This is a genomic window from Edaphobacter bradus, assembly GCF_025685645.1.
Lineage (GTDB): Bacteria > Acidobacteriota > Terriglobia > Terriglobales > Acidobacteriaceae > Edaphobacter > Edaphobacter bradus.
In genome coordinates, this window is the sequence record NZ_JAGSYF010000007.1 from 57,672 (window position 1) to 112,503 (window position 54,832).

A 54,832-nucleotide genomic window follows, 5' to 3' on the forward strand; every position below is an offset into this window, starting at 1 on the left:
TGGCATCGCAGGCATCAACATCGAGGACGGCACAGGCGCGCCAAGCCTGTTGGCGAAAAAGATCGAAGCGATCAAGCGAGCCGCATCAGCGATGAAGGTAGATGTCTTTGTCAACGCACGAACCGACGTCTATCTCCAAAATTTGGTCCCTGACGAAAACAAGGCCGAAGAGACTCTTGCGCGAGCGGTCCTCTATAGCGACGCGGGAGCTGATGGTCTCTTTGTCCCGGCGTTGACCGAATTGACGCAGATCGCCCAGATCACCGTCGGAACAAAGCTTCCCGTAAACCTTCTCGCGTGGCCTGGTCTTCCCAAGGCGGCTGATCTCGCCAAGCTTGGAGTCCGACGCCTCAGCGCGGGCTCGGGCATATCGCAGATCGCTTGGCATAGAATCGTAAAACTTACGGAGGCGTTTCTCGCTACTGGAGATTCGGAGCTCTTTGCGAAAGACTCAATGGCGCATGGCGAGCTCCAAAAGTTATTTGCCAACACAAAGTGAACTCGATGTCCGAACAGGAAAGAAACGTGCTGTGAATCTAGCTCAACTAGCGATCATAAGTGCAACGCCGCCCTTGGTCACAGCCTTGGCTCATGGAGCTGAGTGTCAAATCGCACCAGGTCTAGAAACAGAAGTGATCGTCAAAGAGAAATGCATGGAGGTGATTCAATGCCAGAAAATGTAGCGTCACAACAACAAAGCGCAAAACATCTCGCCGCACGAGCCGTAATGGCATATCGTGCAGGCCTTCCGGTCACGCTGCTTTCGGTTACTAGTAGTAGCGAGCGCCCCAGCGGTATCGTATGCGACTGGAAGAGCCAGCGAGACTCGTTCCAGAATGACGCGAAACTGCTAGGCAGAGCCTTCGCCTTCGTCTACGTCGGATCGATCGTGGACCAGGCTATCAGTGACCCGATTTCGGATGATTTGCGCAAAGAGGTTATATCCGACATGTCGAGTGCGCTTGACGTGCGGCAGACTGCGGTCGATTGGGGCGTCGCCAAAGCAGTGGCAGACACCAATCCCTTTGCGCATGCCGGGTACAAGTTGGCCTCGCGGCTTCTGCGGATGGATCAACCGTTGATCGAATCTCTCGCTCGCGAGTTGACGTCCCAAGGCACGATTGAAGGCGACGCTCTGAGGAAGTGGTTGGACGCCAATGCGAGCGCGCTCAATTTCGATGAATTGGAAACAAGCACAACGTACTGAAAACAACGTTGGCCAAGGTGCGGTGATGCCTACGAAAACATCTGTGCGAACGAGCAGTCGCTCAAAGAAAAAACCAACTCGTGCCTAAAGTTAGCACGACACGACGGTGCCATAGAGCAGTTTCGTTGGTTTGAGAACACCTCGTCCCGCTTTCTAGAAAGGCAATGTGTGAAAAAATTACTCGTCATCCTCGCCCTATGTCTGTTGGGCCAGACTGCTCACGGTGAAAAGGTAGTCTCACTTCAACAGAAGGATTTGACCGATATATCGGGCAAAGAAGGCCTGATGGTCACAGTCGAGATCGCTCCCGGTGAGAGCGTTCCGAAGCATCGTCACAATTCCGATGTGTTCGTCTATGTCCTTTCCGGGCCGATCGTGACACAGGTTCAGGGACAGTCTGCAAAGACACTGCACGCAGGCGAGACGTTTTTTGAGGCTCCTGCCGATATCCACCTCGACAGCAGGAATCCAAGCAACACTGTGCCAACACGACTACTCGTGTTCTTCGTTAAGGATAAGGGAGTCCCGCCCACCGTCTATCTCGAACCGCATAGTTCATCCCACTGAAGCGATTCACCACCATCTCGAATCATCCCATCAGGAGCAAGCATGAAGGTTTTTATCGCAGGCGCAAGCGGAGCAGTCGGTATTCCGATTGTCAAAGAGTTGAGCAAGCAAGGCCACGAGGTGGCCGCAATGACTCGTTCGGAGCGTGGCATACAACAGCTGCAAACACTTGGCGCTAAGGTAATGTCGATCGACGCCTTCGATTACAAGCAGATCAAGGACGCGCTTCAACAGGTCGCTCCTGAGGCAGTGATCGATATGCTGACGTTCCTGCCGAAGAATTTGGCCGACATGCCTAAGGCTTTTCCCGGCGACCGCAAGCTTCGTCTTGAAGGTGGTGGTCATCTGTTTGCGGCGTCCGTTGCGAGCGGCGTGAGCCGATATCTTCAGCAGTCCTGCGGATTCTGGATCAAGCCGAAAAGTGGAGAATACCTCGGGACGGAAGACGATCCTTTCGAACTACAAGCGACGCCGAACATCGCAAGCGGTTCGGACATGTACCGTCAGGTTGAGGAGCGGGTATTCAGCGATCCGAAGATCGACGGTATCGCTCTTCGTTTCGGCTTCTTCTATGGTCCGGGCACCTGGTACACCGAGGACGGTAGTGCAGCGGAGATGGCGAGGCAGCAACATCTGCCCATTGTCGGCAAAGGATCAGCTGTCAATTCCTTCGTGCATGTGGATGATGCGGCGAAAGCCACTGTCTCAACACTGACAGTGGAACCAGGTGTGTACGACATTGTCGATGATGATCCGGTCGCGGTCTCGACCTGGCTGCCAGCGTTCGCAGCCTCTGTAGGTGCGCCACCGCCACCGCAGATTAGCGAGGAGGCGGGAGTCGCTGCAGCCGGTCCGGATGCAGCCTTTTACCACAACAACCTGAGCGGCGCCTCGAATGCGAAAGCAAAGAAGATCTTCGGCTTCGAGCCTCGTCCGCTGGAGTGGCTCAAGCGTTAGGGCAGTCGATGTTCTTTGGAGAGTTAGTCTGTGCCCGAAACTGCGGGGAAGACGATGGGCATTCTTGCTGTTTGGCTAAACAATTCTGCTCAAGATTTATTCCCACCTGAACGAGCAAATGGGCGTTCTGGTTGCATTCGGCATCGCATCGGCATAAGATAGTGACCCCTTATCCGCCAACGCAAATCCCGTATAGGAGATGTCATGCGGTGATATTCCACGATCCAAATGCCTCCTCTGCGGTGCAACTGTACGGAGCAATATGTAGGGCTAGTAAAAGGAGGAACATAAGATGCTCATTCGGACAGTAATTGCCGTAGTCATAGTCGCCACCATGGCCGGTTACCCGCAGGTTGCGCCAAAAGGTCAAACTTCCTTCAACGGATTTTCGTTGGTCGATACCCTGTTCTGAGTTCGAAGTAAGTGGAAGGCAAAACGGATGCGGAAATGGATGGCAAGTCCTGTGCTGGGTGTCGTAGGTGGCGCGCTGGTTCTTCTCACATCGGGTTGTCCCGCGAGCAAGAAGCCCTCGAAGCTCGAGACCACTCTGGCCAACATGGCCAAGGACGTGGTCATCCCGCTTGAGGCACAGAACGTGAAGAACCCTGCCTCGGCAACCGATGAGAATATTCAGGCGGGGCAACAAACCTATCTGCAACAATGCGCCCTGTGTCACGCTTCCGACGGACGCGCGGAGACGAAGCTCGGCCTCGCAATGTATCCGCCGGCCATGGATTTGAATTCACCCCACGTGCAGCGATGGAGCGACGCCGAGCTTTTCTGGATCATCCAGAACGGGGTCCGGCTCACGGGCATGCCCGCGTGGAAGACGATTGTGTCGGAGCAGGACAGCTGGAAGATGGTTAACTTCATTCACGCCCTACCCAAGCTGGCGCTCATTCAGGCGGCGCAGCAAAAGGAAGCGGTAGCCGCAAAGTCGCAAGCCCAACTGGTCGCGTATGGCCGCAAGCTCTATCGCCAGGAAGGATGCGTGGGATGTCATCAACTCGACGGAGAAGGCGGAACGGTTGGGCCCGACTTGACGGTAGAGGGCACGCGCGGGCGCAGCGACGAATGGCTTGTCGGCCACTTTAAGGACCCGAGCGCCTATACCCCCGGCTCGGTAATGCTTTCCTTCAAACAGCTCACGGACGAGCAACTCCGCGCACTTACCGTGTTCTTGCAAGGCGAGAAGGGGCCCGAACCGAAATGAACTACATGCGATTAGGTGGACTAGGCATAGAAGAAAGCCGCCGGAATGGCCGGCGGCTTATTAGCTTAGTTAGTTCACGGCATTCTCGCGGCCGAGCTCGATCGCCCGCCAAGCGGTTCTGTAGGTTCGATATCGCTTTGCGTTGGAGCGGGACAGACTTCAGGCTCAGGTGCGGGCATTGTCTCTCTGCTGAGTGACTCCCAACCGGGAAGCTCACGAGAACCAACGATCAGTCTCACCCCGTCCCGCAAGCGAATGTAGGTGCGCGCCAAGGAGGCGAAAACCGGAATGCGATTTCGGAAGCCAATGAGAAAAAATATGTGGACGCCCATCCATGTCAACCACGCAAGAAATCCGCTCCAGTTCGCTCGAATAAGCGCCGAACGCACGGAACCATCCGAAACTCGCCCGCATCGCACCTGGTTGTGAGTAGGCCTCGACGTACGTATCGAGCTCTTTCGAACCGATCGCCTGACGGTTGAAGGCGATAGCCCTTATGAAGGAGAAACGCATGGGTTTCCATACAAAGCAATGGGTCTCGAAGATGACGTGATAACGCCTGAGAACCTTGCTGTACGTCAGATTGAGTTACCCTAACTGCAGAACGGAGAAGCCCTTGTCCGCGTGAAGGTCATTATATTCATGCAATACACGTCCGCATCTGTCACGAAGTGAACCTGTTGATCTGCCGGCTGCCTCATGCAGAGTTTTGCTGAATTAGCGCTTCGCACAATACTTGGAGAAGATGAAAGGGCAATACATTTGGAGCGTCCGTTAGTACGGACTCATCGAGAGAGCACAGCTTCCAAAACCGACACGCCCCTCTTTATCTCACTCGCATTACACCCTGCGAAGCCCAGCGACAACGCGGGCTTCTGCTCGTACTTGATGACATATGAGGAGATTGGAGCTACTTCCAATCCCAGCTGTTCTGCCCGTCGTGTCAACTCCATTTCGGTGACACCTGTTTTGATCCAGGCCACGGTACGCATCCCAGATTGTGCGTTCTCCACATCGAGCAAACCGGAAAGACGCCGATTCGCCTCTTCTGTAAGTAGCTGCGAACGCTCCGAGTAGACCTGCCTCATCTTTCTAACGTGGTGGCCAAAGTGACCTTCGTTGATGAATTCCGTCAGCACGGCCTGATCTAGCGTCGGAGCATGGCGATCGATGAAGCTTCGTGTGATTCTAAATGCTTCGACTAACCGTTCCGGAACAACGATGAACCCAATGCGAAGAGCGTTGAAGAGCATCTTCGTAAATGTTCCAACATAAATGACCGATCCAGATCTATCGAGGCTGTGCAGTGACGCAATCGGCTTCCCGGAATAGCGATATTCCGCGTCGTATTCATCTTCGATAATCCATGCCCCCGCACGCGCGGCCCAGTAGAGAAGTTCGACTCGTCTCTCCGCTGACATGACAGTTCCAAGGGGAAACTGATTGGCTGGTGTTACATACACCACACGGGCGGCGGGAGATGACTTTATCGCTCTTGCAACATCTATACCGTCCCTATCAACTGGAATGGGAATCACACTCGCGCCAGCGCTCTGAAAGGCTTGAGAAGCTCCAGGGTACCCGGGATCTTCCATCCACACCTCGTCGCCGGGATCGAGAAGCACTCGCGCCAAGAGGTCCAACGCCTGCTGCGCGCCCGATGTCACGATGATCTGTTCAGCAGAACAACGTACTCCGCGGGATTGGCCCACATATTCCGCGATGGCTCTTCGCAGCGGTGGATAACCACCTGCATCACCTTGCCCATACAAAGAACGCGGTGCGTTGCGATAAACGCGCGCCGCAATCCGCGCCCACAGTTCGACTGGAAACAGGTCGATAGCCGGCTCGTAGCCCCGAAACGCCTTACCGATGGAATGCGAAGCTGGCACGAAAAATGTGGTCTTAAGAAGACTCTGCGTACGCTTTGCTATAGTCGCTCTGGAGATTACCTGCCGGGAAGATCTTTGTTTAGTCGGAGAGGTCATCTCCCACCCTGGCGCCGGTACGACAAATGTTCCAGCACTCACTTCGGACGAAACGAATCCCTCAGCCTGAAGTTGCTGGAATGCTGCCACGACTGTACCCCGGGCAAGGCCGTATTGTGCTGCCAGGTTTCTCGTGGACGGCAATCGTGCTCCAGATTTCAATCGGCCATCAATAATTGCGGAGCGCAGCTCAGTATAGAGCCAGCGCCACATCTCCTGGCCGCCCTTCCTTGGTTCTAAGACCAGGTCTTGAAATGTCTCTATCTTCGGCACTGTTTTAGGCACCTAGCATGGACTAGTCTTCCTGACGATTATGGACCATCCGGCTATGCCATTTCAATATAGCCTAACTGTGGAAGGAGAATACGTCGTGAAGATGAGATTGGATCCGGCGAAGGCTTCACCCGCTGCCTACCATGCGATGCTCGGATTGGAGAACTTCGTCAGGAAGTCATCGAAGCTTGAGGGATCTCTCCTGCAACTGGTCGAGATGAGAGCCTCCCAGATCAATGGGTGTGCTTTCTCCATTGATATGCATTCCAAGGACGCGCGTGTGAATGGTGAGACGGAGCAGCGTCTCTACGCCTTGTCTGCATGGCGAGGAACGAGCTTCTTTACCAACCGCGAACGCGCCGCTCTCGCATGGACCGAAGCGCTAACCCTTATCACGGAAGGCCGCGCACCGGATGAAGTCTATGCCGAAGTCCGGAAGGAGTTTGGCGAAGAAGATCTGGTCAACCTATCATTGGCGATCATCACGATCAACGGTTGGAATCGACTAGCGATAGGTTTCCGCAAGATCCCAGGTGAGTATCAGCCACGCAAGATCGGTTAAGCCGGTTATCCCAGCACATCACCGAAAGGACAGAACCGATGCATAACATGAAGAAGCTCATCATCTCTATATTTATCTTTACCTTCGGATTTGCCACGGCAACGCATGCCCAGCAAGTGAATACGCTCTTTACGAAACAGCTTCCGGAAGCACCGGGTAAAGAGATTGAAGTCATTACTGTCAATTACGCCCCAGGAGCCGTCGACGCGATCCACCGGCATGATGCACATGCGGTCGTATACGTTCTCGAAGGGGAAGTTGAGATGCAAGTTCGCGGAGGCACGCTTCAGCGGCTCGGCCCGGGACAGGTCTTTTACGAATCGCCAGAAGACGTTCACACCGTGAGCCGTAATGTGAGCAAGACCAAACCAGCGAAGTTCGTCGTATTTTTCATCAAGAATGAAGGAGCACCGATTCTCACTCCCGCTCCCTAGCTTCGGCGTCGTGGATCGCAGTTCGCCAGTAAAAACATCGTGCCTGAAGCAACATTGCTTACGTGGAGGTACGTATGAATTCAAAAACTTTGCAGTCCACCGAGACTTGGACAGAGATTGCGCGTTTGTTCGCACGGTTGGCATTGGGAGCTTCCTTTCTGTCCGCTGTGGCTGATCGTTTTGGCTTATGGGGACCCTACGGGGCAAAGAACGTATCCTGGGGAGATTTCGCTCATTTCGTGGAGTACACGGGCGCAGTGACGTCTCTCTTCCCCAGTTCATTGACGGTGTCGTTTGCATGGGCAGCTACCGTCGCGGAGACATTCTTTGGGATATTGCTCATGGCAGGCTTCAAAATACGAATGACCTCCGTCCTTTCCGGTCTTCTCCTTTTGTTATTTGCTATGGGCATGGTCACAGGTCTCGGCATCAAGGCGCCATTCGACTATTCGGTCTTCTCGGCGGCCGCTGCAGCATTCTTACTCGCGTTCTGGGAGCCTGACCGATTCACGTTGGACAAGCTTCTGAATCGATCACGAAACTGAGCGGGAGTAACACTAACTTCGATAGCGTGAACGCTCCGCGTAATAGAACAGCGAATTCAAGGAGCGAGAGCTCGATCTCCGGGAGAGCCGTTTGCTGTACATGATGTGACCAGATGCCGTCGCGAAGATGGTTCAGTGTGCGGTAGAGTCCTTTACCGTCATTCGATTGAGAAATATATAGCTTAGTTTGATTGGAGGTGCGATATGCCGCCACCGAAACCCGTAAAGATATTGTTGGTCGATGACAACCCGATTTTTCGCGAAGGGTTGAGTATGGTCATCCAGTCGGAGCCTGATTTGTTCCTTGTCGGTCAGGCGGAGAACGCGGAGGATGCTCTTTCTCAGTTTCGTCGCATCCGCCCAGACGTGACGATTATGGGTCAGAGACTTCCAGGCGCTAGCGGTACCGATGCGCTGATTGCCATTCGGAAGGAAAGCCCTCGAGCGATCGTGATGATGGTGAGTACTTCGAAACGAGATATGGAGGTACGCCGTGCGCTCAATGCGGGGGCTACCGCCTATGTTTTGAAGAACACCCCAAAAGCAGAGATGTTGCGCGTGATCCGTTGGGTCTCTGAGGGCCGTAGACACATCCCTTCCGAGGTAGCGCGCACGATCGCAGAACATCTAGGACAGGAAGAGCTTTCTCCACGGGAGATCTCAGTCCTGAGGCTGATCCGAGATGGCTATCGGAACAAACAGATCGGCCCATGCTTAGGAATTTCCGAAACGACGGTCAATTTCCACATCAGGAACATCGTCGAAAAGCTCCAGGCAAATGACCGGACCCACGCCGTGACCATCGGCTTTCGACGTGGCCTCTTGGAACTCGAATAGATAGCGGAACAACGCTCCTATAGAAAAATGCAGGCCTCCGGCTGTTCTGAAGGTCAGCCAATTTGTCCGATTTGATGATTAGCCTACAAGTATTCCGCGCTCTCGACCTTTTGGGAGTACGGGGGACAAAAAAAGGAGAATGTTATGAGTGTTACACAAACTGTCGAAGTCTCGAAGATCGAGGCTATACCGGCACCATTTCCAAAGACCAAAGGGAATGCCACCCTCAAAGTCTTAAATAGTGATCAGTCCTTGGGTCCAGCAGTGGCCCTACTGACAATGGAGCCAGGGAGCGAAGTTCCAAGACACCTACACGAGCGAACAACCGAAATGTCGTACGTCCTTGACGGTGACTTCATAAGCGAAGGCATCTCGTATCCGAAGGGCACGGTATTCAATATCAAGCCAAATACCATTCACGGTCCCCATACGACGAAGACAGGATGCACCGTCCTAGTCACGTTCAGCTATCCATCTGTCCTCGATGATTTTAAGTTGGCTTAACAGCTCGTCGAAGGAGTGGTATTTTCACGAACTCGTAATCAAATCGGGAGCCGTCTGCCGGAATCGCCAGGCGGCGCCCGCTCGACCGAGCGCCCCTATGGGGCCAGAAAACAGACTTTTCGACCCATTCCCAGGACGCTTCTCGCAAGAGAAGTACGTACGTTCGAAGAAAAGAGGACTATGTGATGACGATCGACGAAGTGGAAGCCTTAATCAAAACCAAGACTCGGAATAAGGTGAGAATACACCGACTCGAAGAACGCGTGGGAGACTCCGTCGCCTTTCTAAGCTACTCCATCGACGACAAAAAACAGATGACGATCTGGCACACCGAGGTCCCACCATCGCTGCAACACATGGGCATTGGAGGAAAGCTCGTAGAAGAGGCTGTCCAATTGGCCTCGCGTGATTCGTCTCGTCTCCGCATCGTGTGCCCGTTTGCGAAGGAACATCTAGCGCGTCATCCCGAGCTGAAGGAACGTTACGCGTTGCTGCTCAAGCCTTGATCGCGAACAACGAATCGTTGAGCGGCGGTCAGACCATGGCCCGGAGTGTAGCTAGCGACCTCTGAGTGATCGTTTATTCCCTTATGGATTCACCGGAGACGGGCTCGCAATGAAAGACGTGAGCGGACGAATCATAACAGAGCAAGACAGCAACCAATGGATTCGCACCCACTATAGAACGATTTGAAGGAACCACTCGTATGAACACAACAGAAGCCCCCCTTTTCACTCCGCTTTTGATGCATGACGCTCCTCTGGCATCGAGGACTTTGCTAGAACAGGCTCGTCGATACTTCGGATTCGTGCCCAACCTAATCGCAACCATGGCTCACTCGCCTTCAGCACTAAGGGTATACCTCAATGCTGTTCTCGATTTCCAGCACGGCACCCTCACTCCCGGAGAACAGCAAATTGTTCTCTTGGCCGCTAGCAAGGAAAATGCTTGCAGGTACTGCACAACCTCGCACAGCGCGCTCGCAAGGTTCTTTACTAACGTACCAGGCGATGCGATCGTCGCGATCGAGAATGACAGACCACTGTCCGATCCCAAACTAAATGCTTTGGTCGACCTCACAAGACAGTTGGTCTCGCAGCGTGGATTCGCTCCGAGGACGACGATTGACGCATTTGTCGCGGCAGGATACTGCAAAGACCAGCTGCTTGAAGTTCTCGTGGGCGTCGGACTCAAGACGATCAGCAATTATTTCGACCATGTCTCAGAGGTTGAGATTGACTCAGAGTTTTTGAGGAACTGATCGATCCGAGTGAGTACGCCCGCACCGTCTTGGCGGAATCATTGCCGGGCCGGCATTGAATGCCAATAATAATTTCGCTTGGGCTCGCGCCGGTGACGTTGAACCATTCATAGGCGACCTCCGCTTGCGAAGCGCCTGTCGCTTGTAAGAACGAGATCGAGGGCTGCCTTCTCTTCAGCTGATGTGGGCACCCTAATAACCCAAACGATCTATAAGCGGTAGAAGGACACGGTACAGCTCGATGAAAACAATGAAGCGTCCCGCATCAAGTGAACAGGTCACAAATTGAAGCATCTCACAGGGAGATATAGGGATGAAAGCATACTAACCCTTCTCGGGCGCTTGGCTTCGTGAGGAGAACCTAGAGAAGACTACAGCGTCGTTACTGTGGCTTTTGAGGATGGAGGGATTGCTTTTAAGCGCACAATCGCACATGTACTGGAGTTTGTTTTGTAGCCGCCAAACAAAGGCTTCCTTTACACCCAACCGGGACACCCGGTCCCACTCAAGAGCGCCGCCAAGAAAAGAAAGAAGAGGAATTACGATGAACAACTCATCAACGATGTTTCACAGCACCAAGACTCGAAGAATGGCACAAATTCACAGAATACGAAGCAAAAGGTATCGAACTACTGATTTCATTGCTGAGTTGGGGATACAGCATCTGGACAGAAATCAAAGATTTCACATTGCTCGGCGCTTCGATATGGAACCTGCTGATTCTCTGATCGCCGCCACATCACTGCCCAAATTTCTGCGCGATCGCGTGTAGAACACATTGTCGGTCGGCTTGCAGGACCTGGGTCTGGCAAGCGGTCTTCACTCCGCTAACGAATTACAACAACAGGAAGGATTTCATGCATTTCAAGGGAAAAGTAGCAATCGTTACTGGCGGCAGCTCTGGGATCGGGAAAGAGGCCGCTAAGCGTCTTGTCGCCCACGGCGCATCGGTCGTTCTTGGCGGACGAGATGAGAAAAAACTTCATGCCGCCGCCAAAGAGGTCTCGGAAGACCCCGGCGCGGTCCGCGTCCTCGCTGGAGATATCGGAAAGCCTGCAACCGGAGCTGCTCTCGTAGATCTCGCCGAGAAAGAGTTTGGAGGCTTGGATGTTCTCATAAACAATGCTGGGATCTTCAAGCCGATACCGTTCTCCGAGGTTACCGAAGAGCAGTATGATGGCTTCCTCAACACGATTCTGAAGGGCAAATTCTTCATGGCACAGGCAGCCGCGAAGGCGATGAAGAAGCGCGGTGGCGGCGCGATCGTTCAGACCGGTTCTCTATGGGCTCTTCAGGCCATCGGTGCAACCCCGTCCTCTGCCTATTCAGTAGCTAATGCAGGCGTTCATGCCCTCGTGCACAATCTGGCCCTCGAATTGGCAGCTGACAAGATCAGGGTCAACGCGGTTGCTCCGGCGGTGGTTGAGACCCCAATCTACTCTACGTTTCTCTCGAAGGACGAGGTGCCGAAAGTTCTTCCTACTTTCAATGCCTTCCACCCATTGGGGCGTATCGGGCAACCTGGGGATGTCGCCGGCGCAATCCTCTTCCTAGCGTCCGATGAGAGTGCGTGGATTACTGGTATCATCTTGCCGGTGGATGGCGGCGTAATGGCAGGCCGCAATTAGCAGCTAAGGAGGGATGGCGCAATCATCTCGATTGCCCCCATTCCTTTTTCAAGGCTCCGGAGACAGGTTACATCTGTTTAGTAAATCAGTTTGCTTGATGCGACCATCGATCTTCAGAGTCGTCTCGACGAAGGGCGAGAACGTCACAATTGGAAAGTCAGGAGATGAGATATGCCAGAATACCGCAAAAATCCAGACGCCATATCTAAGTTGTCCCCAGACGAATATCGGGTGACGCAGCGTGATGGCACTGAACGGCCATTCGAGAATGAGTATTGGGACAATAAGGAGCCTGGTATTTACGTCGACGTTGTGTCAGGAGAACCTTTATTTGCCTCCACGGATAAGTTCGAGAGTCATTCTGGATGGCCCAGCTTCACCAAACCCATCGACCCAGAGTATGTGGTGGAAAACCAGGACACCACTCATGGAATGAAGCGGACCGAGGTCCGATCCACACATGGCGATAGCCATCTTGGCCATGTTTTTGATGATGGTCCGCGCGCGATGGGCGGGCTGAGATATTGCATCAACTCGGCGTCTCTTCGGTTTATCCCACTCGATGAGTTCGAAAGCGAAGGTTACGGCCAATACACCAGGCTGTTCGAATCACAGGAAGGTGAGAAGTAATATGAGCAACTCTACGGAGAAAGCGATTCTCGCGGGCGGCTGTTTCTGGGGCATGCAAGATCTATTCCGTCGCTTCACAGGCGTTATCTCGACCCGTGTCGGTTATACAGGCGGCGAAGTGGCCAACGCCACTTACCGAAACCATGAGGGGCATGCGGAAGCCATCGAAATCATCTTTGACCCCGATAAGCAGACCTATCGCGAAATCCTTGAATTTTTCTTCCAGATTCACGATCCAACGACGCCCGACAGTCAGGGAAACGATTATGGCTCAAGCTATCGCTCAGCTATCTTCTACACCAGCGAAGCACAGAAACAAATCGCTGACAAAACGATCGCCGATATCGACGCCTCGGGAATCTGGCCAGGGAAGGTCGTAACTGAGGTTTCTCCTGCCGCCACGTTCTGGCAAGCAGAGCCGGAGCACCAGGACTATCTCGAACGTCATCCAAACGGATACACATGTCACTTTATCCGTCCGAAGTGGAAGCTCAACACTCTTCGTCCGACAGGATCACGTTGAGGAGGCTGAGTTCACGCCGGTCTTTGCCTATTAGCCGAACACCTGGGAGCCAAAGGAGGTCCACCCATGCGGGTGACAGAGCGCCGCCGAGATTTTCGCGGTCGAAGTTCATTGCCACGAGTTTGATGTTGTGTGGCCTCTGTCGAACACTCTGCGGAGTTGTTTCTGTTTTGGCTTCGATATTCTCGCGCCGATCGATCTCCAAAATGCATATGCCGGACAAGGCAGAAATCCGATGCGCAGTATCGAATCCAGCAGCAAAGATTCACAACAACCCAATCCCATCGCCTGTGAGTAAGTTGCACAACCCCGGGCATGAAATCCATAATGATCGTCCATGCCTTTTGCACGCCTTCTTGTTGCTCAAATCTGCTTCGGCCTCTTTACATGCTTGCCTGCCGCTGCCTCCCATCTGGTCACCGGCAACGGCTTTGGCTTCGCAGTGGTGTCGCCGGAGAACGCCACCGTATCCAAGTTCTACGCGCATCCCTACAGCTTTGTTCGACCGGATCCCAAGAACCCTCTCAGCGAAGGAGTCGAGGCCGCCAACTTCATCAAGGCCCTTGGCTGGAGTGGCGGAGTGACGCGCGGCGCTTCGGCAGAGTACGAGAATGATTCTCATGTTATTGACGCGCGCAGCAGCGAGGGCAGGGGCCTTGTCTTCATGCCCTTTGGCTTAAGGGAGGCTGCTCTCATTGTCAGTTGGGAGCCTGGTTCTGACAGGGCAAAGCAAGGCGGGCTGTACGTGGAGTGGAGCCGACCGGTCAGGTCTCAAAGAACCGTCAGGATGTTTGGCGCCGAAATGCAGTGGCTGAAGTTCGACGATATCGCAGAGTCCTTGTTACTCATTCCGCTGGGACCAAAGCAGATCAAACCGGCGCGAGGTGAGCAGTTTCCGAGCGGTAGTTTGGCGTGGGCTCTGATCTCCGTCGAGAGTGATGACGAACTGGCGCAGGCTGCGAACGATTTCAACACCTGGCAGGCCGGACTCGCGCCGCAGGCGTTGGCCAAACGCGAGATTGCGGAGCTGGAGCGCTGGCGAGCGAGGCCGGCTATTCATTTCGACGGTGAAGAAGAGCGGCACCTCTGGCGTCAGAGCGAAGTCATGCTCCGCATTGCGCAGAGCCGGGAACCCAACCGTCCCGGACGGAATAGCAACGGCCTGATTGTTGCCAGTTTGCCAGACGGGGTGTGGTTCACGCCGTGGGTGCGCGACATGGCTTATGCGGCTGTTGCGCTCGCGCGCATGGGCCACAGGGACGAGGCGCGTGCAGCGCTGCTGGCGTACTTCAACGCGCAACCAACAGGAAAGATGCGTGACGAGACAAGAGGCGCCGACTACCAGATCTCGGTGGTGCGTTATTTCGGCGATGGCTCCGAAGAACCATTCTTTACACAGGAAGGCAGCACCAATATTGAGTTTGACGATTGGGGCGAAGTGCTGTGGGTACTGGGCGAGTACCTGCGAAAGTACGAAGAGCCCGACTTGCTCAGCACGCCAACATATCGGGGACGCATGTATGAGAGCGCCAAGGATTATGTGGTGAAACCGTTGCTGGCAAATCTGGAGAAGTACGACGAAGGCTTGATCGTGGCGGCCGATACATCGATCTGGGAGGAACGCCAGAAAGACAAGAAGCATTTCGCTTTTTCGACAGCGATGGCGATCGTGGGACTGAGAGAATTCGCCGCAGTCGCGCAGCGCGCGGGTGACGAGGCGACTCGAGCCGAAGTCTTGCGCCAGGCGGCCCTGCTGGAGAAGGGGTTCAGCGCGGCCTTCGTCAGGGATGGGAAGCTGCGTGGAACGCTGGAAGAAGGAGTGAAGAACGATATTGACGGTGCCCTGCTGGCGATCATCAATTTCCGCGTCGTCACCGACCCTGCTGTCGTGCGGGATGCGGTGGAGAGGGTGGAACTTCTCAAGGTGGCTTCCGGCGGATATCGGCGCGTCCGCAGCACATACACAGATCCGGCCATCTTTGAGTATTGGTACGAGAGGCAGGAGTTCCTGTTTGTGGATCTCAGCATGGCCGAAGTGTATCGACGGCTAGGAAGGGATCCCGAGGCAGCCGCGATACTCAAACGCATTGTTGACAAGGCAGCCGCCGACCACAACGTCGTTCCCGAGATGTATGTTGCCGTGCCTTGCCGCCTGTTTCCCGGCGCGCTGGGCGATCCGACGGGAGCCCTGCCCATGGTCGGGTACGGCGCTGGGGCCTATATTCTGCATGTTTTGGATTGGAAACGGTTAGAGACCAATCACTGACTTTTGGTTGCCACTAATTCGGTTTCTAACCTATCCGCTCTTTTGGGTCAGCTGACAGACAAGTTCGTACAAGAGATCTCATTGCAAAGTCAGCTTCCGGTCTTTCCGCTCAGGTCGCAATGGACTCGCGCACCAAGAAGTCTGTTTCCAAACATCTGTTCTGAACCACGTTGTGTTCCAGCCGAAGCATTTTCCCAAAAAGCGAAGAATGAGGTCTCCCCCGGGCTTCGCGAGGCACGCTGATTGTAGCGGGCGGCGGCAGGGGCCTATTGACAAACCTATGCTACCAGTATGGTGGCGGTTTCGGAAAGCGGTTTCCTACCTACCCGGGTCCTGAACTGCTCATGTCTTGCCGACATTGGCATATTGCAGGATATTTCCTCATGCGTCATCTTCGACCTGCATGGATAAATTGGTTGGAACTCTGCCGCCGCTCCGGAGTTTCAACTTCCTTGGATACAATTGGGACCCAGCGGAGCGTTGGGAGGGGGTCTTGGAATTGCTTCCATTGGTGGATGTCTTTATTCCAAACGAAGCGGAGGCGCTGGCGATTTCAAAGCAGACCGATGTTTTTTCCGCTGCACGCGCATTGGCTCAATACGGATCGCTCGTGGTAGTAAAACGAGGCGAGAACGGGGCGCTGGCAGGTGAAGGGCGAGCACTTCTGGGAATTGCGCGCGTCTGAGTCACAGATCCGGCCCAACCATATTGTCGACCCAACCGGAGCGGGAGATAATTTCGACGCAGGGTTTCTGTGCACGTGGCTCCGAAGAGGGAAGATTGATGACTGCCTCACGCTAGCGCATAAATGCGCCGTATCCAGTCTTCGATATGCCGGCGGAGTCGCAGGTCAGATCTGCGATTCAGGTATCGCCTCGAATGAGAGTCTGGCCTAGAGATATGCGAATGACCCATTTCTTTGAAGACATTCAGAGAGAGCCAGGTGCATTGCGGAATATCCTGTCCTCTGCAATCGGCGAGAACAGAAATTTGTACATGCAGGCTGCTAATGTGCTGTCCCAGCATAATGCGTTATACATCGCGGGGATGGGTGCGAGCTGGCATGCTGGAATGGCTGTGGCTTCCTTCTTTCACGCTCGCAAACGCCCAGGTGTCCTCTTCGACGCTGCTGAATTGCTCTATCACGCTGACCTCGCTGAAAACTCCTGTGTTCTCCTTTTGTCCCGCAGTGGCAAGAGTAAAGAGGTTGTCGATCTGGCGCGCAACCTCCGCACACGGAATGTATCGATTGTATCGATCACCAATGATCCTCAGAGTCCGATGGCGCTCGAATCTGCTCGCGTCATTGATCTGCAATCTTCTTTTGACAGGAACGTATCTGTAACGATGTACTCCGGGATCGCTTTGGCAGGTTGTCTGCTTGCTGCACTATCATGCGGCGAAGAGATTGATCAGATTGCCGAGAAGCTGGACTGCTCTCTCGTAAATGCCCAACACTCCATTGCCGATTGGGTGCAGCAACTTGACGCGAGTGACTGGCTTGCTGTCGATACCCCTTATTATTTTCTTGCCCGGGGAGCAAGTGTAGCCAGTTGCAATGAAGCACGACTCTTGTGGGAGGAAGCCGCCAAGAGCACTGCCACTGCGCTCACGACGAGCGGTTTTCGCCACGGTCCTCAGGAGATGGTGAGAGAAGGATTACGCGTCGCAATGTGGCTAGACAAGGATCATCTTCAATACCACGACTTGAAGCTCGCGAGCGATCTGCGAACTCTGGGAGCAAAGGTGCTGTTGATTGGCGAACACATCGAGGAATCCCCCGCAAATCTTTTTCTGAGGCTCCCGGCCATTCCCTCTGAATGGCAGTTCATCATCGACATCATCCCGCTTCAGCTCGCCGCTGAACGTCTGGCAAGACTTGCGGGAAGAGACTGCGATTCCTTCCGTCTGTGTTCTTACATTGTCACAGATGAAGGTGGCCTATCTCTCCGTGAGCTTGAGGAGGAATCGGCCGCAGGTGGTACACGGTGAAGATTTCACGCTGGCTTCTTTTCGCTCTTGCAACTCCTATGCTCTGGGGAGTCTGGGGTGCTCTTACCGAGTATCCAGAGAAATGGATATCGCCTCCATTCCCCGCCACACTTGGATACGTGGTCTGGTCCATGACCATGATTCCGGTATCGCTCTTTGTTCTTTGGCGCAACAAATGGAAGGTGGATATTTCCCCTCGTACGATTCTTTATGGAAGCGCTGTTGGCTTCTCCGGTGCATCGGGCCAATTGCTCCTCTTTTGGGTTTTGACCAGGGGACCGGCGTACATTATTTTCCCGATCATCTGTCTTTCCCCTGCGGTTACGATTCTTCTGTCTGCGACCCTGCTCCAAGAGCGAGCACGGGGCATCGCTACCCTGGGCATCCTATTGTCCATGCCGGCAATTTTCCTGCTTGCATTGCAAGAACCTGACTCGAGTCCTGTCCATGGCCATCTTTGGCTGATTCTCTCGATTCTGATCTTTCTGCTCTGGGGAGTGCAGGCGTATTTCATGAAGTCTTCTGCGAATTCAATCTCCTCAGAAGATCTCTTTTTTTACATGACACTGACCGGGTTGATGCTCAGCCCCTTCGCACTCTGGATGACAGATTTCTCCGTTCCTATCAATTCGGGACTCAAGGGTGCGCCTCTGACTGCATTAATTCAGAGTCTGAACGCATGGGGATGCCTCCTCTTCGTTTATGCCATTCGCTTTGGCAAGGCAATTATTGTCGTCCCCACGGTGAATGGACTTTTCCCTGTTGTAACTATCATTCTGTCCCTCCTTCTGTATCATGCCTTGCCAACCCGCCTGAATCTTCTTGGCATTCTACTGGCACTGGCTGCAACTCTGCTAATGGCCTTCGATGAGGTGCACAACGAGGCGACCCTCGAGTCCGTGCGTATGGAGAGACTGGAGACCAAAGCAGAGATGGCAGAGGCCGACAGCATGAACTGTTGAATACTTCTTCAGATTCAGCAGCGTTCCGAGCGGCTGGTCGATGGAATTGAGGAGGAAATCTGGTGAGCAAAGCGAATGGGCCCGGCACGGTCTCCTGCATCGAGCGCCGTGTCTATCGCTGTTACTTCGCTGCGGACCGCATGCTTCTTGCTCACCTACACCTTTCCGCTCGTGAATGCGCAGTTGGGAGCGGCAGGAGCGTTTTGGACCTATGCCGCGGTATGCTTGGCCGGCGCTCTTTTTCTTTATCAGAGATTGTCGGAAACAAAAGGAAAGACACTCGAGGAGATCGAGGAGAGCTTGAGAATCAGCAACTAACTGGAGAAACGAGATGCTTACGGGAAGACGGATTTTGAATGGAAATGCAAGAGAGAATCGGAGGGTGCGTCTGCGGATGTCTGCGCTCCTATTGTCACTGTCCCTCAGCGGTGTGGTCGCAAACGGCCAGCAGACAAACGTGGTTTTGGATGGTACCAGCACGGGAAGAGTATTTGACGGCATCGGCGCTGTGAGCGCGGGCGCTTCTTCTCGCCTCCTAATCGACTATCCAGAGCCACAGCGCAGCCAGATTCTTGATTACCTATTCAAGCCGGGTTATGGTGCAGCCCTGCAGCGTCTGAAGGTTGAAATCGGCGCAGATGTGAATTCGACAGATGGTTCCGAGCCAAGTCACATGCGCACAGCTACGGACCATGACTCAACACGAGGCTACGAATGGTGGCTCATGACTGAGGCGCACAAGCGGAATCCGCAAATCATCCTTGAAGTCCTTCCGTGGGGCGCGCCCAAGTGGGTTGGCTCCAATTCGGGCGGCAAAGAAACTCTCTATTCCACCAAAATGGTGGATTATGTTACGGACTTCATCCACACTGCAAAGCGCGATTACTCTCTGGATATCGCCTATGCTGGTATATGGAATGAGACCGCGTATGACTTGAATTACATCAAGGAACTACACAGTCGCTTCAAAGCTGACCATCTGCCCACCCGGATCGTCTGCTGCGACGGGAACCCAGGGGACCAATGGTCGATCGCGAACGATATCCTGAAAGACGCAAACCTGGCTGCCTCGATTGACATTATCGGTCTGCACTATCCGTTTTGGGACGGCGGAGTTCCCACCCCAGATGCGGCCCGCAAAACAGACAAGCCGCTTTGGTCAAGCGAAGATCAGCCGAACGGTGGAGGTGGACCGTTCGTCAGTCGCAACTGGCCAAATGGCGGACGCATTCTCGCTCACGTCTACAACAACAACTACCTACATGGCTCACTGACAGCCACGGAGATATGGAGCCCGGTCACGTCTTATTACGACAATCTTGCCGCGCCTAACTCCGGGTTGATGTATGCCAATACTCCGTGGTCTGGACACTACGACGTTCAGGGCACAATCTGGGCTACGGCTCACACGACACAGTTTGCGCAGCCCGGATGGCAGTATCTCGACTCCGCATCAGGCAATCTTCCGGAGAAGGGAAGCTATGTCTCGCTCCGTTCCCCCAACAGGAAGGATTGGAGCGTAGTTCTGGAAACGATCGATGCCAAATCCCCGCGAACAGTTTCTTTCCGCCTCGCTGGCGGCCTTGACGCTGAAGTAGTCCATATCTGGGAGACGAACGGCTCTCGAACCTTTGAACATGTCGCCGATGTGAAACCGGTGAACGGTACGCTCAGTTACACCTTTGATCCAGATTCGCTTTATTCCTTGACTACAACCATTGGACAAGGAAAAGGTTCCGCGAAGCCACCCGCTGCAAAGCAGTTCCCCCTTCCGTATGCAGATAACTTTGAAAAGACTAAGCTGGGGCACACACCGAAGTATCTTGCCGATCAGGATGGTGCGTTTGAGGTTCGTGATTGCAACGGACGGTCCGGTCATTGCCTGGAACAAGTGATCTCGGATAAACCGATTCCCTGGGGTCCCTTCCCTGACCCATTCACCCTGACTGGAGACGTGGGTTGGACAGACTATAGTGTTGCTGCCGATGTGCGATTCCTTTCGGAGGCGCCGGCAGCTATTATGGGCCGGATTGATGCGGCGGATGTGTTTTGGGAGGACAAGGCGCGATTGCCAAGCGCCTATGTGTTGCAAGTGAAGCCTGATGGTACCTGGGAAATGGTTTCCACTCAGTATAAGAAGCCTACGGAAACGCTGGCGTCCGGACATACTACGATCGACCACAACCAATGGCATCGGCTCGAGTTGAGCTTCCATGGAAAGCAGATAACCGCCTCGCTCGACGGCAAGCCGCTCGCTATGGTCGAGAGCTCAGCCCATTCGCATGGAATGTTCGCATTGGCGACTGGATGGGATCACATTCAATTCGATAACCTGCTTGTCAAACCTTAGGTTGTATGAGTATCTAAAGTATCTCGTTGAGCGATCGGGGTGCCACGTGGGCGTCAGGGCGCGCTTTGTCGGAGCCAGTCTCTTGGCTGGTTCCGGCATGGATGCGCCCGTCAGCGATGATTGAGCCAGACGAATCGTGATCAATTACCTGCTCAACGACCCCACGTGTGACGGTGCCGCTGGCTATTGAGCGCGAGCAGTCTACCGCCTCACAGTCCAGAGGTTGCTCACTAGCTCATCAACCTTCGTACCATCCGAATTCCATCTTTGGAATGATCTTTCTCAGCTAAGACGACGGCGGAGATTGTGGGCTAAATACGAAGAACCCGGAACCCCGTCGCCGTCGCAAATGCAACGAATCGAATGAAGAAGCCCAATATGCTACTGGGTTTGGGAAGCCTGCACGAGTCTTTCTACCGACGAAGCTGGCATCAGGAGCAGCACCGCCTGCGGTTCTGCGGCGGATCTGAGGAATTCGAGATTTCGCTGCCTCAAATCTGCGTTAACAGAATGGTGCTCGTGCAGATCATCCAAGACCTGCAGGCCAATCTCTGCAACGCGGCGCAGGTTACTCGATACGGGCGCCAACTCCTGGGTCAGGAATGAGCGCTTCAGCATTGGTTGCAGCTTCGCATCGTTGTCCCTCCATAGTTCAAGCCATGCGCGAGCCTGCATCCAATCCTGAGCAGTTGCTTTTCCTGAGCTGATCCTCTGTGCAATGCCATCAAATTGACGCGCTGTATCGCTCTCGGGGGACACGGCATCGTCAAGACGGTTGAGCGCAGTAAAATCGCTTCGCAGTTGCTGACGTTCATACATCCTGGGAGGCTGCACGACAGCCGCAAGCACCTTGAGCGCTTCGGGATTGGGATCGCCGCTCATGCGCTCCAGCATTTCATCGGTGATGAGGCGGTGACGCGGGCCATAATATTCGAGCTTCTGCGAAACGATTGCAAGACGTTGGTACATCGAGTGGACGTCCTTTGTATGCTCTGGGGACCACAAGCGCTCGGCGATCGCGGCGGTGCGCGGCCAGATTCGATTGTCCATATTGTCGGCGGAGACTATATCTGTCCACATGGTGGCCTCGCCGCCAAGAATGCGGTTCTTCTGCTCTGGTGTAAGCGCGGCAGAGTTGTCTCCTAGTGGATCGACTAGGTAGTGTTCTGCCGCTGACTGATTCAGATCGATGTAGTAGCCAGATGAGAGGACGCCGCGGTTGCCGCTTCGTGCGGCGTCTGCCAATGAGCTTGGCCCGCGCCAAGATTGAATCACAACGTCCTTTGGAGTGTCGGACTGCAAAACTTCGTCCCATCCCTCCATGATTTTCTTGTGGGCGGAAACGATCTTCTGGACCCTGGCAGTGAAACGCACCTGAAGGGCTGCACCATCCTTAATGGAATGCGCCCGCATATACTCTTTGACAGGCGGATTGGTTTCCCACTCTTTCATGTCGCATTCGTCGCCCCTGTGTGAAAGTAGGAATCGGGAAATAGTGCAGACATCTCTCCGATAAATCCTTCAAGAAACTTGTAGGTGCTTTCGCGCGATGGATCCATGGCCGAGCTTTGCGAAGGGTCTTTGCCACCGGACAGGTCAGGGTAGCCCTGGAACCACGACTTCGTGTGGCAAGGCATATCGAACTCTGGAACTACCCTGATGCCGCGGTCGCGAGCGTACTCAACAATTTCGCGGACTTCGTCTTGGGAGTAGTAGAGTCCGCCGGATGCCTTCTCTTGCAGGAGCGGGAACTTCTTGCTCTCGATATGAAATCCCTGGTCGTCTGCAAAACGCCAGTGAAAGACATTCAGCTTTACTGCCTCCATCGCGTCTAGATTGCGCTTAACTGCCGGGATAGGGACGAAACGGTGTCCAGAGTCAATCAGTAATCCACGCCACGGAAAACGCGGCGCGTCATCGATAGTGACGACGGGAACGCTGAAGCCTTTTGCGTTGATCCGGACCAGTTGTAGAAAGGTCTGCAGACCGCGAAGCACGCCCAGCGGATTGGGTGCCTTCAACTCAACATCGGTGGTTGAAATCGCAAGGTGGTAAAATTCATCTTCGTCGAGTTGCTGAACCGCTGCACTGGGTCCGGCAGTTTGAATGATGAAGTACGACTGGCCGGCGACTGCTTCGCGCTTGAACGGAATGCCGGTTTCCTTCGAGAGGATACTGAGAAAGCGTTGCTGCGCGCGCACCAGACGAGGTTCATCGTAGCCTTTCATGGCTACGCCAAAGTTTCCATCGATGAAAAATTCGCCTTCCCCCTGCATCACATGCGCGGGTTCAGGCATGACTGGCAGCGGACCCTTTTCCTGGGCGACAAGATAGCTAGAAGGGCTCAGTGTGGATGCAGCCAACAAAGAACAGTACAAGAAAACAGTCAAACGAGCATTTGCCAAGATGACATCTCCAGAAAACAAAGTAGGCCGGATAGCGTGATGCTGTGTTGGTGCGATTCTGGTTCGGCAAGTTTTGATCGTTCCCGTTTCTTGGCGGCCAGTGTTGGTCTTCGACTGGTTTTAGGTCTCAGGCAGTTCGTGGCTAGCCCGAACAGGCTTCCAAATTCCCTCGGCATCCCCTCTCCGCTAGTCTCGCGAAGGCGAAATCTTCGTACACGATCTGCGCGCGAGAGAGAATGCGGGCAATTAATAGTCAATGGTTCGCTCCAGACGCAAGTCACGCGAAGAAGTGCCGACGCTCACGGTTCGTTTGCCGCTGGCGGTGACCCACTCCGATCCGACTGTGGACCAGTATTGCAACTGCCTTGGCGCAACGTGCAGAGCCACGGCTTTCGATTGACCCGAGGCGATGTGGACCCGGTCAAAAGCGACGAGAGCTCGCACCGGGAACTGCACCCCGGCGGGGATTTCGCTGGGTGTGCCCAGATAGACTTGCGGCACTTCATCAGAGTCCATCTTGCCGGTGTTCTTGATGTTGACGCTCACGTTGAGGCCTCCGTTGTGAGCCTTCTCAACCTTTAGGCCTGAGTACTCAAACGTGGTGTAGCTAAGGCCGTGGCCAAACGCGAAGAGCGGATCGATCTTCTCCTTGTCGAACCAGCGGTAGCCGACGTTCACACCTTCACTGTAGGTTGTCTTTCCGTCGACACCCTTGTGGGAGCGCTCCGGATGCTTCGGGTCGGTGGCAGCGTAGTCAGTGAGGTTCTTACCCCAGGTTATGGGCAGGCGGCCAGCAGGACTGGTCTTACCCAGAAGAAGATTGGCAGTGGACCATCCGCCCTCGTCGCCGGGCCACCACATTTCGAGGACCGCTTTCACCTTGTCGACCCAGGGCAGGGCAACAGGCTGGCTCGTGTTGAGGACGACGACGGTGTTGGGGTTGACTGCGGCTACTTCCTCGACCAGCTGGTTCTGCTCACCGGGCAGGCCGAAGACGGGCTCAAGGCGCGTCCACAGAAACACCACGGCGATCTTGGCGTTCTTAGCCGCGGCAATGGCAGCCTCGTGGTCGGCCTTGCGCTGCTCCGGTGTGTACCAGTTGAGGCGCACCTGCACGGGTGCATTGGAACTGTCAGGACCAATGCTGATCTCGATCGCATGTGGACCAGCGGTGAGATCAACGGCACGACGCACGTTATCGAGGCCGTCCGTAGTGGGAAGGACATTGTCCTGGTTGGCCTGCAGGATATCTCCGTGCACGCCGCCCTGAGAGGCGCCGGTGCCAGCGAGACGCCTGCCATCGAGCGAGATGATAGCGTTGGTGCCAAGTGCTTGAAGATATAGCCAATAGTTGCCGGCATGAGGAACTGTGAGAACGCCCTTCCATGTCATTGCGGAGTTGGGGGGCAGGGCATTGCCGTTCCTCACGGTGAAGTTGAGTGTTGGATCTGTCTGCGATTTGCCAGCATTAATGCGCTCGAGCCCCGGCTTGCCATCGTGACTGAGCGCGCTGGCCGGAATTGTCGTTCCGGTCATGTCGTCGTCTACGGCGAAGTCGATGTGGGAGTTGCCCGAGATCTTCTTCATGGCTGCGAGGGGGCCGACCTGGCGCGATGGCAATCCGACGGAGCGTTCACCGTTGATACCGATTGAGTCGATCTGGCCGGCGGTAGGGCCGATCAGCACTAAGGAGTTGAGATCGGTGGATTTCAGAGGCAGCACGTCACCGTCATTTTTCAACAGCACGGCGGCATCCTCACCGGTTTTTTCGATGATCCTGGCGTTTGCCTCGATGGCCTGCTCCGTTACTTCGTGCTTGGACAGGCCGTTCATATAGCCGAAGCGGACAATCTCGTACAGCACGCGTCCCGCGGCTCGGGTGATGGCCGCCTCGCTGACCTTGCCGTCCTTGAGGGCTTCGGGCATCTTTTCGGGATTCAGCTTTACACCAACGTCGCCTCCGTCTTCGTGCTGCAGTGCCGGCTCTTCAGGAACATGTCCGCCGTACATGTCTGTCATGTCGTCGTTCGTTGTTTCGCTGCCGGCAGGGTCTATTCGTTGGGGAGGTGGCGCAGGCTGAGTGTCGAAGAACGAGACGCCGCTGCCATTCGGCGCGGGCTCGCCGGGCATCTCCATATCGAGACCGGAATTGATGAACGTGACCGCGTGGGTTGCACCCCAGTCGGAGGTAACGAAGCCTTTGAAGCCGATTTCGTCGCGCAGGATTTTAGTGAGTGTGGACTGATTGCCGCAGGCATAAGTGCCGTTGATCAGGTTATAGGAACACATGATGGACGAGGCACCGGCCTTAACGGCGGCGTCGAACGGCGCCACGTAGACCTCATGCAGTGTCTGGTCGTCAATGCGGGTGCTCGCGCTGTCAGAGTCGTAACCCACAAAGTGTTTCACTTGCGCCATGACGTGCTGCGATTGGATGCCCTCGATTTCCGCGGCGCCGATCTGGCCGGTGAGGAATGGGTCCTCACCAAACGTGTTGTAGCCGCGCCCATACTCGAGGTCGCGGTCGATATTGACGAAAGGCTGAAGCGAGACGTCGATGCCCAGCGCGCGGTCTTCGCGGCCGATGACGATGCCATTTTCCCTTGCGTCCTTCACGCTGAAGGTAGCGGCAACACCCATTGTGGCTGCCTCGGCCTGGGAGGGGTGGCGCGTTAGTACCCCCGGGGGTCCATCGGCGAAGCGCAGGCCTGGAATGCCGAGACGTGGAACGCCGCCAAGGTAGCCCGCCTCGCCTTGGTACACGGCAGGATCCTCGTGCGTGCCGTGAATGAGCGTCAGCTTTTCCTGGAGCGTCATTTCATTTAGCAAATTGTCGACTTGGGCGTCGCCCGTCACCACCGGAACAGTCTGGGCGTGTGCAATGGTTGCGCTCAATGCGAGCCCCGCAATTCCCAACATGGCCCGCTGAATCGCCGGCCAATTCTTAGTCATTTGAAATGGATTCAATGTAACCCCTTACCGTTTCCTTCTTATCCCGATAGTTGATCCGACCAGTTGCTGAAGACAATCCCGGACCCGTCGCGGTTTGCATTCGTGTCAGAACCGATCGCAAAGACGGAGATGCTGTAACTGAGACAACCTTTGATCTGTTCCTTGGTCGCCGCCTGGATCGCTGGCGGTTGCCGCTTGTCTCACAGACGCCCGGAATCGCAGCAGAGGATGCCGCATTTCCGGCGAGACACAATTGGGCGTCATCGCTTCCCGATATCAACCGGCCAACTGCCGTCGAGACGCGTTCTGTGGGCCAGGCCATTGCGGAACTCCTACGAATCTTCCAAATCTGTTCCAACGACACGTATTGAAACATTGCCCGGGTTGCTATTGCTTTCTGGTTGCGATTTCTGCAACCGCTTTCCTGTGGGTGAGGATAGCAGAAAGTTCCGGTTCAACGAGCCGACTAGTCTGGTTTGTGAGCACGCGGCGATAATCGGCGATGAATAGGTCCGGGCAACGCGAATGGACGGTTCAGGATGGCGATCTCTCATGGTACGCAAGCTCACGTTCGATCAAAACGGCAACACATCGACAATCAGGAGATTCCCGGCAAACAGGCGGAGGCCTAGACCGATCTATCCCGAACTGGTTTCAAACGCTAACTGCGTCGGGCGCGCGCAGTGGATTTTCGCACGACTAACTCTGTCTTTAACGTGTACTCCGCGCCCCGATGACGCTTAAGCTGTGATATTCGCTCCAGTGCATGAAATGCTGTCGTCCCGAGCTCCTCACGGGGAACGTTGATTGTGGTCAGCGGAGGACGGGCCAAGGTAGCAAAGGATATATTGTCAATTCCCACAATCGAAATATCTTCCGGAATCTTGACCCCGGCTTCTTCAAGAGCGCTCATCGCCCCAATGGCGATAAGATCGCTGCCGCAAAAGATAACAGTCGGAGTCTTCGGCGCATGAAGAATCTCCTTTACGGCCGAAGCGCCGGCATCCACCCGGTAATTGGAGTTCATCACGGGAAATGGTTTCATTCCCCGTCGTGTTAATCCGCCTACTAAGGCTTGCGCAATGGTCGTTGCAGTACGATTTCCCTCTGGGCCAGCGATCACGGCAGCCCGCCGATGGCCGAGTTGCGCAACATGTTCAATGGCTTGAGAAATCCCTCTGCTGTAATCCACAGTAATGTTGCTCACAAGCTTGTTAGCAGAGCACAAATTACTAAAGACAACCCCGATGCCCGCGCTAGTCAATTCATGGGTGGCGGTGTTATCGATGGAGGAGGTCATAATAGCCACGCCGCGAACGTCACTCTCTACGAGTTTACGGACTATGGATTGCGTCCGCTCGTGGCTGTACTCCGTATTCAGCAGCAAGGTGTCGAATCCACGATCCCATGCGGCGGTCTGAAATCCACGAATAACTTCCGGAAAGAACGGATTTGCAATGTCAGAAATTACTAGTCCAAACAAATCACTCTTGCCAGTTGCAAGCCTCCGTGCATGAACGTTCTTAAAGTAGTTGAGTTCTTGGACGACATCGAGAACGCGTGCCTTGGTCTCCTCAGAAATGTAATGCGTATTGTTGAGGACGCGCGATACCGTCGTCGGCGAGACACCAGCACGTTGTGCCACATCCCTCATTGTGTAGACCATTAGATCTTCCTTCTTTCAGGACAATTCTCTAATCACCAAATCGAGTGCCTGGCCTGCTAAACGCCTGAGCAAGGAGGCGCAAAGAGCCTTGTCTGCTACCCACATGTTGTCATGACAGTTATTGAGGGAGCAAGACAGGCATTCGGGTGCCAGAGAATATCACGGCAGAGTCTTTGTTGTTGGCGTCCATTCGCAGAATGTTGCACGCTGTCTTTCAATAGCCGCGTTTCGCAGGCAGCCCGGACCGTGCACGGCCAGCAGTCCACGAAAATACACATTTCATCCCACGACTAAAATTCGGATCGATCGTTCCTCACTAGCAGTCAGTCAATCGATATCGAAGGGCATTCCAAGGGTCAGACCATCCTGCGATTTGCACAATTTTGGAGAGGTAACAGTTGACAGGTTCCCCCGGGGGGCTGTTATTTGTTTCTGGCCGCGGTTTCTGAAACCGATTTCCTATCCTCCTTGGGTCCGGCGGCAGAGTTGTGGCGTTTTTTTGTCTCCTCTACCTGTTTGCGAAACGCCTCATCCTGCTTTCTGCGTTCGGCTGCGTCTCGCTGCTGCTGTTGGAGAATGGCTGCGGCCTGGGCTGCCGCAACTGCGGCTTTGTGCGCTTCGTTCGCACGGTAAGCTTCGGTGCCGGCAATGACCGTCAGCACCGAGGGGATAGCAATCAGAAGTTTCGTATTGAGTGCACTGAGCACATGGCCTCCGTTTATGGAAGGTAGTTCTGCCAAGTGTTGCCTTCATTCGCGGCGCTCACGTCGTTCACGGCCCGCTGTTGCTGGACGAAAGCAGCGGTATTGAGGTCCAACGCGGCAGAATTACGCTGCTCTGCAAGACTCCCTGGGACTGCATCTCGGACATCTTCTGCGCTTCAGCGGCGTTCAACAGGTTCAGTTGCTCGACTTCGCTATTCGTAGCGCTTGTGCCGTCAAGCTTCTGCGTTGCAAGCGTACTATTCGCAGTGGCGTTCTGTGTCCGCGCGGATCGGTATTGACCGATCGCGGTGAGGCAGTCCGGGGAGACAGAGTCGGACAACTCAATCATAGCCAGTTGCGAGAGCTGGTTGCTACCCGGTGTCTGTCCGGCAAGATAGGTGGTCGTACTTCCGCTCACCGGTACGGTCGCGGCACTCCACGCGGTTGTTGAAGCGGACGGCGCATTGCTGTTGAGCGCCGTGCTCATGCCGCTGGTCTCGCCGAACATGTTCTTCACATTGGCGTTCTTGAGAGCGGTGAGCGTGGTCTGCCATTGCTGTTTGATCGAGAAATGGGCGATGTTGTTCTCGATCATCTTGAGCTGGTTAAGAGCGGTCGTCGCCTGTTGGACAAGGCTGGCGTAGCTGGTCGGATCGAAGACGATATCTCCAAATCCGAAGAGGGCAAAGGTCGGTGTGGCCGTGAGTAGCAAAGCCGCACCGCCGATGATCCACTTACGACGATTTTTGATGCTGACCTTCATAGAACCTCCTATGTTGATGGAACCTCTTTAAAAGCAGCGGGGAAAGGTCGGATTGAGCCGTCCCAAGGTGTTTTGCGCCCAACCACTGACGGCCCGGTCATACGACTCAATCGCAACATCTCCAAGCTGGACAAGCATTCTGGAGCCACCTGTTGCCCCTAGTAGTGCCAGTGACGAAGCAATCACAGCGGAGAGAGCGAGATATCGACCCTGCCTGGCGACGGTGAACTGCATAAAGCCTCCTTTCCTCAGAGAGTGGGATCGACACGATGTTCCGCGTAGGACGGGACGAGGATGTCACGGCCTATGTAGACGCGGGCACGCGAGCCTTCTTTGAGAGTGATGACCGGTAACCGGTTCAGAAAGTGATTCAAGACCTGCTCGCCTTCCGCTGCGGTCTGGGCGGAAATACCGTTGCGGATCTGTGTCGAAGGATCGAGGACGCTGCCGTTGTTTCCGATCTGGCGAGGCCGCCAAGTCCTCCGATGGCGGCGGCTGCGCCGAAGGCCATCAGGTAGCCGTGATCGACCTTGGTTGCGAGCCCGGTGGTTCCCAGTGGGTCAAGGCCGATGTACTTATCGAACTCGAGCGAGAAGCCGTCCGGGCATACGGCCCGATGAAAGCGCACGAATATCTTGCGTTGCTGAGCGTTTCCGACACTCTGGACCGTACCGATCAGCCGCGTACCTTGCGGCATGAGTAACTGCTGATGGTCATGCGAGTAATAGTCTGTGGTCAGCATGACTAGGATCGGACCACTCAGCCCGCCGTCGATATGGTTAGTGACTACTCCTTCAAGAACCGTACCCTCGAAGACGCGATAAAGCTGCCCCTGATAGTGGTCGAAGTCGTAGCCAGCCATCGGGTCGGATTTCGCATCCGGCTTCGGCTGTGTCATCGCTGCCGGTTTATCTGCCGCAGCCTTTGGCGTCGTTCCTACGGCCACCTCCGTTGCCTCCGTAGGACGCGCCTCCTCACGTCCGCCCAGGGCCACCGGCGTTGTGGCGTTGCTGGAATGCGCGAAGTCGATCGCCACCGTATCGCTATTGATAACGTCCTGGTGTTGTTTTTCACGTGCTAGCGCCTTCTGTTTCGCTTCAGCTTGCGCCTGCGAAACATTGGAGGTGCGTTGCGGCGCGTTTGGGCTGCTCCCGTAGATCGCATCCCGTTGGGCAGCCGTCATCGGTGGAGTCGTCGCCGACTCCGGGCCAGGCACACTCTCCGCCTGAAGCTGTTGCAAAGCGACGGCTAGCTCCTGTTGGCGTTGCCTCTCCTCGGCATCGCGTTGCGCCTGCATCTGCTGCTGCGTCGAAAAGCTATTGACCTGTTGCGGATTCGCTGTAGCGGGACGCATTGGCAGTGTGCTTGCGGGAGCGGACTTCTTGTTGCCGCTGAGCAAGCTTGAAACGTTGGCGATGCCGATAAGAGCAACGATGGCGACTAACGCGATGACCACGGGCGTGCCTTTCCGCAGCGGCGGTCTCGCTTCGGGTTGCTCCGGCACCGTGGCGGCTGGATTCTGATTCGGCTCCGTCATGGCTAGTTCGCGCCTCCCGCACGGTGAAACGCCACCTTCTGCTTGCCGATAGCGAGATAGCCGTTGTCCAGCTCCCTCGGAACGGTGTAAAGACCATTACTGAAATCGAAGTTGATGAGGGAACCTTTGCCGTCCTTCAACTCGTAGAGCGCCGGCGTCTCCTGGAAGTGCCCGCGCAGATAGGTGAACTTGTCATCGCGCCATATCTGCTGAAGGCCGAGCGTCTTGCCCTTCGACTGATCCCACGCGTAGTCAAAATGCAGAGAGCCGGGATATTGGCTGCGATACTGCTCGGCCTTGGCCTCCTCAGCTTTGAGTTCCGCTGCCTGTGCGGCCTTCGCACTCGCAGCCTCCTGCTTCGCTTTATCCAAGTCCGAGGCGGGAACAAAGACGGGCAGGCCAACCAGTCGATCTTTCGCGGCCTTGTCGCCGGGATTAATGAAGACTTTCGAATCAAAGTGGGGATCGTCTTCGCTGGAGATTTCATGCAGTTGCAGCGTGTACTCGTTCCCGTGGTCGGAGACGATGTGGATGTCGGTTGAACCGTTTGCCACCCTTTGGCTTGACGCTGATGAAGCGACTGGCGACATGACCGCCATCGAAAGCCCAATCCACCGTGTCCCCGGCGAATACGCTGGCGACCTTCTCCTCGGCGGGAAGGACGATCAGCGTCGATTGCAGAAGGCCGGCGCGGATCACAGGAGGCGTTTCCACCTCGGACACCGTGACGGTGCGCGGCGCATTCGCCTGGAGGAGATGTGCAGGAGGTGCGGCGTACAGTGAAGCAGAAACCAACGCAAGGCTGGTGGCAATCGCAATAGGGATAGGTGGCTTCATGGCGCTGGACCTTTCTCTCGTGAATTCGTTACACAGCTTCTCCCTGGGCAAAGCGTGCGATGCCCTCGGTGAGTCCATACTTTTCGATAAGCTTCGACCGGCGTACCCGGTCTTTGGGTTTGGTGGAGAACGCCGCGTAACTGCGAGGGTCGAGATTCAACGTCACGACCTTGGTCAGTCCATCGCGGCGCATGTAAAGCGCCTCTCGATCCTGCAAGCTCTCGAAGAGTGCGATCTGTTGCTCGTTCATCTTGAACAGCTCGACGTTTTTTTTCCGATTAATTAAAGGTCGCATCCTTCAGGAACAAAAATGAAGTGCAGGAGTTCACGATGCTGTCGGCGTTCGCGCCAAGGTCATCGGCAGACTGTCCAATCACCGTGACGCCGCCAAGGTTCTTGCGGACGGTCTTGATGGAAGCGAGCGCGGCTTCCAGAAGCTGCTTGTTCTTCATCGAAGAGAAGATCTCTTCGATCAAAATGTGCTTCGGGACGCCAAGGTTCGACGGATCATACAGGACATCGTTGATCCGCCGAAGCAGCCACACCATCAGTGGCTCGATGAGGTCGGCATATTGCTCGTTGTTCACTCCCTGGAAGTCGAAGCATTGCAAGCGCGAGAGAGACAGGCTGTCGTCTACGTTGTCGAAGATGGCGTGATAGACGCCCTTGCCAACCCACTTGGATAAGTATCGGTCGAGCTTCTTAGGCAGAAAGAGATTGGAGAGGCGGCGATTTTCATGGCCGAGCTGGTACATATCCTGCACAGCCTTGTGGATCACGTCGTCATCTTCCGGCTCCAGCTTTGCGCCACCGTTGGTGAGCAGGAGCTTCACGAACGAATACAGGAGCTTGATATTGTTCTCGGTCGGCTCCAGCGCAAAGGGATTCACATTCGGGCCGTCTTTGCCGACCCGGTCCACCTTGCCGCCGTACAACTCGACGACGCTCTCATAGCTGCCGCCGATGTCGAAGATGTAGGTAAATCCGCTGTATTTCTGTTCGAGTGCAAGGAGTTGGTTCCCATGAACGGACTTACCGGTCCCCGTAGGCCCGAGGATAAGCATGACTCGCACACCGTCCACATACACGTCCTGAAAGAACGGCGTCCGTGTGCGCGTCTCGAAGATATTCAGATACTCCGCGTTCAAGTCTTCCGAGTACGGATGCCCAATTTGCGGAGCGAACACAGAGGAGAGGCGAGCGTGGTGGTCCTCCGAGAGCCACAGCGGGAAGACATTGAACTTGTTGTTGCCTGGGAACATCGCGTAGAACGCCGACAGGTTGCCGAGCGTCTCTTCCATCACCTGCGTACGTCCGTCCACAAAGATCCGGTGCACAGCAGGGATGGTGTCCCGGAGCTGTTCAGGGTTGCGAGCTGCCAGAAGCAGCCGGAGAGAGTATTCCCCCTGGGCCTTCTTATCGAGCGAACGAATGACTTCGCTCAGATCATCGACGCTGTTGTTGGCAGCCTTCGCTCCGGCTCCGGTTTCGAGTGACGCAGTGTCCCGTCCGCTCATCACACGCGTCAGCACGCCGACCTTGAAGAACGAGATGAACTTCTCCTGGGCGTCAATCTCACCGCGTGCGGCGGAAGAAGACTTCGGTCGCCAGGTTGAGCTCAGTACACTGTCACAATCGAGCGTGAGCAGGCCGGAGAAGAGGCACGGCCTGGATGCTTCGGGTGTGGCGTTCAGAGAGAACATCTGTACGTGGCGCTTACCAACTCGAAGGTACTCGCTATGCCAGGCAACCGGACTCTTCACGATCTGCCTGTCCGCTCCGGTATCGGAGCGGAGCCGATCTTCTCCAGCCCATTCCTCTAGATTGAAGACGTAGCTGAAGAATTGGAAGCTTTCGGCTTATCGAGCAGGCACAGTCCAAGCGTGCTGCCAAGATGACTTTCCAGAATGGTCGCCGTCTTCTCAAGTTCCGCGAGCATCCGCGATGTATCCGCAGCGTTCTCCTGTGGTTTACGCTCAAACGCCTTTACCTTCGACGGCTCCAGCGTGAGGCACCAATGCAGGTTAATCCGCCGGAACCCTGCAGTGTCTACCAGGTGACTGAGGCGGTCGTTCACGAAGACTTCCGTGACGGGATTTCCATACTTGACCTGGCGTGGAAGATCGCAACCCGACATCACGCGGGTGTACTGGAAGAGGCACGATCCTTCGGGAAGTCCGCGCAACGCACCCTCGATCGACCGCATTCCCGCATCAAGCTCCTGGTCTGTCAGCCCCTCTTCGTCCATGCCCGCAAGAGAGAACAGGCACCCATATCCGCCGCCCTTGAGAGCGAATATGTGCGGACTGACGAAGCGCGAGATTGGAACAATGCTGCACGCGGCGCCAGCCTTGGAGAACCACGGAACGGATTTTCTCTGCTCAGTGTTTGCGCGGGTCATAGTAGCTCGTCTGTCCGAGGCTCAGGCCCCAGAGCTGGAACATCTTGGGATGTTTCCGCACGATGAGCCACGCTGCGCCCACCATCATGGGAGAGCCGAAGATCGCCAACATGCGAAACCCAACGAGGAAAACCGTCACCGTCACGAAAGTGATCGCCATCCATGCAGATAGGTCGAGGCCAAGCTTGGCTCTCGGTCTGTTCATGGCCGGATTGATTGGCGACGGCTCTCCTCGCTTGGTCATGGGCGCACCTCACATGTTCTGGCCGGTAAGAGAACCGATCCAGCCCGCGCCCCATCCGAGAACTCCGGCACCGAACAGCGCACCGAAGAGTCCTGGAATGGCATCCTGAAAGCGACCGCTCATCATCCGGATTCCGGCGAAGATCAGGCCACCAAAACAGATGACCGCGCCGGCGTAGATGGCGAACGTCTTGAACGTTCCCATGAGGGTGGTTGCCTCGGAGAAGTCCATCGTCCCTTGTGCGTGGGCCACACTCGCGAAGGCAAGTGTGACAAGCATCGGCCACAGCGCGCGCGCCGCTTGAAGAAGCTGTCGTTTCGTGAAGGGTTGCGCCCATCGCTTGGCACGACTGGCGGTGTAGCGACCTGAAGCGGCTTTGTTGATGCGGTACATTGGCACCTCCATTGACTGGTTCTCAGCCGGAAATATGCCGTGATGATTAGGCCGTTTTACGTTCTCGTCCAATACGTCTTATTTATCGGGCGATAGCTCTCAGCTATCACCCCGTTCCATTTCGTTGCTGCTCATGAGCTTCGCGGAAGAATGTCAGATGAACCGGATCGGCCGTTGCCGGTTGCGGAGGACCCTTCGGAATGTCCACAAGGACGGATACCTTGTGGGGCTTGGTTTCCTTGGCATTTTGATGGAGCTGTCTTGCGAATTTCCTGACGAGAATAGGAACGGTCTTCGGATGCCGGAGCTTGTGATAGATCACGGCCGTATCTACGGTCCAATTCACTCCCGCAATCGGCCGGGTCGTCAGATCATCGTCAAGGGTGGTTCCTTCGCGGATCAGCGTAAAGCCGTGGCCCCCCTTGACCAGCGTCTGCATCTCGGACGGATGCGAAGCGCGCGAATACTCCGCGACCCGGACGCCCACATCGGCAAGCAACTCAAGAAGCCGCTCATGTGCATCCGGATGGCGTTGTGGGTGGTACAGCACCGCAAGATTGTCCTGTAGATCGGCGGGCTGTAAAGCGGTCCTGGTGGCCAGAGTGTTGTCCCGGCGGAGGCACACCACGAGCCGGTCGAGACGTATTTCTTCGATGCACAACTCCGCGTGCTTCAAAGGCAACGTCACGATGGCGGCGTCAACCGCCCCGGTTAGAACTTCTTCGGCGAGCTGAGCTGTATCGCCGTGAGTCGGACGAATCGAACAGGCTGGCAGCATCTCTTTGTGCATCGCGCAGAAGCTGCGAAACAGGTTCTGGTCCACCAAAGGAGTGCAGCCGAATCGAACGGAGCCAATCTCTCCACGCTCAATCGCAATCAGTGCGTTGATGACCTCATCCCGCGTCTCCAGAAGCAGCTTGGCCAGAGCAATGAAGGCAAGGCCGGTTTCAGTAGGCCGGATACGCCGGTTCTTCAGTTTCTTGTAGAGACGAACGGAGGCGTTCTCCTGAAACTGCCGCGCCTGCACTGAGAGATTGGGCTGCGAGGTATGCAGCTCCTCCGCGGCAATCCGAAATCCTTGTCGTTCCAGGATCGCGAGCAGATAGTGGAAATGGCGAAGCTCGGCCCAATCGTACATAGCTCCCTGCTCGACATAGAAAGAGCGTTGAACGCGAAGTTTGGAGCCGAATCGCTGCTCATTTCGAGCCCCGTCCCGTGGAAATCTTGGCAGCGCGAATACAGCGAAGCAACAGAAATGGTGCGTTTGGCCAAATTTATTCTCCGGGCAGATGCGGGCAAATCTCTGGCTACCCCGATAACTCCCATTTATCGCCTGACAGAAACCGATCAATAAGACGTATTGGACAAGGCCGCTTCTTCGCGACACGCTAAGCACATTCCGGCATCTTGCGGATGCCGACACCTTACACGACGGAGACGCTGTATGCCCCTGGCCACTGTTCACCAGATGCCTCAGACAGACCCTCTTCTCACTGCGGAGGATGTTGCTCAAAGGCTCAATGTCAGCCCAGATTGGGTGTGGGGCCACTCCTCAAGAAAAGCTCCCTACTTGCCCGTTATCCGCATTGGTGATGGCACTCTTCGCTATCGACTAAGCCAGATCGAAGCGTTCATCAGCGAACGGGAACGCCTCTCTGCTCTACGGTTCGGACGCCGGTAGAATAAGAGCGGCCCACGAATTCTCCCGCCACAGAAATTGAGGAACGAATGGGCAAGTCGCACCAGGCAGGATGGGTATCGCTGCGCGGAAAACGCTGGTTTGGTTATTTCCGTCAGACGGTTCTTGATCCTGAAACCAACGAGGAACGAGTAAAGAAGATTTGCGTCAAACTCGCCCTCAAATCAAAGATGACCAAGGCCGAAGCGCGGGATGCGCTGCGGATGGAGGTCACCAAACAGCCTGGCCAGAATCTCGGAGGCAGAGTCCTTAAGGACAGTTCGACTACCTTCGGATGGTTTGTTCGCAACCGCTATTTCCCGCTACGAGAGGGGGACTGGCGACCGGAGACGGCGAAGGTGAAGAAGATCCAGATTGAACAAGACTTGTTGGCGAAGTTCGAGGAGTATCCCCTCGACTCCATTGACAGGTTTATGTTGCAGACTCATATCAACAATCTGGCGGAACGGCTGTCGCAGGATCGCGTGAAACAGGCGCGGTCCTACCTCAAGTCCATCTTCGGCGAAATCATCATCAGGATTTCCTGGTCAAAGACCCGGCCCGGAAGCTGAAGACTCCAAGAAATCTTCGGCCCAAGGATAAGCAAGTTCTGACCTGGGAACAACTCTGGGTGGCTCTTGAACGAACCACCAGGAGAGATCGTCTGCTTTTGATGCTTGATATGACTGAAGCGCTGCGGCCCACGAGCTGTTCGCTCTGCGGTGGCGCTCCTTCGATGACGTGGATACGTTGTCGATCACCGAAACCGTCTACCGGGGGGAGATTCGGCCCTTCGGAAAGACCGATGGCAGCCTCACGGACGTTCACCTGCCTCCGGGCCTAGCTGAAGAGCTTCGTTTTGTGGAAGCAGGAAACCGCCAAAGCCTCTCCGAACGGAGTGGTCTCGGCATTCATACCGGCTTGCGCGTTGGGGAGATTCTCGGCCTGCGTTGGCAGGACGTGGACTTTCTCAAGGGAACCATTCGCATCCAACAGGCCGCCTATCGCGGCTCGATTGGATCGCCGAAGACCAAAGGCAGCAAACGCACTCTACCTCTATCACCATCCTTAGCGGCGACTCTCAGGCGTCACTACGACACCTCTCCGCAACGGGATGGCTTGGTATTTCCGACCCGTACGGGTATGCCCTTCAGCGACTCCACTCTGCTCTCCCGGTTTATCAAACCGGCGGGCATGCAGATCAGGGCTCCCTGGCTGAGCTGGCATACCCTCCGACGGACCCACGCAACCCTGCTCTCGCATGTGGGAGCCTCGCCCAAAGAGGCTCAGGCGCAGCTAGGGCACGCACACATGTCCACGACCATGGACATCTACACCCAACCCATTCCCAGCCATCAACGCGCGGCGGTCGAAAGACTGTCGCAATTGGTGACAAATGGTGACGAGTTGGCCGCAACACAGACCGAGCCGCCCCTGGGCTCCCTGTGTATTCAATGATTTGAGTGGTAGGCACGAGCGGATTCGAACCGCTGACCTCTACCGTGTCAATCTACTGAAGATCCATGGAATCATAGAGTTATCTGGAGCGGAGGGAAACGAAAAGGCATATAGGGAGCACTTTCCGAAAACGAGAGTGCCCTCATTTGTGCCCCTGTTTCTATACAGCCGACTTCTACTCTTCACGGATTGAGGTCGACGGGAGAAGGGGTGAACCGTAACGCTGTCCAACAGCACTCGGCAGGCTGGCATCTGGCGTGTGCATCATCGAGATCGCGGACTGACCGGAAGAGGGCTTGAGTTAGTCCGCGATTCTCCTTACGAGCTAGGCCCCGAAATCCACAAAGGATCCGCGGAAAGGTTTTGCAGACCCTGAGCAATCGAAGCCTAAGTATCTAATTATCAACAAAATGCGAAGAACTAACTCGCCCTCCGTCCGCTTTTTGTCCGCCTTCGCCAGCAGCCTCCGGTTTGCTTTAGCCTTCGACATGTCCCCGTTGCCAGGCTGTCACAACTCGGCGGCGGTTCAGACATTTCTCTGTTTGTGCTGCCAACTTGAACTCCTCGCCGGTAGAGTAACGTTCCGCAAGTTGGCTTCAACCGGTTGGGCGAAGGTCAAAATTGCGCAAGGAGCGTTCTTGATGACCCCGGCAACTAGGCTTTTGCGGAAGTACGACGAAAAGTGCCTGTCCTTGTGAAGGCCAAACATGATGTACTGCGCATTCACTGCGTTCGCGCGTTCCGATATAACCCGCTCCGGGGTACCGTAGAGAAGAGCCGACTGAGCCGTGACACCGTCCCTCAGGAGTCGGCCAACTAGAAGATCGAACTCAAATTGAGTATCGGCGGCGTTGTGAGGTCGTGAGTACTCGTGACGAACATCCACTGCGTGGACGAGTTCCACCTCCGCGCGTAGCGCCTTTGCGAGACGAGCGATGATCCTCAGCCGATCATCGACATCTTCCGGGAAATCGATTGGGCAGATCACCCTTTCCGCTCCGTTTGGATCAGAGCTCTTCTTGACCGCCTTTGGACCTATGGTGACAACCGGGCACGGGAGCGTTCGGAGAACAAACTCTGTTGTTGAGCCGAGTACCTTCCTATCCAATCGGTCATTCCCGTAGGCGCCGAGACAAAGAATATCTGGCTTTAGATCGGCCACTGTCTGAGTAAGAACATCAGCGGGCAACCCGGCCCTTAGCAGCCACCGCGTTTCGACCCCAAGCCCGCGGGAGCGGTCTGCCAACTGCTCAAGGCGTTCACTTAGGTCCCTGCTAAGCTTGTGTGCAGCCTCAAAGTCTTCTTCACCAGCCACTGCGTGATCGGCCGAGCTATGCACGTGAACAAGGATGACTTCCGATTTGTGCCTTGTCGCAAGATGCAGCGCGTAGTCAAGCGCAGTGTCAGCGTACGGAGAAAAATCGTATGCAACCACGAGTTTCTTGAAGGTCGCCAAACCTTCTGTTGCGGCTATCGGTATCGTTGCGGGGAGCGTCGGCATAATTCACTCCTGGAAGTAGAGGTCTAAATGAGTTTGTCATCCCTGTGTCGTGTTGTAAGTGACGGATGTCACAGCCTTCGAGGCGTCTTGCGAGGTTCCTTGCGTTGACAGCCATGCGGAGATTGACCGCGGTCAGATCGTCCCCGCATCTTCCGCCATATCAGTAGACAGGGTGCGGTCGCTGAGATTCTAAGACCTACCGGCGGCCGCGGAGTTGATGTCTCCATTGAAGGAGTCGGCCGCCAGGAAAACTGACGGAGTTGGCCCCCAGGAAACCTTCGGGCAAGCGCTCCGCGTACTTAAAGGACGGGGCAGGCTTTCAAGTCTAGGGGGCTATTCCGGTGAACTGGCGATCCGCCGATGACTTCGCTGCGGAACTTGGCGATCACAAAATTGTCACCACACTCTGTCCTGGTGGACAGGAGCGTACGCGGAGACTCATGGAACTCGTTCGCCATCGTCAGATTGATTTAACTCCGCTGCTCACACACTCCTTCGCACTTGATCAGATTGTCGATGCTCACAAGCTTTTCAAAGAGCAGCGCGATGACGTCCTGGGAGCCACGCGAGAACCCGAAGCGGTGTACGCAGGGGCGAAACCCACCTTGCCTCATTGTGTGCCCATGCGCAGAATCTTGTCCGGGAGACTCGACGCACTAGGAGACACAACCAGAGATTGTACGGAAACTCGAAAAAAACCGAAGTGTTAGTACGTGGGAGCCAGCGCTTGTTGTCTTGTGACCCACGTCACTGCGCCTGCTGCAGAGTAGATCTAGTCTGCCGATAGGCGAAATTATTTCTGTCCTTCGCGACTATCTTACGAGGTGCACTCATGACTCCTGTCTCTGGAAGGATCAACAGTTCCATCCACGACGAAGGGCTACATCTCGCCACGAGCGACATTCACTTCAAGCGGATCCTGGTTGGAATTGACTTCTCTAAGCAAGCCGCCCTGGCATTGAAGACCGCCATCGCGATCGGCGAGATCTTCGGCTCCCAAATCTTCCTCGTCAATGCAGTGTCACTTTTTGCGTATGGAACGGGGCAGGAGCCGATACGACCGGAGATGATCAGTGCAGAGATTGATGGCGCGATGGAGGAGATGAAGCAGATTGTCGCTAGCGAGCCGCGACCATATGGGCTTCAATTGACGACGACCGTCGCCTACGCTGGTGCAGTCGATCTCATTGAACAGGTCGCAAGCGAGGAGAAGGTCGACCTGATCGTCTTAGGGTCGCATGGTTCGAGCGGTCTCGAACGGCTGGTGCTGGGATCCGTAGCGGAGACCGTGTTGCGCAAGGCGGCGTGCCCTGTCCTTGTTGTAGGGCCAAACTGTCATGCCGAACAACATCCATTCCGGTCGATCCTGTTCGCCACCAACCTCGAAACCACAGGACTGCGCGCGGCGCAGTACGCTTCAGCTCTCTCGGAACACGTCCACGGTCGTCTCACGCTGCTGCACGTGATTGAAAACCAGACAAATGTTCCGAACGTAGAGTCTGGGCTCATTGAGAACCGCCTCAAGCAGGAGCTTCGGAGCCTTCTTCCCTCCGATGTGGGACTCTTCTGTGAACCCAAAGTCCGTCTTGAGTATGGCTCGCCGTCTGAACTAATCCCGGTCGTCGCTGAGTCGGAATCTGCGAGCTTGATCGTAGTTGGTTTACGAAATCAATCAGCCTTGTCCGACCACTCACCCTGGTCAACCCTTTCTCACGTCATCAGGGAGGCGAAGTGCGGCGTACTCGGGGTTCGCAGTCATTTGCTCTGAACTTCATCCTCACCACGCTGACTCCCATGGCCACAACACGATCGCTGCGAACACGAAAACCCGTAGACAAACCAGTGCAACCGAAGCCAACAACGCCAGCGCCCTCTGAAACACCGAGGAAACCATGCTGAAGAACTCCTTCATGCTGGCGGTTCGTGTCGATGGTGAGATTGTCGTAGTAGCGTTCGGAGAGAATGAGCCGATCATGGAAGGTACCGTATTGGCTTGTGTTGTCATCTTTACTTCCCCGCTGTGACCTTAGTTCGGACATGTCCGACATTTAGGAGTTCTCGTTCCGCAAAGAGCATCCGCGCGGACAGAGCGAATAGATTGAATCCGAATACCCCAAGATAGCCATAGAGCAACCACGCAAGTTCACGCGGGCTCAAGTTTTTTCCAAACAGGAGAGCGATCGAGGAGATCGCGGCAACAATCGCCGAGGCGTAACACCACTTCGCACCCTGGTGTGCCGACGTCCCTCTTGCGACAATGAACTCTGTGATCGCTGCCGTGGCCGCCTGAACCGCCGCGAGATAGATGAACCAGTGGAGTCTGACGCGGTCAGACACCAGTGCGAACAGAAGGATTCCGATCACGGCTCCACAGATCCCCAGCATCCTCAGAGCAAGTCGGCCAGGCTGCTGACGGGGGATCATGAAGCTGGTTGTAAGAATGATCGCGCTATCGATCGTCCCGTATGCCGCTAGACAAAGAATCGAAATCACGACAGCAAAAGGAAGCAGGAGAATCGTCGACGCCATCTCCGGGATGAACAAGACCCCTGTTCCGGCAACTACCGCAAGAAGACCGCGGATCATTGTGGCTGCCCAGTACTCTGAATAGGTCTTCATCTACTACCCTCCGCCGTTCGCCGAACTCTTATGAACTCTCTCCGGTGGCTCCTGGGAATGAAGCTACGCGGTGAGCTCATCTGATCGCCGTACGATGTTCTCGCAGTCGTCTCTGCAGAGCTGTGACGGTCGTCACAGACATGGGTGCACAGCATCACTTTCAATGGAGTGTAAGCCAGACATCGCACTGGCATTTAGCGTGGAAAAGGCGCGCTCACGTTGAACGATCGAGGTGTCGTATGCCGGTCATTGGAGAACGTGTCTCTGTTTCTGTGAAAAAGATTCTGCTCGCAACGGACTTCTCCTCCGTATCGGAGAAAGCTGCTTCGTACGCAAAAGCTTTGGCTCGTCGCTTCTCCTCCACTGTGGAGATCGTGCATGTCTTCGATCCGTCAATCGTCACATCATACGAAGAGGCAATCATAGGCCTACCGGTGAGGGAGAGGCAGCAAGTCAGTAACGAGGACCTTGAGCGATTACGAGACGACTTCTCCGCTTTTGGAATCGATGTACGAACTATGTCACCTGAAGGACATCGACCGTCTGCGGAGCTCATCCAGATCGCGAAGGAGCACGAAGTCGACCTGATCGTTGCGGGAACGCAGTCCAAGTCGGGAGTGGAGAGACTAATCCTGGGCTCAACAGCGGAACAACTTATTCGAAATGCAAAGTGCCCTGTACTTACCGTGGGTCCTAATGCCAAGCCCCTTGGAGATGCTCCTCTAGCTTTCCAGACGATTGTCTATGCGACCGATTTCTCTGCCGAGGCGGCGAAGGCGGCAGTGTACGCTCTTTCCTTCGCCCAGGACAGCGGTGCTCGTCTCTATTTCTGTTACGTGCCTCAGACTGCTACCACTTGGAAGAGGGATTTCGTGGATGGGGCGTTCGAATCCGCTCTGAAAAGAATGATTCCCGAGTCTTCTTACGACTGGTGCAACCCCGAATGCGTGGTTGAGCACGGTGACGCCGCTAAGGCCATCCTTGAACTAGCAACGAAGGTTCAGGCAGACCTAATCGTATTAGGTGCGCGCAAAGCGTCGTTCTGGCTGACGTACATCGAGCGTGGCTTGACTCCTGATTTGTTGGCTCAGGCCACTTGCCCGGTAATGACTGTGTGTTAACTGGGCGGAAATCAGTGCGACGGTTGCGTGTTGCCGCACGATAATTCAACGGGATAGGATATAGTTCAAGGCAACATCATTAGCGTCCCATGTGGCATAGAGGCCACTTTCGGAATGCTTCCTCTTGCCAAAGCTCGATCGATGCACCATTGTGATACCTGTGAGTTGCGCTCGCTGCGAATGTTCTGCAATCTGAGCGCTGAGGCGCTCGCGGACTTCGGGTCGATCGGTGTACAGGCCACTCTTTCGAAGGGCGCGAAGCTCTTTCAGGAGGATGGGCCGAGCAACGGCGTCTTTGTCATCTGCACGGGTCAGGTCAAGCTTTCCTGCACTTCGAGAGAAGGAAGAACCCTGATTCTCAAGATCGCCACGCCAGGAGATGTTCTCGGGCTCGGAGCGGTCATCTCCGGATCGAGATATGAGGTGACAGCAGAGACGATTGAGCCGACTGAGATCAAAAGCATTCGTCGAGAGGAGTTCCTCTCCTTTATCCATAAGCACGGTGAAGCAAGCCTCCATGCAGCCAAGGCGCTGTCCGAAGAGTACAAAGCGGTGTTCTTCGATGCCCGTCGCCTGGCGCTGTCCGGTTCGGCGGCAGGCCGGCTTGCGGGCGTACTGCTCGATTGGGGGAGAGCAGCGTCCTGCGGCAAGCCTGAGATGCGCTTCACGATGGCCCTTACCCACGAGGAGTTGGCCAATCTGGTTGGTAGCTCTCGTGAGACCGTCACTCGCATGTTGGGACGCTTCAAGAGGGAGAGACTAATCCAAATGCGGGGTGCTTCGATTCTCATCCTCGCTCCGGATAAGCTGGAGCAGCTTTCGGCGTGAAGCCTCCTGAGTGCCGCTTCCTTCGTTCATCTTAACTTCAGGTGCATGCACCCTGTGATCTCTGTCACAGCTTTGTTTCTCGAGACCTCATAAAATTTTTAGCGGTAGAGGTGGTCCATGGCCAGTAGCTGTGTCAACCCTGCTTGTCGCACAGAGTTCAAGTTCTTCAACACCGGAGATCTCTACGCACTTGAAAGGCGCTCTGCGGATACGGAGTTCTTCTGGCTCTGCTCCGCCTGCGTACCAAGTGTCGCACTGTATCTCGACCCGACGGGGTGCGTTTCGGTGAGACCGCGATGTGACGCTGTACGTCCGCAGCCACCTCATCCGGACTGCTATCTGCGGCTGGTTGCTCAGCGCAAGCTCCGTACACCTTGGCACCGCGTCATCCTTGCCCCGGGGCCGACGCTCTCAAGGGGATATGGACGCGATCCGCTTCCTTCGTCGAGCGAGGCCGTATAAACCTTGCAAATATCAAGACACGCGCCGACGTGTCAGAAAGAGAGCAGAACCCATGCAAATGTCCACAATCGATCTAGTACCTTCGTTCAACAAGGTTCTTCTCGCCACTGATTTCTCCGCTGCGTCGCAAGCAGCGTTCCAGACTGCTCTTGGTGTGTGCATTGCGTTTCAAGCAAGTCTCTCTATCCTGCATGTTTTTGAGGACGCCAACACTGTCGCTCCAGAAACAGGAGTGCAGCTGCTTGAATTGGGGAGCTTCTATGAAATCGCTCGAAGCTCACTTGACCGCCTTGTCGAAGAGGCCCGACGGTCAGGTGTAGCCTGTGAGGCCACCATGGGCAGCGGAATTCCTTCTGTGACGATCCTGGAGACGATTACCTCAAAGGCGATCGATCTTGCCATCCTTGGGACGAATGCTCTTCACGGCTTTGAACGGCTCGTCTTCGGCTCAACTGCCGAAGTGGTCCTACGCAAGGCGTCCTGCCCAGTACTGACGGTGGGTCCTCAAGCATCGGACGCTCCCAGGGCAGTTCAGATCAAGAGCCCCGTTGTCTTCGCTACTGATTTTCATCACACCACGACCCATGCGATTTGTTATGCTGCGGCCATCTGCAAGGTAACGGGGTCACCGCTGCATTGCCTGCACGTGCTCCCGCGGACGCTCGAAGGCGGTTCGCGCAGGCATGTCACTCTGCAAATCATGACCGAGGCTTTGAAGCACGTGGCTACCGAGAGTGGCACAACCATCGATCCGCCTGTTTGTGCAATCACATACGGAAGCGAGATCTCGAACGCGGTGGTGGACTATGCCAAACAGCAAAAGGCGAAGCTGATCGTCCTGGGGGTCCGTCAGGCTTCGATGGTGGCTTCGCATGTGCCTGCTCATATCGCCTACCGCATCATCACGGAGGCTTCGTGTCCCGTCCTGACCATGGCCTTTGCGTCCCAACCACACGCGGCGACGCTTGCAGCCGCTTGTTTGTGATCGCTCTCCTGGCGGAAAGTATTCAAGTAGCAAGGAAGTGTGAACTCTATGCCTGAAAGACGCACCGAGAGTAACACAGCAGTTTATTTGGTTGGCGGCGGTATCGCCTCGCTCGCGGCGGCGGCCTTCCTTATTCGCGACGGAGACATCCCGGGCCACAACATCACGATCCTTGAGGAATCAGGCAAGATCGGCGGCAGTCTTGATGCCGCCGGAACTCCCAAAGATGGCTATGTCATGCGCGGCGGCCGAATGATTGAAAGCAAATATCTCTGCACCTATGACCTCTTTTCATCGATCCCTACCCTCGATGAGCGCAAAACGGTTGCGCAGGAGATCTTCGACTGGAATAAGACGATGAAAACCTCATCCAAATCCCGTCTTTTTCGGGGAGGACACAGGCTCAACGCTCCCAAATTTGGTCTGAGCGAAAAGCATATCCTGACCATCGAGCGCTTGGGACTTGAGCCGGAGGGGATTCTCGGGCGAAGCAGCATTTCGGACCAGTTTGACCCTTCGTTCTTTGAAACAGATTTTTGGTTCATGTGGTGTTCGACTTTTGCCTTTCAACCCTGGCACAGCGCGGTCGAATTCAAGCGTTATCTGTTGCGCTTCACTCATATGGTTTCAGGCTTCAACACGCTCAGCGGGATAATGCGAACCGTCTACAACCAGTACGACTCGATGGTACGACCGCTTCAGAAATGGCTAGTAGACCGCGGCGTAAGGTCTGAGTTTAATACCCGCGTCACTAATCTCGGCTTCTGCCATGACGCTGAGGGTTATATCGTGGACCGCATTCTTTGCGAGAGTAACGGCCACAGAGATGAAATAAGGGTACGCGAAAGGGATTATGTAATCGTCACACTGGGATCCATGACCGAGGCTTCCAGTCTGGGTTCCATGGATTCGGTGCCAGTCTTGGAAGGAAAACCCGACAGCGGTTCGTGGGCTCTCTGGAAGAAAATCGCCGACGGCCACCCGCAGTTCGGCCGTCCGGCTAACTTCAGTGACCATATTGAGGAATCGAAGTGGGTGTCTTTTACCACCACTCTCCACGACCCCACCTTCTTCCATCTCATCAGGGATCTCACAGGCAACGTCCCGGGAGAGGGTGGCCTCATCACCTTCCCGGAGTCCAGCTGGTTAGCGTCGATCGTATTGCCTCACCAACCACATTTCATTGGGCAGCCCGAGGACGTTAATGTCTTCTGGGGCTATGGCCTTTTCGTCGATAAACCCGGAGACTTCATCAAGAAATCTATGTCGGCATGCAGCGGTCGGGAGATTATGACAGAGATCATGGGCCACCTTAGGATTGAGGCCGACGCCAGGAAAATACTTGAAACCTGCACCTGCATTCCGTGCATGATGCCCTTCATCACCAGCCAATTCCTGCGTCGAGCCAAAGGTGACCGGCCCCATGTAGTACCTGAGCGCTCGAAGAACCTCGCTTTCATCGGACAATTTTGCGAACTCCCAGACGATGTGGTGTTCACAGTGGAATATTCGATCCGTTCGGCGCAAACCGCAGTGTATTCGTTGCTTCGACTGAGCCGCACACCGCCACCGGTATACAAAGGGAACTACGATCCGCGCGTTTTGCTAAAGGCCTTCCTCGCGTTACACGACAAGAACCCTTAGGCAGAACTGGTTCGCAGCCTCGCACAACGCTTCCCGGATCACCTCAACGACTGTGACAGCGATCACAGCCCCATTCCATTGTGTGCGCCAAAATCAACTTGGGAGATTATCGACGATGCAAACTGCGAATCCTCAAAGATTCTGCGCCGATACGAGTAAATCCTGCACCGGGCCTTGCCCGGGTTACGGAACGCGTACCGATTGCCCACCACTGATCGTTCTCGCGGTGCTATCGGCGCAACGAACCGAATCGAGCGCAGGTGCTAACCGATGAGCGCGACGGCCAGCCTGAAAAGTTCCCAGTGATGGGCGGTGATGTGCCTGCTACTCAAGGCCAACGGTATGAAGGCAATTTCTAGAGATTTATCAACACTTGACGAAAGTTAAGACGCATCTGAGGAAGCCATGAAGATTGGCGAGAAGGTTCGGGCGGATATTGTGGCGGCGATGAAGGCTCGCGATGAGCATAGGGTGACAACGCTCCGAATGGTGAAGTTGGCGCTGGAGAACAAGGAGATCGACAAGAGCGAGGCGCTGACGGATGCGGAGGAGACGCAAATTCTAACGACGCTGATCAAACAGCGGAAGGAGTCGGTGGAGGCGTTTACGAAGGGCGGGAGGCCGGAGTTGGCGGAGAAGGAGCGGCTGGAGATCGGAATGATTGAGGCTTATCTGCTGCAGGAAGCGGTTGAGGAGGAGATTCGGAAGTTTGTGCGTAGGGTGATTGCGCATCTGCAGAAAGATGCTGGTGGGGTCAGGCCGGGGCCGAAGGATCTGGGGACCGCGATGCAGGTAGCTCAGCAGTGGATTCGGGCTGCTGGTTTGAGGGCCGATGAGAAGCTGATGAGTGAGATTGTGAAGGAGGAGCTGGCGAAGTAGCGGGGAGATTTTGTAGGCTGCGAGATTGCTGAAGTCTGTGACAAGCGGTGATCGTCGCGCACACTATCCATCAGCGCCGTGAGTTTGGGACTTTAGCTGAAATCTTTTCGCAGCTTGGTGACGGGCGTCACCGTTAATTTGTTACAACCCGCGCTATGCTGTTTGCGATTTAGACAGAACCTGCGGGTCCAGGGCCACCAGCAGCAAAGTCGATGCTATCGCGTACTGTTTGAGGTGATTGCTCATGCGGCGTTCGCGTTTTTGGGTGGCGATTCTCGTACTGCTCGGCTGGTTCAACGGAACCAGGTTAGCCTACGCCGGTGGCGCGGCCCAGCCGCAAGCTGCAACATCTTCCTCCAAAACGGCAGTGAATCCGGCAGACTACGCCGGAGCAGACACCTGCGCCTTGTGCCATCAGGACGAGGTGAAGGGCTTCAACAAGAATCCGCATGCCAAGCTGGCACTCGAGCATGGCGGCAAAGGTGTGACATGCGAAAGCTGCCACGGACCCGGTAAGGCTCATGTTGAAAGCGGCGGGGTTGCGACCAAGATCTTTCAATTCACAAAGGCAACACCGAAACAGGTGGAGAAGACGTGCCTGGAGTGCCACGTTGGCGAGCACCCTAATTTCGAGCGGACCGCCCACGGCGAAGCGCTCATCAGTTGCCTTGGCTGTCACAGCATCCACAAGTTCGAACTGCAGACGGTCCTGCTCAAAACGAAGCAACCGAACGTTTGCTATCAATGCCATACAGACATCAAGCCGGCTTTTGCGCAGCCATTCCATCACAGGGTACCCGAAGGGTTATTGAAGTGCACCGACTGCCACAACCCGCACGGCACCTTCCAGCCGAACCTGCTCCGCCTAAGTGCGACCCAGGATGCCATCTGCACCAAGTGCCACGTCGACACTCTCGGGCCGTTCGTTTTCCAGCACCCGCCCATCCAGACTGAGGGCTGCACCTCGTGCCATTTCCCGCACGGATCGGCGAATTCCCGCTTGCTCATACGCAGCAACGTAAACACCCTCTGCCTGCAGTGCCATTCACCGTCAATGAATTTCACGGCTCCCGGCACACCGTCGTTTCATAACCAGGCGAATCAGTATCAGGCCTGCACTGTATGCCATGTGCAGATTCATGGCTCAAACGTCAACGCCTTCTTCTTCAAGTAAGGGATGGCCACGCATGATGAGCGCAACTTGTTCAATATCGCTCCTGCGGAATCTCCGGTGCATTGCTCTGGTTATTTCAGCCATCGTGGTCACCGCGGGCCTTGCTGCCGGTTCACCAGCCATCGCGCAGGATACTCCGCCACTACCAGCGCCCGGGGACAACATTCGTTACGGATACGTTATCCATCAGTCGATCGATCTCGGTGGCCACATCGTAACTCGGGATGGCAGCCGCGCTATGTACGCCACACTGGTCAACATCCAGTCCGGGCCGCGCATTCTCGACAACACCGTCGAGATGGTCGCCGAGAATCCAGCCCATACGCTTCTGTTCGATCGCCTCTCATCGAGCAGCTTCGGCTACGGAGGAGATCCCTACAACGTCACCTATCTGAACCTTTCCAAAGGCCGCATCTACAACTTTCACGGAAGCTTCCGCCGCGATCGTCAGTACTTTGCCTACGACGTGCTGGCCAATCCGCTGATTCCACCTACGTCCAACCCCTTCGTCCCTATCCTCGAGACGCCGCACCTCTATAACACCGTGCGCCGCATGACAGACGTAAGCATCACGTTGGCGCCGCTCTCAGTCATCAGCGCACGTTTTGGCTACTTCCAGAACATCAATCAGGGGCCGACCAATAGTTCGTTGCACGTCGGCGCCGATGCCCTGCTCATTCAAAACTGGCGCGTCTCCACGGATGTCTGGGACGCAGGTGTCGACTGGAAGCCGCTGGCCCACACCTCTGTCAGCTACGACGAGTTCATCACGCACTACAAGGGCAACAGCAGTTGGCAGCTCACTGGGCTCAACTACAATCTCTCCAATGGCACACCCGTCAGCCTCGGAGTCAATCTCTCCTCCGACTGGGCTGGTCCGTGCGCTCAGCCTTTCAATCCGGATGGAACCGTCAACCCAACCTGCAGCTCGTATCTTGCGTATAGCCGTTCCCAGCCCACGCGCACGCTGCTCCCCAGCGAGCAACTGCGTTTTCAGAGCTCATCCATCCCCCACGTCGCCATGAACGGACGCGTGCTCTACATGGGCACAACCAGCAAACTTCCAAGCTACAACGAGTTCTTCAACGGCCTCGACTCCCGCGTCAGAGTCCGTCAATCGGTGTCCACCGGCTCTGCCCGCGCACGCCGCATCACTGTCAACGCCGACTACGGCGTCACCTGGCAGTTTACTCCTACCATCTCCTTCAACGACGCCTTCGACTTCTGGTATTTCCGTCAACCCACGTCCTACACCTTGACCGAGACAACCTACGCCGGGACCTCAACGCTTCTGCCGCCGGGTCCCCCCACTACGACCATCACAACTTCACCACCATTCGAGGGCTTTGGCTTCACAGAGGTCAACCAGAAGACAAAGGCCAATACCTTTTTCATCGCATGGGACGTCGCCCCGCGTGCGCGACTTTCGGCGGGCTACCGCTATAGCAGCCGCATTATCACCGACGCCGGCGGCGACTTTATTCCCATCCACTCGCACTCGGCCCTCTTCGGCCTCGTCCTCAGGCCCACAACTCAGTTGCGCGTTAACTTCAATGCCGACGCCGGGTCTGCCGACAATTCCTTTACCCGCGCCAGCCCGCGCAAGCTGCAGCACTATATTGTGCGAACCACATACAATCCTCGTCCATGGCTGAACCTGGCCGGGACCATCAACATCCTGGAGAGCAACGACAACGTCCAGACCGTCAACCACCGCTCACACAACCAGGACTTTTCCTTCGCGGCGAACATCAGTCGCAGCGAAAAGTGGGGCGCCGACCTGAACTATGCGTACGACAGCGTCTTCTCGCGCACGGATGAGTGTTTTATCTCTTCGGAGCCCGCCGCAGGCGCCCAACCGAGTCCCGGGGTGTGCCAGGACGCTGGCCTGCCGCTGCAAGTCAACGGCTATTACGATCAACCCACACAATACGGCTCCATCGGATTCGTGTTCACGCCTGTGAAGAAGATCCACGCCGCTGCCGGCTATCGCATATCCTCCGTTAACGGCACGGCCCCGCCCATCAATATCCGTCAGGTGCCGGGTTCCCTGCAGTCGGACTATCAAACCCCTTATTTCAACCTCTCCTACGAGATCGCTCCGAACTGGACCTGGAAAGGAGACTACAACTACTACAGCTACGGCGAAGGAACACCGATCGGTCCGACGCTTCCTCGCAGCTTCCACGGGAATGTCTTCACACTTGCAGTTCGTTATGCTTTCTAGTCTTCAAATGCCTCCATTTGCTTCGTTCACCATCAATCGGAAGGAGAATTACCCATGCTGAAACATCTTGCCTGCTACGGAATCGCTGGCCTACTCCTATTTGCGGGGAGTTCGTTGAGTTTCGCAGAGAGCGCAGCTGACACCTACAAAGCGAAGTGCCAGATGTGTCATGCCCCCGACGGCAGCGGCGACACGCCCGCTGGTAAGGCCACGAAGGTGCACCCGTTCAAGTCGCCTGACGTTCTGAAGCAGTCGGACGCCGATCTAATCGCCATCGTCAAAAATGGCAAGGAGAAGATGCCCGCATTTGCTGGCAAAATTACCGACGCGCAAATCACGGACCTCGTAGAGTACATCCACACGTTGCAGAAAAAGTGACCTGCAAACAAGGGGCCGAGACCGTATGTGACAACTTCCGGCAAAAATTGGCACAACTAAGGAGTGGATTGATGGAGCTCATACCTCAGACGAATAACGGGCCCAAAGTGGAATCTTCCGGGCGTCGTTCATTTTTAGGTGCTCTGCTTGGATTGAGTACAGCGGCGGTGAGTGCGCTGTTGGCCGTTCCTCTTGTACGCTTCGTGACCTATCCACTGCGCAAAGCCGCTTCGGACACTGTTTGGTCGGATCTGGGGCCGGTGCAGGAATTCGCCTCAATTACTGCGCCAATCGCAAAGACCATTACGCTGGAACGTCGCGATGCCTGGCAGAGCACCTCATCCCAGAAGGCGGTATACGTGCTGCCGCCAAAGGATGGGCAATTCCGGATACTGTCGCCCATCTGCCCGCATCTGGGTTGCTCGATCCGCTGGATAGATGCTGAGGGAAAATTTATCTGCCCGTGTCATACAGGATCGTTCACGGCAACCGGAGAGCGCATTGTAGGACCACCACCTCGCTCTATGGATTCCCTTGAATCAAAGGTTGAGGGTGGATTGTTGAAGGTACGCTACCAGTATTTTCGTCAATTAATCCCCAACAAAGAGCCAATGGCCTGAGGCGGAGGAAATCCATGACGAATAAAGCCACACCTGAGCCGCCAGCCCACTCCAACGTCGGAGCGCGGTTTGATAACTGGCTGGACACGCGCACGGGCATCCACGCTCTGCTGCATGAGACGCTCGACGAACCGATTCCAGGCGGCGCCAGTTGGGCCTATGTCTTCGGCTCGGGGCTGCTCTTCCTTTTTGTTTCCCAAATTATCACTGGCGTTTGCCTGGCCTTGTACTACGTGCCATCGGCAGACCATGCACATACCACTGTCGCGTACATTGTGAAGGTGGTCACGTCGGGATCGTTTATCCGCAGCATTCATGCGTATGGATCGAGCGGCATCATCATCCTGCTTCTGTTGCACATCGGGCAAACCATCCTCTATGGGTCCTACAAAGGGCGTCGTGAACTGCTGTGGCTCTCCGGCTGCATCCTGCTCGCGCTGATGCTCGGCATGGCCTTCACCGGATATCTCCTGCCCTGGGACGAGAAGTCATATTTTGCCAGTGCGGTGGGAACGAACCTTGTTGCAGAAGTCCCATTCCTTGGGCCGACATTACAGAAGCTGATACGGGGCGGCGACCAGATGGGGACATTGACAGTCTCCCGCTTTTACGTGATGCATGTATTCGTTCTGCCCGCCTTGCTGACTGGCTTCCTTGCAGCGCATGTCTTTTTCTTTCGCAAAGCAGGCGCGGCAGGCCCGATTAAGGAAGACCCGGTATACCCCAAACTGCCACCTGTCCCGTTCTATCCCCGCCAGGTGATCATCGATGCCCTTTTTGCCCTTGTGCTGATCGGGATACTGGCCATCGTTACGATCAAGATCCCGATGGATTTGGGCCCAGCGGCAAACCCGGCAAATACTTCATTTCTGCCGCGTCCGGAATGGTATTACCGGCCGGCGTTTCAGTGGCTCAAATATTTGAGTGGCCGCTGGTCTCTAATTGGCGGAATCCTCCTGCCTGCTGTCCTCGCGTTGATCTTTGCTGCCGTGCCATTTCTGGATCGACGACTCGAGCGCCGTCCCTGGCGCCGGCCAATCGTAGTGGGCGCATTCTCTCTCTTCCTGGTTGCTTACACGCTCCTCGGTGTAGCCAGCTATCGGGATGACTACTACAAAGATCCTGGAGTGGCGGCGCAGATGCACAAGCAGGAAGAGGACGCGAGAGCATTCATGCAACAGCCCTTCGTGCCAGAAGCGGCCGCTGGAAGCGCATCGGCTGCGCTGGCTTCTGCTGATCCAAAGGTGTTGAAGGGGCAGGCTCTCTTTCAGGCTGGGTCATGCAACTCCTGTCACGGAGATGGAGGCATAGGCACTGCGGCAGCAGGTCCTCTGACGGGCGCCGGCCAGAAATTTACAGACGCGCGACTGATTGCGCTCCTTCGTACACCAGACAATAAGATGATCAGCGGCGGAATGACGCCTGTAGATCTGAGCCAGGATGATCTGGAAGCATTGGCCGCATATCTTCGCCAACTGCACTGATGCCAACTTTCGTGATTAGACGAACTCGTCTCTCGTGTCTCAAAGAAGGCGCATTGAGATTCCGCGTGCGATATATCGCACGCGACGCCCCGCGCAACCCGGATTGGAGTCAGTGACAAACCCCTGAATTGCTGCAACTGGAGGTACCGCGAGCTTCAATCAGTCCCGACAAACGCCCATCTGTTCCCTCAAAATGCTAGAACCCCCAGGACGAGGCGCGGGCCGAGGAAGATTTCCTTTCCCGCCAACCCCTACGAGCAAAAGTACCCGACTAGAGAGAGAACCCATCCCATAACCAAGCTCAGCATCCCGGACAGGGAGTCAGAACACCCTAGGGTGTCGCTCAAGTCCCAGCGCAATACATCCACCACTCACACCTATGGCAGTAGATCAACGAACTCGGCAAGGCATCTCAGACCCTCTTAGGAAGCCGGGGCACGAGCTACCGATCCCATCCGTGAACTACAGCAGTTTCTGTAGTTGTTGATGTTTGCGGAGCTGGTTTCTCATCCGTTTAGCTTTCTTTCTGCATTTGTCGGAGCAGTAGACGTTGGTAGTTTTGCTATCCTTGGCGGCCTGGAGTCGGTCGTTTGGGATGGGACCGCGGCAACAGTGGCAAGTACCTGAAGGGATGGGAGGCGGATCGGCGATCCGGCGTAGTCTCTTCTGGGACTGATCGGCGTGACCGATATGGAACCTGAGGCAGTCATAGCACTGGTAGGCGAGGATGAGTTCTCCGGTCCTGTAGGAGGCCTTTTCGGCGGCGATCTCGGCCTGGGTGATGGAGGGATAGCGGCGCTTGCCGTGGCAACGCCGCAGTGAAGCGGGGTTGGTCCAAGGTGGTTGGATGGGCACGGATTCTCCTTTGGGAGGAGAGTGTGGCATTGTAGCCTGGTTTCTCCAAAGGCCCTCCCATCGTCCTTTATGAACAGGTATTAGCAGCAGGGGGAGGCGCGGGCCGGGGAAGAGTTCCTGTCCCAACAACCCCTACGAGCAAGAGAACCCAGACTATAGAGAGAACCCCATCCCATAACCAAGCCCAGCAGCCCAGACCGAGAGCCAGAACCCCTCCTCCAGACTGTCGCCTAAGTCCCACAAAAATACCCCACCACCCACTACTCCGGCAGTAGATCCACGAACTCGGCAGGCATCTCAGGCCACCCAGGAAGCCAG

At 55.5% G+C, this 54,832-nt stretch carries 50 protein-coding genes and 3 pseudogenes (1 of these 53 running past the window's edge); 36 read left to right on the forward strand and 17 right to left on the reverse strand.

The window, feature by feature from the left end; genetic code table 11:
* The 5 genes from OHL16_RS19340 to OHL16_RS19360 all read left to right on the forward strand — a co-directional run.
* Positions 1-499 carry the 3' portion of an isocitrate lyase/PEP mutase family protein gene (locus OHL16_RS19340; protein ID WP_263368849.1) on the forward strand. Its footprint begins 311 nt before the window's first position, so the window shows 499 of its 810 coding nt (coding positions 312-810); its start codon lies off the left edge, out of view; it ends in the stop codon at positions 497-499.
* Between the two features lie 228 nt (positions 500-727).
* The gene (locus tag OHL16_RS19345; RefSeq protein ID WP_263368850.1) at positions 728-1,207 is read left to right on the forward strand and encodes a hypothetical protein; all 480 of its coding nucleotides are present in this window, start codon (positions 728-730) and stop codon (positions 1,205-1,207) included.
* A gap of 168 nt (positions 1,208-1,375) precedes the next feature.
* A complete protein-coding gene (locus OHL16_RS19350) occupies positions 1,376-1,774 on the forward strand; it encodes a cupin domain-containing protein (protein WP_263368851.1) in 399 nt (132 codons plus the stop codon).
* A 42-nt stretch (positions 1,775-1,816) separates the two neighbouring features.
* Positions 1,817-2,731: an NAD-dependent epimerase/dehydratase family protein gene (locus OHL16_RS19355; RefSeq protein ID WP_263368852.1), complete on the forward strand. Its 915-nt coding sequence runs from the start codon at positions 1,817-1,819 to the stop codon at positions 2,729-2,731.
* A 451-nt stretch (positions 2,732-3,182) separates the two neighbouring features.
* Positions 3,183-3,944 carry a c-type cytochrome gene (locus OHL16_RS19360; protein ID WP_263368853.1) on the forward strand — a complete coding sequence of 254 codons (762 nt, stop codon included), beginning with the start codon at positions 3,183-3,185 and terminating at the stop codon, positions 3,942-3,944.
* A 213-nt stretch (positions 3,945-4,157) separates the two neighbouring features.
* Here the strand turns inward: OHL16_RS19360 and OHL16_RS19365 are convergent, their stop codons facing one another.
* On the reverse strand, positions 4,158-4,457 hold the full coding sequence (locus tag OHL16_RS19365; protein ID WP_263368854.1) for a hypothetical protein: 300 nt from the start codon (positions 4,455-4,457) through the stop codon (positions 4,158-4,160).
* 272 nt (positions 4,458-4,729) lie between these two features.
* On the reverse strand, positions 4,730-6,217 hold the full coding sequence (gene pdxR, locus OHL16_RS19370; protein WP_263368855.1) for a MocR-like pyridoxine biosynthesis transcription factor PdxR: 1,488 nt from the start codon (positions 6,215-6,217) through the stop codon (positions 4,730-4,732).
* Between the two features lie 91 nt (positions 6,218-6,308).
* On the opposite strand from pdxR, the gene OHL16_RS19375 reads away from it, so the two are divergent.
* The 10 genes from OHL16_RS19375 (at position 6,309) to msrA (ending at position 13,129) form a co-directional block, all read left to right on the forward strand.
* Entirely contained in the window at positions 6,309-6,767 is a 459-nt protein-coding gene (locus tag OHL16_RS19375) for a carboxymuconolactone decarboxylase family protein (protein ID WP_263368896.1), read from the forward strand.
* A 47-nt stretch (positions 6,768-6,814) separates the two neighbouring features.
* On the forward strand, positions 6,815-7,201 hold the full coding sequence (locus OHL16_RS19380) for a cupin domain-containing protein (protein ID WP_263368856.1): 387 nt from the start codon (positions 6,815-6,817) through the stop codon (positions 7,199-7,201).
* A gap of 74 nt (positions 7,202-7,275) precedes the next feature.
* Positions 7,276-7,746, forward strand: a complete 471-nt coding sequence (locus OHL16_RS19385) for a DoxX protein (RefSeq protein ID WP_263368857.1) — start codon at positions 7,276-7,278, stop codon at positions 7,744-7,746.
* A 204-nt stretch (positions 7,747-7,950) separates the two neighbouring features.
* Entirely contained in the window at positions 7,951-8,583 is a 633-nt protein-coding gene (locus OHL16_RS19390; protein ID WP_263368858.1) for a response regulator, read from the forward strand.
* A 144-nt stretch (positions 8,584-8,727) separates the two neighbouring features.
* Positions 8,728-9,087 carry a cupin domain-containing protein gene (locus OHL16_RS19395; protein WP_263368859.1) on the forward strand — a complete coding sequence of 120 codons (360 nt, stop codon included), beginning with the start codon at positions 8,728-8,730 and terminating at the stop codon, positions 9,085-9,087.
* Between the two features lie 236 nt (positions 9,088-9,323).
* Entirely contained in the window at positions 9,324-9,593 is a 270-nt protein-coding gene (locus OHL16_RS19400; RefSeq protein ID WP_263368860.1) for a GNAT family N-acetyltransferase, read from the forward strand.
* Positions 9,594-9,793: 200 nt separating this feature from the next.
* Positions 9,794-10,348: a carboxymuconolactone decarboxylase family protein gene (locus OHL16_RS19405; protein WP_263368861.1), complete on the forward strand. Its 555-nt coding sequence runs from the start codon at positions 9,794-9,796 to the stop codon at positions 10,346-10,348.
* 857 nt (positions 10,349-11,205) lie between these two features.
* Complete coding sequence (locus tag OHL16_RS19410; RefSeq protein ID WP_263368862.1) at positions 11,206-11,976, forward strand: SDR family NAD(P)-dependent oxidoreductase; 771 nt, start codon at positions 11,206-11,208, stop codon at positions 11,974-11,976.
* 171 nt (positions 11,977-12,147) lie between these two features.
* Positions 12,148-12,606 (forward strand): peptide-methionine (R)-S-oxide reductase MsrB, encoded by a 459-nt coding sequence (gene msrB, locus OHL16_RS19415; RefSeq protein WP_263368863.1) that lies wholly within the window; start codon positions 12,148-12,150, stop codon positions 12,604-12,606.
* Position 12,607: 1 nt separating this feature from the next.
* Positions 12,608-13,129: a peptide-methionine (S)-S-oxide reductase MsrA gene (msrA, locus tag OHL16_RS19420; protein WP_263368864.1), complete on the forward strand. Its 522-nt coding sequence runs from the start codon at positions 12,608-12,610 to the stop codon at positions 13,127-13,129.
* Here the strand turns inward: msrA and OHL16_RS20440 are convergent.
* Entirely contained in the window at positions 13,098-13,394 is a 297-nt protein-coding gene (locus tag OHL16_RS20440; protein WP_396127234.1) for a class I SAM-dependent methyltransferase, read from the reverse strand. The genes msrA and OHL16_RS20440 overlap by 32 nt on opposite strands.
* A 126-nt stretch (positions 13,395-13,520) precedes the next feature.
* Between OHL16_RS20440 and OHL16_RS19425 the strand changes: the two genes are divergently transcribed.
* The 7 genes from OHL16_RS19425 to OHL16_RS19445 all read left to right on the forward strand — a co-directional run bounded on the left by OHL16_RS19425 (position 13,521) and on the right by OHL16_RS19445 (position 20,699).
* On the forward strand, positions 13,521-15,395 hold the full coding sequence (locus OHL16_RS19425) for a glycoside hydrolase family 15 protein (RefSeq protein WP_263368865.1): 1,875 nt from the start codon (positions 13,521-13,523) through the stop codon (positions 15,393-15,395).
* A 403-nt stretch (positions 15,396-15,798) separates the two neighbouring features.
* Positions 15,799-16,080: a carbohydrate kinase family protein gene (locus tag OHL16_RS19430; protein ID WP_263368866.1), complete on the forward strand. Its 282-nt coding sequence runs from the start codon at positions 15,799-15,801 to the stop codon at positions 16,078-16,080.
* Positions 16,043-16,291 carry a PfkB family carbohydrate kinase gene (locus OHL16_RS20445; RefSeq protein WP_396127232.1) on the forward strand — a complete coding sequence of 83 codons (249 nt, stop codon included), beginning with the start codon at positions 16,043-16,045 and terminating at the stop codon, positions 16,289-16,291. The genes OHL16_RS19430 and OHL16_RS20445 overlap by 38 nt, the downstream gene beginning before the upstream one ends.
* A gap of 10 nt (positions 16,292-16,301) precedes the next feature.
* The gene (locus OHL16_RS19435) at positions 16,302-17,387 is read left to right on the forward strand and encodes an SIS domain-containing protein (protein WP_263368867.1); all 1,086 of its coding nucleotides are present in this window, start codon (positions 16,302-16,304) and stop codon (positions 17,385-17,387) included.
* Positions 17,384-18,349, forward strand: a complete 966-nt coding sequence (locus OHL16_RS19440; protein ID WP_263368868.1) for a DMT family transporter — start codon at positions 17,384-17,386, stop codon at positions 18,347-18,349. Before OHL16_RS19435 ends, OHL16_RS19440 begins: the two co-directional genes overlap by 4 nt.
* 75 nt (positions 18,350-18,424) lie before the next feature.
* A complete protein-coding gene (locus OHL16_RS20450) occupies positions 18,425-18,667 on the forward strand; it encodes an MFS transporter (protein ID WP_396127233.1) in 243 nt (80 codons plus the stop codon).
* Between the two features lie 76 nt (positions 18,668-18,743).
* On the forward strand, positions 18,744-20,699 hold the full coding sequence (locus OHL16_RS19445) for a glycoside hydrolase family 30 protein (protein WP_263368869.1): 1,956 nt from the start codon (positions 18,744-18,746) through the stop codon (positions 20,697-20,699).
* Positions 20,700-21,080: 381 nt separating this feature from the next.
* On the opposite strand, the pseudogene OHL16_RS20455 reads toward OHL16_RS19445, so the two are convergent.
* The 12 genes and pseudogenes from OHL16_RS20455 to OHL16_RS19505 form a co-directional block, all read right to left on the reverse strand.
* Positions 21,081-22,996, reverse strand: a pseudogene (locus OHL16_RS20455) (family 20 glycosylhydrolase).
* A 354-nt stretch (positions 22,997-23,350) separates the two neighbouring features.
* Positions 23,351-26,056 (reverse strand): beta-glucosidase, encoded by a 2,706-nt coding sequence (locus tag OHL16_RS19460; RefSeq protein WP_263368872.1) that lies wholly within the window; start codon positions 26,054-26,056, stop codon positions 23,351-23,353.
* A gap of 661 nt (positions 26,057-26,717) precedes the next feature.
* On the reverse strand, positions 26,718-27,722 hold the full coding sequence (locus OHL16_RS19465; protein WP_263368873.1) for a LacI family DNA-binding transcriptional regulator: 1,005 nt from the start codon (positions 27,720-27,722) through the stop codon (positions 26,718-26,720).
* 422 nt (positions 27,723-28,144) lie between these two features.
* Positions 28,145-28,462, reverse strand: a complete 318-nt coding sequence (locus OHL16_RS19470; protein ID WP_263368874.1) for a hypothetical protein — start codon at positions 28,460-28,462, stop codon at positions 28,145-28,147.
* Positions 28,463-28,493: 31 nt separating this feature from the next.
* On the reverse strand, positions 28,494-29,189 hold the full coding sequence (locus OHL16_RS19475; protein ID WP_317891103.1) for a hypothetical protein: 696 nt from the start codon (positions 29,187-29,189) through the stop codon (positions 28,494-28,496).
* A gap of 248 nt (positions 29,190-29,437) precedes the next feature.
* Positions 29,438-30,726 (reverse strand): annotated as a pseudogene (locus tag OHL16_RS19480) (TrbI/VirB10 family protein).
* A gap of 2 nt (positions 30,727-30,728) precedes the next feature.
* Positions 30,729-31,280, reverse strand: coding sequence for a TrbG/VirB9 family P-type conjugative transfer protein (locus OHL16_RS19485; RefSeq protein ID WP_317891104.1), 552 nt, complete (start codon positions 31,278-31,280; stop codon positions 30,729-30,731).
* Complete coding sequence (locus tag OHL16_RS20155) at positions 31,210-31,563, reverse strand: hypothetical protein (protein WP_317891105.1); 354 nt, start codon at positions 31,561-31,563, stop codon at positions 31,210-31,212. Before OHL16_RS20155 ends, OHL16_RS19485 begins: the two co-directional genes overlap by 71 nt.
* A gap of 28 nt (positions 31,564-31,591) precedes the next feature.
* A pseudogene (locus tag OHL16_RS19490) lies at positions 31,592-33,964 on the reverse strand (VirB4 family type IV secretion system protein).
* Positions 33,945-34,208: a VirB3 family type IV secretion system protein gene (locus OHL16_RS19495; protein ID WP_263368875.1), complete on the reverse strand. Its 264-nt coding sequence runs from the start codon at positions 34,206-34,208 to the stop codon at positions 33,945-33,947. The pseudogene OHL16_RS19490 and the gene OHL16_RS19495 overlap by 20 nt, the downstream one beginning before the upstream one ends.
* Before the next feature lie 9 nt (positions 34,209-34,217).
* Positions 34,218-34,601 (reverse strand): TrbC/VirB2 family protein, encoded by a 384-nt coding sequence (locus tag OHL16_RS19500; protein WP_263368876.1) that lies wholly within the window; start codon positions 34,599-34,601, stop codon positions 34,218-34,220.
* A gap of 106 nt (positions 34,602-34,707) precedes the next feature.
* Positions 34,708-35,739: a LysR family transcriptional regulator gene (locus tag OHL16_RS19505; RefSeq protein ID WP_263368877.1), complete on the reverse strand. Its 1,032-nt coding sequence runs from the start codon at positions 35,737-35,739 to the stop codon at positions 34,708-34,710.
* Between the two features lie 590 nt (positions 35,740-36,329).
* Between OHL16_RS19505 and OHL16_RS19510 the strand changes: the two genes are divergently transcribed.
* Both OHL16_RS19510 and OHL16_RS19515 read left to right on the forward strand, forming a co-directional pair.
* On the forward strand, positions 36,330-36,851 hold the full coding sequence (locus OHL16_RS19510; protein ID WP_263368878.1) for a hypothetical protein: 522 nt from the start codon (positions 36,330-36,332) through the stop codon (positions 36,849-36,851).
* 178 nt (positions 36,852-37,029) lie between these two features.
* Complete coding sequence (locus tag OHL16_RS19515) at positions 37,030-37,737, forward strand: tyrosine-type recombinase/integrase (RefSeq protein WP_263368879.1); 708 nt, start codon at positions 37,030-37,032, stop codon at positions 37,735-37,737.
* 526 nt (positions 37,738-38,263) lie between these two features.
* Here OHL16_RS19515 and OHL16_RS19520 read toward each other — a convergent pair.
* Positions 38,264-39,238 (reverse strand): universal stress protein, encoded by a 975-nt coding sequence (locus OHL16_RS19520; RefSeq protein ID WP_263368880.1) that lies wholly within the window; start codon positions 39,236-39,238, stop codon positions 38,264-38,266.
* 832 nt (positions 39,239-40,070) lie between these two features.
* Here OHL16_RS19520 and OHL16_RS19525 point away from each other — a divergent pair.
* A complete protein-coding gene (locus OHL16_RS19525) occupies positions 40,071-41,006 on the forward strand; it encodes a universal stress protein (protein WP_263368881.1) in 936 nt (311 codons plus the stop codon).
* A gap of 239 nt (positions 41,007-41,245) precedes the next feature.
* Here OHL16_RS19525 and OHL16_RS19530 read toward each other — a convergent pair whose 3' ends face one another.
* A complete protein-coding gene (locus tag OHL16_RS19530) occupies positions 41,246-41,857 on the reverse strand; it encodes a hypothetical protein (protein ID WP_263368882.1) in 612 nt (203 codons plus the stop codon).
* Positions 41,858-42,096: 239 nt separating this feature from the next.
* Here OHL16_RS19530 and OHL16_RS19535 point away from each other — a divergent pair, with 239 nt between their 5' ends.
* The 11 genes from OHL16_RS19535 (at position 42,097) to OHL16_RS19585 (ending at position 54,481) form a co-directional block, all read left to right on the forward strand.
* Positions 42,097-42,978 carry a universal stress protein gene (locus OHL16_RS19535; protein ID WP_263368883.1) on the forward strand — a complete coding sequence of 294 codons (882 nt, stop codon included), beginning with the start codon at positions 42,097-42,099 and terminating at the stop codon, positions 42,976-42,978.
* Positions 42,979-43,158: 180 nt separating this feature from the next.
* Positions 43,159-43,806 carry a Crp/Fnr family transcriptional regulator gene (locus OHL16_RS19540; RefSeq protein ID WP_263368884.1) on the forward strand — a complete coding sequence of 216 codons (648 nt, stop codon included), beginning with the start codon at positions 43,159-43,161 and terminating at the stop codon, positions 43,804-43,806.
* Between the two features lie 514 nt (positions 43,807-44,320).
* Positions 44,321-45,253: a universal stress protein gene (locus OHL16_RS19545; RefSeq protein WP_263368885.1), complete on the forward strand. Its 933-nt coding sequence runs from the start codon at positions 44,321-44,323 to the stop codon at positions 45,251-45,253.
* Between the two features lie 48 nt (positions 45,254-45,301).
* Entirely contained in the window at positions 45,302-46,897 is a 1,596-nt protein-coding gene (locus tag OHL16_RS19550; protein WP_263368886.1) for an oleate hydratase, read from the forward strand.
* A 405-nt stretch (positions 46,898-47,302) separates the two neighbouring features.
* Positions 47,303-47,776 carry a GatB/YqeY domain-containing protein gene (locus OHL16_RS19555; protein ID WP_263368887.1) on the forward strand — a complete coding sequence of 158 codons (474 nt, stop codon included), beginning with the start codon at positions 47,303-47,305 and terminating at the stop codon, positions 47,774-47,776.
* A 244-nt stretch (positions 47,777-48,020) separates the two neighbouring features.
* On the forward strand, positions 48,021-48,950 hold the full coding sequence (locus tag OHL16_RS19560; protein ID WP_263368888.1) for a DmsE family decaheme c-type cytochrome: 930 nt from the start codon (positions 48,021-48,023) through the stop codon (positions 48,948-48,950).
* 13 nt (positions 48,951-48,963) lie between these two features.
* Positions 48,964-51,177: an outer membrane protein gene (locus tag OHL16_RS19565; protein WP_263368889.1), complete on the forward strand. Its 2,214-nt coding sequence runs from the start codon at positions 48,964-48,966 to the stop codon at positions 51,175-51,177.
* Between the two features lie 54 nt (positions 51,178-51,231).
* Complete coding sequence (locus tag OHL16_RS19570; protein ID WP_263368890.1) at positions 51,232-51,555, forward strand: c-type cytochrome; 324 nt, start codon at positions 51,232-51,234, stop codon at positions 51,553-51,555.
* Between the two features lie 71 nt (positions 51,556-51,626).
* Positions 51,627-52,175 carry a QcrA and Rieske domain-containing protein gene (locus OHL16_RS19575; RefSeq protein WP_263368891.1) on the forward strand — a complete coding sequence of 183 codons (549 nt, stop codon included), beginning with the start codon at positions 51,627-51,629 and terminating at the stop codon, positions 52,173-52,175.
* Positions 52,176-52,189: 14 nt separating this feature from the next.
* Complete coding sequence (locus OHL16_RS19580; RefSeq protein WP_263368892.1) at positions 52,190-53,659, forward strand: cytochrome b N-terminal domain-containing protein; 1,470 nt, start codon at positions 52,190-52,192, stop codon at positions 53,657-53,659.
* A 690-nt stretch (positions 53,660-54,349) separates the two neighbouring features.
* Entirely contained in the window at positions 54,350-54,481 is a 132-nt protein-coding gene (locus tag OHL16_RS19585; RefSeq protein ID WP_263368893.1) for a hypothetical protein, read from the forward strand.
* Positions 54,482-54,832 lie beyond the last annotated feature (351 nt).

What these genes read in the sequence shown, in the direction of transcription:
- OHL16_RS19345 (WP_263368850.1), top strand. Translation starts at nt 728, where the DNA reads ATGGCATATCGTGCAGGCCTTCCGGTCACGCTGCTTTCGGTTACTAGT.
- OHL16_RS19355 (WP_263368852.1), top strand. Translation starts at nt 1,817, where the DNA reads ATGAAGGTTTTTATCGCAGGCGCAAGCGGAGCAGTCGGTATTCCGATT.
- OHL16_RS19360 (WP_263368853.1), top strand. Translation starts at nt 3,183, where the DNA reads ATGGCAAGTCCTGTGCTGGGTGTCGTAGGTGGCGCGCTGGTTCTTCTC.
- OHL16_RS19365 (WP_263368854.1), bottom strand. Translation starts at nt 4,457, where the DNA reads ATGCGTTTCTCCTTCATAAGGGCTATCGCCTTCAACCGTCAGGCGATC.
- OHL16_RS19375 (WP_263368896.1), top strand. Translation starts at nt 6,309, where the DNA reads ATGAGATTGGATCCGGCGAAGGCTTCACCCGCTGCCTACCATGCGATG.
- OHL16_RS19380 (WP_263368856.1), top strand. Translation starts at nt 6,815, where the DNA reads ATGAAGAAGCTCATCATCTCTATATTTATCTTTACCTTCGGATTTGCC.
- OHL16_RS19385 (WP_263368857.1), top strand. Translation starts at nt 7,276, where the DNA reads ATGAATTCAAAAACTTTGCAGTCCACCGAGACTTGGACAGAGATTGCG.
- OHL16_RS19390 (WP_263368858.1), top strand. Translation starts at nt 7,951, where the DNA reads ATGCCGCCACCGAAACCCGTAAAGATATTGTTGGTCGATGACAACCCG.
- OHL16_RS19395 (WP_263368859.1), top strand. Translation starts at nt 8,728, where the DNA reads ATGAGTGTTACACAAACTGTCGAAGTCTCGAAGATCGAGGCTATACCG.
- OHL16_RS19405 (WP_263368861.1), top strand. Translation starts at nt 9,794, where the DNA reads ATGAACACAACAGAAGCCCCCCTTTTCACTCCGCTTTTGATGCATGAC.
- OHL16_RS19410 (WP_263368862.1), top strand. Translation starts at nt 11,206, where the DNA reads ATGCATTTCAAGGGAAAAGTAGCAATCGTTACTGGCGGCAGCTCTGGG.
- msrB (WP_263368863.1), top strand. Translation starts at nt 12,148, where the DNA reads ATGCCAGAATACCGCAAAAATCCAGACGCCATATCTAAGTTGTCCCCA.
- msrA (WP_263368864.1), top strand. Translation starts at nt 12,608, where the DNA reads ATGAGCAACTCTACGGAGAAAGCGATTCTCGCGGGCGGCTGTTTCTGG.
- OHL16_RS19430 (WP_263368866.1), top strand. Translation starts at nt 15,799, where the DNA reads ATGGATAAATTGGTTGGAACTCTGCCGCCGCTCCGGAGTTTCAACTTC.
- OHL16_RS19435 (WP_263368867.1), top strand. Translation starts at nt 16,302, where the DNA reads ATGACCCATTTCTTTGAAGACATTCAGAGAGAGCCAGGTGCATTGCGG.
- OHL16_RS20450 (WP_396127233.1), top strand. Translation starts at nt 18,425, where the DNA reads ATGGGCCCGGCACGGTCTCCTGCATCGAGCGCCGTGTCTATCGCTGTT.
- OHL16_RS19445 (WP_263368869.1), top strand. Translation starts at nt 18,744, where the DNA reads ATGTCTGCGCTCCTATTGTCACTGTCCCTCAGCGGTGTGGTCGCAAAC.
- OHL16_RS19460 (WP_263368872.1), bottom strand. Translation starts at nt 26,056, where the DNA reads ATGACTAAGAATTGGCCGGCGATTCAGCGGGCCATGTTGGGAATTGCG.
- OHL16_RS19465 (WP_263368873.1), bottom strand. Translation starts at nt 27,722, where the DNA reads ATGGTCTACACAATGAGGGATGTGGCACAACGTGCTGGTGTCTCGCCG.
- OHL16_RS19475 (WP_317891103.1), bottom strand. Translation starts at nt 29,189, where the DNA reads ATGAAGGTCAGCATCAAAAATCGTCGTAAGTGGATCATCGGCGGTGCG.
- OHL16_RS20155 (WP_317891105.1), bottom strand. Translation starts at nt 31,563, where the DNA reads ATGAAGCCACCTATCCCTATTGCGATTGCCACCAGCCTTGCGTTGGTT.
- OHL16_RS19495 (WP_263368875.1), bottom strand. Translation starts at nt 34,208, where the DNA reads ATGACCAAGCGAGGAGAGCCGTCGCCAATCAATCCGGCCATGAACAGA.
- OHL16_RS19500 (WP_263368876.1), bottom strand. Translation starts at nt 34,601, where the DNA reads ATGTACCGCATCAACAAAGCCGCTTCAGGTCGCTACACCGCCAGTCGT.
- OHL16_RS19505 (WP_263368877.1), bottom strand. Translation starts at nt 35,739, where the DNA reads ATGTACGATTGGGCCGAGCTTCGCCATTTCCACTATCTGCTCGCGATC.
- OHL16_RS19510 (WP_263368878.1), top strand. Translation starts at nt 36,330, where the DNA reads ATGGGCAAGTCGCACCAGGCAGGATGGGTATCGCTGCGCGGAAAACGC.
- OHL16_RS19520 (WP_263368880.1), bottom strand. Translation starts at nt 39,238, where the DNA reads ATGCCGACGCTCCCCGCAACGATACCGATAGCCGCAACAGAAGGTTTG.
- OHL16_RS19525 (WP_263368881.1), top strand. Translation starts at nt 40,071, where the DNA reads ATGACTCCTGTCTCTGGAAGGATCAACAGTTCCATCCACGACGAAGGG.
- OHL16_RS19530 (WP_263368882.1), bottom strand. Translation starts at nt 41,857, where the DNA reads ATGAAGACCTATTCAGAGTACTGGGCAGCCACAATGATCCGCGGTCTT.
- OHL16_RS19535 (WP_263368883.1), top strand. Translation starts at nt 42,097, where the DNA reads ATGCCGGTCATTGGAGAACGTGTCTCTGTTTCTGTGAAAAAGATTCTG.
- OHL16_RS19540 (WP_263368884.1), top strand. Translation starts at nt 43,159, where the DNA reads ATGTTCTGCAATCTGAGCGCTGAGGCGCTCGCGGACTTCGGGTCGATC.
- OHL16_RS19545 (WP_263368885.1), top strand. Translation starts at nt 44,321, where the DNA reads ATGCAAATGTCCACAATCGATCTAGTACCTTCGTTCAACAAGGTTCTT.
- OHL16_RS19550 (WP_263368886.1), top strand. Translation starts at nt 45,302, where the DNA reads ATGCCTGAAAGACGCACCGAGAGTAACACAGCAGTTTATTTGGTTGGC.
- OHL16_RS19555 (WP_263368887.1), top strand. Translation starts at nt 47,303, where the DNA reads ATGAAGATTGGCGAGAAGGTTCGGGCGGATATTGTGGCGGCGATGAAG.
- OHL16_RS19560 (WP_263368888.1), top strand. Translation starts at nt 48,021, where the DNA reads ATGCGGCGTTCGCGTTTTTGGGTGGCGATTCTCGTACTGCTCGGCTGG.
- OHL16_RS19565 (WP_263368889.1), top strand. Translation starts at nt 48,964, where the DNA reads ATGATGAGCGCAACTTGTTCAATATCGCTCCTGCGGAATCTCCGGTGC.
- OHL16_RS19570 (WP_263368890.1), top strand. Translation starts at nt 51,232, where the DNA reads ATGCTGAAACATCTTGCCTGCTACGGAATCGCTGGCCTACTCCTATTT.
- OHL16_RS19575 (WP_263368891.1), top strand. Translation starts at nt 51,627, where the DNA reads ATGGAGCTCATACCTCAGACGAATAACGGGCCCAAAGTGGAATCTTCC.
- OHL16_RS19580 (WP_263368892.1), top strand. Translation starts at nt 52,190, where the DNA reads ATGACGAATAAAGCCACACCTGAGCCGCCAGCCCACTCCAACGTCGGA.
- OHL16_RS19585 (WP_263368893.1), top strand. Translation starts at nt 54,350, where the DNA reads ATGGAACCTGAGGCAGTCATAGCACTGGTAGGCGAGGATGAGTTCTCC.